The sequence below is a fragment of the Bacillus sp. AM 13(2015) genome, from assembly GCF_001518755.1.
Taxonomy (GTDB): domain Bacteria; phylum Bacillota; class Bacilli; order Bacillales; family Bacillaceae; genus Bacillus; species Bacillus safensis.
Genome location: NZ_LKCP01000048.1, coordinates 1 through 56,255 on the forward strand (window position 1 = coordinate 1; position 56,255 = coordinate 56,255).

The 56,255-nt window shown below is 40.3% G+C and carries 62 protein-coding genes and 3 pseudogenes (1 of these 65 running past the window's edge); 22 read left to right on the plus strand and 43 right to left on the minus strand.

Annotated elements, in window-relative coordinates; translation table 11 throughout:
* Positions 1-366: 366 nt before the first annotated feature.
* Positions 367-861 (plus strand): GNAT family N-acetyltransferase, encoded by a 495-nt coding sequence (locus AOQ70_RS19170; protein WP_197414595.1) that lies wholly within the window; start codon positions 367-369, stop codon positions 859-861.
* Here the strand turns inward: AOQ70_RS19170 and AOQ70_RS06950 are convergent.
* Positions 817-1,122 (minus strand): GntR family transcriptional regulator, encoded by a 306-nt coding sequence (locus AOQ70_RS06950; RefSeq protein ID WP_059375370.1) that lies wholly within the window; start codon positions 1,120-1,122, stop codon positions 817-819. The genes AOQ70_RS19170 and AOQ70_RS06950 overlap by 45 nt on opposite strands.
* A 166-nt stretch (positions 1,123-1,288) precedes the next feature.
* Between AOQ70_RS06950 and AOQ70_RS06955 the strand changes: the two genes are divergently transcribed.
* Positions 1,289-2,500 carry an MFS transporter gene (locus AOQ70_RS06955; protein WP_197414596.1) on the plus strand — a complete coding sequence of 404 codons (1,212 nt, stop codon included), beginning with the start codon at positions 1,289-1,291 and terminating at the stop codon, positions 2,498-2,500.
* Between the two features lie 51 nt (positions 2,501-2,551).
* On the plus strand, positions 2,552-3,400 hold the full coding sequence (locus tag AOQ70_RS06960; RefSeq protein ID WP_059375372.1) for an NAD-dependent epimerase/dehydratase family protein: 849 nt from the start codon (positions 2,552-2,554) through the stop codon (positions 3,398-3,400).
* A gap of 88 nt (positions 3,401-3,488) precedes the next feature.
* Here AOQ70_RS06960 and AOQ70_RS06965 read toward each other — a convergent pair whose 3' ends face one another.
* Positions 3,489-3,833 (minus strand): winged helix-turn-helix transcriptional regulator, encoded by a 345-nt coding sequence (locus tag AOQ70_RS06965; protein WP_059375373.1) that lies wholly within the window; start codon positions 3,831-3,833, stop codon positions 3,489-3,491.
* A gap of 122 nt (positions 3,834-3,955) precedes the next feature.
* On the opposite strand from AOQ70_RS06965, the gene AOQ70_RS06970 reads away from it, so the two are divergent.
* The 4 genes from AOQ70_RS06970 to AOQ70_RS20065 all read left to right on the plus strand — a co-directional run bounded on the left by AOQ70_RS06970 (position 3,956) and on the right by AOQ70_RS20065 (position 7,010).
* Positions 3,956-4,537 (plus strand): NAD(P)H-dependent oxidoreductase, encoded by a 582-nt coding sequence (locus AOQ70_RS06970; RefSeq protein WP_059375374.1) that lies wholly within the window; start codon positions 3,956-3,958, stop codon positions 4,535-4,537.
* A 605-nt stretch (positions 4,538-5,142) separates the two neighbouring features.
* Complete coding sequence (locus AOQ70_RS06975; RefSeq protein WP_059375375.1) at positions 5,143-6,315, plus strand: MFS transporter; 1,173 nt, start codon at positions 5,143-5,145, stop codon at positions 6,313-6,315.
* A 190-nt stretch (positions 6,316-6,505) separates the two neighbouring features.
* On the plus strand, positions 6,506-6,841 hold the full coding sequence (locus AOQ70_RS06980) for a hypothetical protein (protein WP_039178946.1): 336 nt from the start codon (positions 6,506-6,508) through the stop codon (positions 6,839-6,841).
* Between the two features lie 43 nt (positions 6,842-6,884).
* Positions 6,885-7,010 carry a hypothetical protein gene (locus tag AOQ70_RS20065; protein WP_254966705.1) on the plus strand — a complete coding sequence of 42 codons (126 nt, stop codon included), beginning with the start codon at positions 6,885-6,887 and terminating at the stop codon, positions 7,008-7,010.
* Positions 7,011-7,064: 54 nt separating this feature from the next.
* Here AOQ70_RS20065 and parC read toward each other — a convergent pair whose 3' ends face one another.
* The 3 genes from parC to AOQ70_RS06995 form a co-directional block, all read right to left on the minus strand.
* On the minus strand, positions 7,065-9,503 hold the full coding sequence (parC, locus tag AOQ70_RS06985; RefSeq protein ID WP_059375377.1) for a DNA topoisomerase IV subunit A: 2,439 nt from the start codon (positions 9,501-9,503) through the stop codon (positions 7,065-7,067).
* A gap of 2 nt (positions 9,504-9,505) precedes the next feature.
* Entirely contained in the window at positions 9,506-11,473 is a 1,968-nt protein-coding gene (gene parE, locus AOQ70_RS06990) for a DNA topoisomerase IV subunit B (RefSeq protein WP_059375380.1), read from the minus strand.
* 417 nt (positions 11,474-11,890) lie between these two features.
* Positions 11,891-12,304 (minus strand): CoA-binding protein, encoded by a 414-nt coding sequence (locus tag AOQ70_RS06995; RefSeq protein WP_059375383.1) that lies wholly within the window; start codon positions 12,302-12,304, stop codon positions 11,891-11,893.
* Between the two features lie 153 nt (positions 12,305-12,457).
* Between AOQ70_RS06995 and plsY the strand changes: the two genes are divergently transcribed.
* Entirely contained in the window at positions 12,458-13,039 is a 582-nt protein-coding gene (gene plsY, locus AOQ70_RS07000; protein WP_024425146.1) for a glycerol-3-phosphate 1-O-acyltransferase PlsY, read from the plus strand.
* A gap of 97 nt (positions 13,040-13,136) precedes the next feature.
* Positions 13,137-13,424 (plus strand): HesB/YadR/YfhF family protein, encoded by a 288-nt coding sequence (locus AOQ70_RS07005; RefSeq protein WP_024425145.1) that lies wholly within the window; start codon positions 13,137-13,139, stop codon positions 13,422-13,424.
* A 39-nt stretch (positions 13,425-13,463) separates the two neighbouring features.
* Here AOQ70_RS07005 and AOQ70_RS07010 read toward each other — a convergent pair whose 3' ends face one another.
* From AOQ70_RS07010 to acnA, 7 genes are all read right to left on the minus strand, one after another.
* Complete coding sequence (locus AOQ70_RS07010; protein WP_059375386.1) at positions 13,464-13,775, minus strand: hypothetical protein; 312 nt, start codon at positions 13,773-13,775, stop codon at positions 13,464-13,466.
* A gap of 3 nt (positions 13,776-13,778) precedes the next feature.
* Positions 13,779-14,201, minus strand: coding sequence for an acyl-CoA thioesterase (locus AOQ70_RS07015; RefSeq protein WP_024425143.1), 423 nt, complete (start codon positions 14,199-14,201; stop codon positions 13,779-13,781).
* Positions 14,202-14,307: 106 nt separating this feature from the next.
* A complete protein-coding gene (gene tlp, locus AOQ70_RS07020) occupies positions 14,308-14,550 on the minus strand; it encodes a small acid-soluble spore protein Tlp (RefSeq protein WP_059375389.1) in 243 nt (80 codons plus the stop codon).
* A 14-nt stretch (positions 14,551-14,564) separates the two neighbouring features.
* Complete coding sequence (locus tag AOQ70_RS07025; RefSeq protein WP_008357830.1) at positions 14,565-14,708, minus strand: acid-soluble spore protein N; 144 nt, start codon at positions 14,706-14,708, stop codon at positions 14,565-14,567.
* Between the two features lie 51 nt (positions 14,709-14,759).
* On the minus strand, positions 14,760-14,885 hold the full coding sequence (locus tag AOQ70_RS19175; RefSeq protein WP_003211002.1) for an FbpB family small basic protein: 126 nt from the start codon (positions 14,883-14,885) through the stop codon (positions 14,760-14,762).
* A 74-nt stretch (positions 14,886-14,959) separates the two neighbouring features.
* A complete protein-coding gene (locus AOQ70_RS07035) occupies positions 14,960-15,463 on the minus strand; it encodes a TlpA family protein disulfide reductase (protein WP_047203113.1) in 504 nt (167 codons plus the stop codon).
* Between the two features lie 66 nt (positions 15,464-15,529).
* On the minus strand, positions 15,530-18,259 hold the full coding sequence (gene acnA / locus AOQ70_RS07040; protein WP_039178925.1) for an aconitate hydratase AcnA: 2,730 nt from the start codon (positions 18,257-18,259) through the stop codon (positions 15,530-15,532).
* 220 nt (positions 18,260-18,479) lie between these two features.
* Between acnA and sspO the strand changes: the two genes are divergently transcribed.
* The 4 genes from sspO (at position 18,480) to AOQ70_RS07060 (ending at position 19,984) form a co-directional block, all read left to right on the plus strand.
* Entirely contained in the window at positions 18,480-18,626 is a 147-nt protein-coding gene (gene sspO, locus AOQ70_RS07045; protein ID WP_039178922.1) for a small acid-soluble spore protein O, read from the plus strand.
* A 16-nt stretch (positions 18,627-18,642) separates the two neighbouring features.
* Positions 18,643-18,789 (plus strand): small acid-soluble spore protein P, encoded by a 147-nt coding sequence (locus tag AOQ70_RS07050; RefSeq protein WP_003211331.1) that lies wholly within the window; start codon positions 18,643-18,645, stop codon positions 18,787-18,789.
* A gap of 102 nt (positions 18,790-18,891) precedes the next feature.
* Positions 18,892-19,293: an Hsp20/alpha crystallin family protein gene (locus AOQ70_RS07055; protein ID WP_059375391.1), complete on the plus strand. Its 402-nt coding sequence runs from the start codon at positions 18,892-18,894 to the stop codon at positions 19,291-19,293.
* 262 nt (positions 19,294-19,555) lie between these two features.
* Positions 19,556-19,984 (plus strand): DUF2621 domain-containing protein, encoded by a 429-nt coding sequence (locus tag AOQ70_RS07060; protein WP_024427086.1) that lies wholly within the window; start codon positions 19,556-19,558, stop codon positions 19,982-19,984.
* Positions 19,985-20,006: 22 nt separating this feature from the next.
* On the opposite strand, the pseudogene AOQ70_RS07065 reads toward AOQ70_RS07060, so the two are convergent.
* Together AOQ70_RS07065 and AOQ70_RS07070 are read right to left on the minus strand one after the other, a co-directional pair.
* Positions 20,007-20,488 (minus strand): annotated as a pseudogene (locus AOQ70_RS07065) (CcdC family protein).
* A gap of 94 nt (positions 20,489-20,582) precedes the next feature.
* Positions 20,583-21,290, minus strand: a complete 708-nt coding sequence (locus AOQ70_RS07070) for a cytochrome c biogenesis protein CcdA (protein WP_059375393.1) — start codon at positions 21,288-21,290, stop codon at positions 20,583-20,585.
* 209 nt (positions 21,291-21,499) lie between these two features.
* Here AOQ70_RS07070 and AOQ70_RS07075 point away from each other — a divergent pair, with 209 nt between their 5' ends.
* Entirely contained in the window at positions 21,500-21,673 is a 174-nt protein-coding gene (locus AOQ70_RS07075; protein ID WP_369810454.1) for an aspartyl-phosphate phosphatase Spo0E family protein, read from the plus strand.
* Positions 21,674-21,932: 259 nt separating this feature from the next.
* Here the strand turns inward: AOQ70_RS07075 and AOQ70_RS07080 are convergent, their stop codons facing one another.
* The 6 genes from AOQ70_RS07080 to yneA form a co-directional block, all read right to left on the minus strand.
* Positions 21,933-22,151 carry a YneF family protein gene (locus AOQ70_RS07080; RefSeq protein ID WP_003212379.1) on the minus strand — a complete coding sequence of 73 codons (219 nt, stop codon included), beginning with the start codon at positions 22,149-22,151 and terminating at the stop codon, positions 21,933-21,935.
* Positions 22,152-22,235: 84 nt separating this feature from the next.
* The gene (gene sirA, locus AOQ70_RS07085) at positions 22,236-22,682 is read right to left on the minus strand and encodes a sporulation inhibitor of replication protein SirA (protein WP_024425134.1); all 447 of its coding nucleotides are present in this window, start codon (positions 22,680-22,682) and stop codon (positions 22,236-22,238) included.
* 199 nt (positions 22,683-22,881) lie between these two features.
* The gene (gene tkt / locus AOQ70_RS07090) at positions 22,882-24,885 is read right to left on the minus strand and encodes a transketolase (protein WP_059375396.1); all 2,004 of its coding nucleotides are present in this window, start codon (positions 24,883-24,885) and stop codon (positions 22,882-22,884) included.
* Between the two features lie 186 nt (positions 24,886-25,071).
* Entirely contained in the window at positions 25,072-25,302 is a 231-nt protein-coding gene (locus AOQ70_RS07095) for a DUF896 domain-containing protein (protein ID WP_024425132.1), read from the minus strand.
* Between the two features lie 69 nt (positions 25,303-25,371).
* Positions 25,372-26,019, minus strand: coding sequence for a YneB family resolvase-like protein (locus AOQ70_RS07100; RefSeq protein WP_059375399.1), 648 nt, complete (start codon positions 26,017-26,019; stop codon positions 25,372-25,374).
* A gap of 17 nt (positions 26,020-26,036) precedes the next feature.
* Positions 26,037-26,348, minus strand: coding sequence for a cell division suppressor protein YneA (gene yneA / locus AOQ70_RS07105; protein WP_034283425.1), 312 nt, complete (start codon positions 26,346-26,348; stop codon positions 26,037-26,039).
* A gap of 159 nt (positions 26,349-26,507) precedes the next feature.
* Between yneA and lexA the strand changes: the two genes are divergently transcribed.
* Complete coding sequence (lexA, locus tag AOQ70_RS07110; RefSeq protein WP_024425129.1) at positions 26,508-27,128, plus strand: transcriptional repressor LexA; 621 nt, start codon at positions 26,508-26,510, stop codon at positions 27,126-27,128.
* Between the two features lie 45 nt (positions 27,129-27,173).
* On the opposite strand, the gene AOQ70_RS07115 is transcribed toward lexA, so the two are convergent.
* Positions 27,174-27,623, minus strand: a complete 450-nt coding sequence (locus AOQ70_RS07115) for a hypothetical protein (protein ID WP_059375407.1) — start codon at positions 27,621-27,623, stop codon at positions 27,174-27,176.
* Between the two features lie 328 nt (positions 27,624-27,951).
* Between AOQ70_RS07115 and AOQ70_RS07120 the strand changes: the two genes are divergently transcribed.
* On the plus strand, positions 27,952-28,461 hold the full coding sequence (locus AOQ70_RS07120; protein WP_059375481.1) for an IseA DL-endopeptidase inhibitor family protein: 510 nt from the start codon (positions 27,952-27,954) through the stop codon (positions 28,459-28,461).
* 32 nt (positions 28,462-28,493) lie between these two features.
* Here AOQ70_RS07120 and AOQ70_RS07125 read toward each other — a convergent pair whose 3' ends face one another.
* From AOQ70_RS07125 to AOQ70_RS07155, 7 genes are all read right to left on the minus strand, one after another.
* Positions 28,494-29,342: an STAS domain-containing protein gene (locus AOQ70_RS07125; RefSeq protein WP_039178899.1), complete on the minus strand. Its 849-nt coding sequence runs from the start codon at positions 29,340-29,342 to the stop codon at positions 28,494-28,496.
* A 147-nt stretch (positions 29,343-29,489) separates the two neighbouring features.
* Positions 29,490-29,870, minus strand: a complete 381-nt coding sequence (locus tag AOQ70_RS07130; protein WP_228280000.1) for a NucA/NucB deoxyribonuclease domain-containing protein — start codon at positions 29,868-29,870, stop codon at positions 29,490-29,492.
* A 259-nt stretch (positions 29,871-30,129) separates the two neighbouring features.
* Positions 30,130-31,038, minus strand: a complete 909-nt coding sequence (locus tag AOQ70_RS07135; RefSeq protein WP_059375409.1) for a trypsin-like serine peptidase — start codon at positions 31,036-31,038, stop codon at positions 30,130-30,132.
* Positions 31,039-31,231: 193 nt separating this feature from the next.
* Complete coding sequence (locus AOQ70_RS07140; protein ID WP_059375410.1) at positions 31,232-34,375, minus strand: bifunctional cytochrome P450/NADPH--P450 reductase; 3,144 nt, start codon at positions 34,373-34,375, stop codon at positions 31,232-31,234.
* A gap of 21 nt (positions 34,376-34,396) precedes the next feature.
* Positions 34,397-34,975, minus strand: coding sequence for a TetR/AcrR family transcriptional regulator (locus AOQ70_RS07145; protein WP_059375412.1), 579 nt, complete (start codon positions 34,973-34,975; stop codon positions 34,397-34,399).
* Positions 34,976-35,202: 227 nt separating this feature from the next.
* Positions 35,203-35,913, minus strand: a complete 711-nt coding sequence (locus tag AOQ70_RS07150) for a DUF421 domain-containing protein (RefSeq protein ID WP_058838689.1) — start codon at positions 35,911-35,913, stop codon at positions 35,203-35,205.
* A 76-nt stretch (positions 35,914-35,989) separates the two neighbouring features.
* Positions 35,990-38,194: an RNA ligase gene (locus AOQ70_RS07155; protein ID WP_059375415.1), complete on the minus strand. Its 2,205-nt coding sequence runs from the start codon at positions 38,192-38,194 to the stop codon at positions 35,990-35,992.
* 110 nt (positions 38,195-38,304) lie between these two features.
* Between AOQ70_RS07155 and AOQ70_RS07160 the strand changes: the two genes are divergently transcribed.
* A complete protein-coding gene (locus AOQ70_RS07160) occupies positions 38,305-38,496 on the plus strand; it encodes a hypothetical protein (RefSeq protein ID WP_059375418.1) in 192 nt (63 codons plus the stop codon).
* Between the two features lie 12 nt (positions 38,497-38,508).
* Here AOQ70_RS07160 and AOQ70_RS07165 read toward each other — a convergent pair whose 3' ends face one another.
* The 7 genes and pseudogenes from AOQ70_RS07165 to AOQ70_RS07195 form a co-directional block, all read right to left on the minus strand.
* The gene (locus AOQ70_RS07165; RefSeq protein WP_039178879.1) at positions 38,509-39,417 is read right to left on the minus strand and encodes a DMT family transporter; all 909 of its coding nucleotides are present in this window, start codon (positions 39,415-39,417) and stop codon (positions 38,509-38,511) included.
* Positions 39,418-39,563: 146 nt separating this feature from the next.
* On the minus strand, positions 39,564-40,286 hold the full coding sequence (locus tag AOQ70_RS07170) for a LutC/YkgG family protein (RefSeq protein WP_059375419.1): 723 nt from the start codon (positions 40,284-40,286) through the stop codon (positions 39,564-39,566).
* Positions 40,283-41,708: pseudogene (locus AOQ70_RS07175) on the minus strand (LutB/LldF family L-lactate oxidation iron-sulfur protein). Before AOQ70_RS07175 ends, AOQ70_RS07170 begins: the two are co-directional and overlap by 4 nt.
* Positions 41,709-41,723: 15 nt before the next feature.
* A complete protein-coding gene (locus AOQ70_RS07180) occupies positions 41,724-42,446 on the minus strand; it encodes a (Fe-S)-binding protein (protein WP_058838693.1) in 723 nt (240 codons plus the stop codon).
* A gap of 188 nt (positions 42,447-42,634) precedes the next feature.
* Positions 42,635-43,486, minus strand: a complete 852-nt coding sequence (locus AOQ70_RS07185) for an SDR family oxidoreductase (RefSeq protein WP_059375421.1) — start codon at positions 43,484-43,486, stop codon at positions 42,635-42,637.
* A 100-nt stretch (positions 43,487-43,586) separates the two neighbouring features.
* Positions 43,587-44,000 carry an Rrf2 family transcriptional regulator gene (locus AOQ70_RS07190; RefSeq protein WP_059375422.1) on the minus strand — a complete coding sequence of 138 codons (414 nt, stop codon included), beginning with the start codon at positions 43,998-44,000 and terminating at the stop codon, positions 43,587-43,589.
* Positions 44,001-44,048: 48 nt separating this feature from the next.
* On the minus strand, positions 44,049-44,522 hold the full coding sequence (locus AOQ70_RS07195; protein ID WP_052196523.1) for a VOC family protein: 474 nt from the start codon (positions 44,520-44,522) through the stop codon (positions 44,049-44,051).
* Positions 44,523-44,687: 165 nt separating this feature from the next.
* On the opposite strand from AOQ70_RS07195, the gene AOQ70_RS07200 reads away from it, so the two are divergent.
* Positions 44,688-45,131: a DUF2188 domain-containing protein gene (locus tag AOQ70_RS07200; protein WP_059375424.1), complete on the plus strand. Its 444-nt coding sequence runs from the start codon at positions 44,688-44,690 to the stop codon at positions 45,129-45,131.
* 213 nt (positions 45,132-45,344) lie between these two features.
* Here the strand turns inward: AOQ70_RS07200 and ku are convergent, their stop codons facing one another.
* On the minus strand, positions 45,345-46,193 hold the full coding sequence (gene ku, locus AOQ70_RS07205; RefSeq protein ID WP_048240214.1) for a non-homologous end joining protein Ku: 849 nt from the start codon (positions 46,191-46,193) through the stop codon (positions 45,345-45,347).
* A gap of 115 nt (positions 46,194-46,308) precedes the next feature.
* Between ku and AOQ70_RS07210 the strand changes: the two genes are divergently transcribed.
* Together AOQ70_RS07210 and AOQ70_RS07215 are read left to right on the plus strand one after the other, a co-directional pair.
* Positions 46,309-48,141 (plus strand): DNA ligase D, encoded by a 1,833-nt coding sequence (locus tag AOQ70_RS07210; RefSeq protein WP_059375427.1) that lies wholly within the window; start codon positions 46,309-46,311, stop codon positions 48,139-48,141.
* A gap of 67 nt (positions 48,142-48,208) precedes the next feature.
* Entirely contained in the window at positions 48,209-48,904 is a 696-nt protein-coding gene (locus tag AOQ70_RS07215) for a YoaK family protein (protein WP_059375429.1), read from the plus strand.
* 40 nt (positions 48,905-48,944) lie between these two features.
* Here the strand turns inward: AOQ70_RS07215 and AOQ70_RS19180 are convergent, their stop codons facing one another.
* Together AOQ70_RS19180 and AOQ70_RS07220 are read right to left on the minus strand one after the other, a co-directional pair.
* Positions 48,945-49,178, minus strand: a complete 234-nt coding sequence (locus tag AOQ70_RS19180) for a hypothetical protein (RefSeq protein ID WP_024425111.1) — start codon at positions 49,176-49,178, stop codon at positions 48,945-48,947.
* 455 nt (positions 49,179-49,633) lie between these two features.
* On the minus strand, positions 49,634-50,746 hold the full coding sequence (locus AOQ70_RS07220; RefSeq protein WP_059375431.1) for a response regulator aspartate phosphatase: 1,113 nt from the start codon (positions 50,744-50,746) through the stop codon (positions 49,634-49,636).
* A gap of 604 nt (positions 50,747-51,350) precedes the next feature.
* On the opposite strand from AOQ70_RS07220, the gene AOQ70_RS07225 reads away from it, so the two are divergent.
* A complete protein-coding gene (locus AOQ70_RS07225) occupies positions 51,351-51,722 on the plus strand; it encodes an iron chaperone (protein ID WP_058837630.1) in 372 nt (123 codons plus the stop codon).
* A 52-nt stretch (positions 51,723-51,774) separates the two neighbouring features.
* On the opposite strand, the gene AOQ70_RS07230 is transcribed toward AOQ70_RS07225, so the two are convergent.
* A complete protein-coding gene (locus tag AOQ70_RS07230) occupies positions 51,775-52,356 on the minus strand; it encodes an undecaprenyl-diphosphatase (protein WP_059375434.1) in 582 nt (193 codons plus the stop codon).
* 228 nt (positions 52,357-52,584) lie between these two features.
* Between AOQ70_RS07230 and AOQ70_RS07235 the strand changes: the two genes are divergently transcribed.
* Entirely contained in the window at positions 52,585-53,046 is a 462-nt protein-coding gene (locus AOQ70_RS07235) for a macro domain-containing protein (protein WP_059375436.1), read from the plus strand.
* A gap of 65 nt (positions 53,047-53,111) precedes the next feature.
* Here the strand turns inward: AOQ70_RS07235 and AOQ70_RS07240 are convergent, their stop codons facing one another.
* The 4 genes and pseudogenes from AOQ70_RS07240 to AOQ70_RS07255 all read right to left on the minus strand — a co-directional run.
* Positions 53,112-53,594, minus strand: coding sequence for an antitoxin YezG family protein (locus tag AOQ70_RS07240; RefSeq protein ID WP_059375438.1), 483 nt, complete (start codon positions 53,592-53,594; stop codon positions 53,112-53,114).
* Positions 53,595-53,598: 4 nt separating this feature from the next.
* Positions 53,599-54,007 (minus strand): annotated as a pseudogene (locus AOQ70_RS07245) (DNA/RNA non-specific endonuclease); the annotation flags it as partial.
* 322 nt (positions 54,008-54,329) lie between these two features.
* Positions 54,330-54,704 (minus strand): immunity 22 family protein, encoded by a 375-nt coding sequence (locus tag AOQ70_RS07250; protein WP_059375448.1) that lies wholly within the window; start codon positions 54,702-54,704, stop codon positions 54,330-54,332.
* A 12-nt stretch (positions 54,705-54,716) separates the two neighbouring features.
* Positions 54,717-56,255: the 3' portion of a ribonuclease YeeF family protein gene (locus AOQ70_RS07255; RefSeq protein ID WP_231730841.1), read on the minus strand. The gene runs 339 nt beyond the window's last position; 1,539 of the gene's 1,878 nt are visible here — the last part of the coding sequence; the start codon falls outside the window, past its right edge; its stop codon occupies positions 54,717-54,719.

The window sequence follows — 56,255 nt, forward strand, 5'->3', positions numbered from 1 at the left end:
CAAAAGGCTCTGCAATTGCAGAGCCTTTTTTTATGGGTGTGTACATAAAAATAAGAGCTTATAGCGCCCGCAGAATGGCTACTTTGGATATAAAACTATCTTAAATGACCATCAGATAAGCGCTATAAGCTATTTATTTGATTGCGCGGCCATTGCTGAACTGATGCAGTGCGCCCATTCAGGCCACTCTTTCTGCAAGTGGCAAAAAATGCATGCAGGCCGCTTGCCTGCTGCCTCGCGTTGAATCTGCTCATCACCATTGCCCTGATGGTCAGCCACGGTCAGGGGGCTGTAATCGGTTCAATTGGCGGCTAGGAGCAGACATTGGCATAGTCGAAAAAACAGCTAAATTACCGGAAATTTGCTTTGCTAAAGTTTGCAGCCATGTCTAAAAATCACACCGCATCAGGTTTAGTTGTAAGAGAAATTCAGTCCAATGACTTTGATTCATGGCTACCACTATGGAATGGCTACAACGCCTTTTATGGCCGTACGGGTGCAACTGCATTACCTGCGGAAATTACACAGGCGACTTGGACGCGTTTCTTTAATCCGATTGAGCCCGTATTTGCGATGCTCGCACAGGACGATGGAGAAATAGTTGGGCTGGTTCACTACATCTTTCACCGCAGCACGACAAGACTTGGGCCAGTTTGCTACTTGCAGGATCTGTTTACGACCCCCTCTCGGCGCAAACTAGGTATTGGCAGTGCACTGATAAACAGCGTGTATCAGCAAGCTGCATTAGCTGGTTCAAATCGTGTCTATTGGCAGACACAGGCAACGAATGAAGCTGGGCGGGCGCTATACGATAAATTAGCTCAACACAGCGGCTTCATCGTATACAGCCATGAGCTTTAGCCTATTGCTGCAGCCCAGGCTTGAACGGCCAAGCGCAGGATCTCTTACAAAGGTTCCCGAGCCTTGTTTACCTTCCAAAAATCCTTCAGCTGTTAACTGCTCATATACTTCCACAATAAGGGCGCGTGAGACCCCAAGTTCTTTAGCAAGCTCCCGGGTGGAGGGAAGGGAGGTTCCAGCCCTGTAACTGCCTTGCATAATTCGGTCTCTGATCCACGAGTATACCTGTCTGGTTTTCGTTTCATTCCTTCCAGATTGCATGAGAAATCTCCTTTCACGATAAATTGGTATGGTCAAAATGTATGAAAAATGGATCTAATAACGACCAATATATCATGATATTATAAGTCATGCCAAATCCCATTCCTTATAGAAAGAAGCGAATTGTATGAAAAACCGTAGAACGAACCAACTTAGAGCACCGACGATGAACGCAGCAGTGGAAAGTATATCTCCGGTACTCATCGACAAAGACTACGAATTGAATCGTTGGCTTTTCGTTACGGCACTGTTTATGGCATCACTCAATTTGAGACCCATTGTTTCATCTATTGCACCTGTCTTGGGAAGTATTCAACATGAACTTGGCCTAAGCGGAGCTGTATCCAGCTTACTTGTTTCTATTCCGGTGTTATGTATGGGCATACTAGCTCCATTCTCAGTAAAATTGAGTGAAAAGCTAGGGATTGAGCAGGTCATCACCTTCTCCCTGGCGCTGATCGGAGGCAGCACACTTTTACGCCTGTTTATCCATTCTGCTTCATTGTTATTTTTCACTACATTGTTATCTGGTATGGGTATAGCCATGATGGGGCCCTTGTTATCTGGCTTTATAAAAAAGCATATGGCTGACAGAGCACCCTCCATGATTGCAATCTATTCCATGGCTCTAGCATTGGGTGCGGCTCTTGGTTCAAGCTTTACTTCACCTTTGCATTGGATGCTTCATTCGTGGCAAAAGTCATTATCGTTCTGGGTGATACCTGTATTTTTCGCTTTGCCGCTATGGTTTCATGTACTAAAGCGACAGTCTTCCAGCTCTAAACTGAACTCAACCGTTTCATTCGGAAAATCGTTAGAACTACCTTGGCAAAAGAGGAAAGCATGGATACTAGCTGTGCAATTCGGAATGTTATCTCTTGTATTTTATTCGCTTTTAGGCTGGCTTCCCTTAATCCTTATTGGAGCAGGTGCATCCAAACTTCACGCAGGTCTTATGGTTACCTTGTTCGCATTGATCCAAATTCCGAGTGGTACCGTTGTGCAGCAGTTGCTTAAAAGGCACCCTTCAAGACGATACTGGCTCATTGTATCCTCCATGATGCAAGCTGCTGGTCTGTTACTTATTTTCTTTTCCACTTATTTATGGCTTGCTGTGTTCATTTGTGGTTTGGGATCAGGTATGCTTTTTGCACTGCTCAACTTGCTTCCGGTTGAACTGACTACTTCGCCTGAAGAGGCGGCCTCATGGGCGGCTATGACTCAGTTTATAGGCTTTCTGATTGGAGCGTCCGGGCCACTCTTAACTGGTTATTTGCATGATCGTATGGGGAATTTTAATGCAGGAATATTGGCAATGGTATTCATCTCTATAGCGATGGGAATTCTATCTCTGACTATGATGTCTAAAGAAAATTAACATATTTTGCGAAAATAAAAGAATGTAATAAGAAACTGGAGGTCTATATTTATGAAAATTTTCGTAGCCGGTGCAAGTGGTGTTATTGGGAGATTGTTGCTGCCGCAGCTCGTACAAGCTGGTCACGATGTCATTGGCATGACGCGGAAAGAAGAGCAAAGGGGGGCCATTGAAAAAACAGGAGCCAAAGCCATTCTTGCAGATGTGTTTGACCGAGAACAAATCATGAAAATTCTAGATGAAGTGAAACCCGATGTTGTGATTCATCAATTAACGTCTCTAAGTCAAGGAAGCTCCTCAGAAAATGCGCGTATACGAATAGAAGGGACACGAAATTTAGTAGATGCTGCAAAACAGGCACAGGTACAAAAAATCATCGCTCAGAGTATTTCATGGGCCTATGAACCAGGCACAACTCCTGCAACTGAAGAAACCGCATTGGACATACATGCATCGATGCCTAGAAAAACGACGATTAACGGAGTGTTGTCTCTCGAGGAAGCTGTAAAAGAAATTCCTGAGCATGTCATTTTACGATATGGTACTTTGTATGGACCTGCAACTTGGTTTGGTATGAATGGGGATACAGCAAAAAAGGTCATGAACCAAGAAATAAAGGCTACAAATGGGGTATCTTCTTTTGTTCATGTCGAAGATGCTGCCAATGCTGCTTTGCTGGCGCTAGATTGGCCAAAGGGTACGTATAACATTGTGGATGATGAACCAGGCAAGGGGATAGACTGGCTTCCTGTATACGCACAAGTCCTAGGGGCACCAGTACCAGACATTCAACCAGAAGCAAACTCTTGGGAGAGAGGAGCCTCGAACCACAAAGCTAAAAACGAAATTGGGTGGACTCTTAAATATCCGACATGGAGAACAGGTTTTTCAAAGTCTTAAGATCAACTTTATATGATTTACAATAAGGAGCCAGCAAAGGCTCTTTTTTTGTGCTCATTAATTGCAACATATAAACTTCAGCGCCTAACTACTTCAATTTCATTTGTTCTTCTCCCCAATAGCAAATTGCATCTAATACAGGCATCAGTGATAATCCCTTTTCCGATAAACTATATTCTACTTTTGGAGGCACTTGAGGATATTCTTTACGATTAATTAATTGATCCGCTTCAAGTTCTTTTAGTGTATTGGTTAATGTTTTAAAAGAGATAGTCCCGAGCATTCGTTTTAACTGATTATAGCGAATAGGACCATTGTTTGCATATAAAGCATACAGTACCGTCATCTTATATTTCCCACCAATTAAAGATAAAGTGTACCCAAATCCAGTTTCTTTTAGGTCAACATTAGCTGTAAAGGATTCTTTCGTCATTTCACACTCTCCTTTAGGTTAGTATCGCACTTTAATTACCGTACTTGTAGTACGTTATAGCATACAATAAAATGAATGTACATCAAAATATGATGAAAATAACAAAAAAGGGTGAATGAATAATGAAAACGATTGTCTATGCACATCCTTGGGACGGAAGCTATAATCATGCCATTTTGACTTCCATTACAGAAAATCTAGAAACAAAGAGAGAACCATTTCAAGTGATCGATTTATATAAAGATGGGTTTAATCCCGTTTTTTCAGCAGAAGAATTGAAGTATTTTATTAAAGGCGAAACACCTTATCAATTAGTTAAGGATTATCAAAAGAAATTAAGTCAGGCAACTGAATTAATATTTATATTTCCTGTCTGGTGGTGGGATTTACCTGCAATTTTAAAAGGATTTATTGATAAAGTCATGTTAAGAGGTTTCGCATTCTTAGAAGATAAAAACACTGGGGCTTTAAAAGGTTTATTGACAAATATTAAAAAAACAACTGTGATCTCAACATCTACAACAGATAAGGATTATATAGAATCTGAAGGTGGGAATGCGATTCAAAGCGTTTTTATTAACAGAACTCTTGCTGACTTGGGACTTAAAAATGAAGACACCCAATGGATTCATTTTTCAAGAGTTAACTTAACAACAGATGAAAAGAGAAAAATATTTTTAAACGAAATATCCCAAAGTATTTAATTTACTGTTGCAGCCAATAAGGAAAGGCACAACCTTTACGACCAATCTAATTTATGAGAAGGTGGTAGAGGTTGTGAAATTAAATATCGATCGATGTATTCTTTTTTCTTAGTTTACATAATATATATTCTAGGAAGTTAAACAACAAACGAATTTCCTTTGTCTCAAAACTAAGTATACTTATCTTATTGAGACAAAAAAGAAAAAATCAATTTTAAATTGATTCATCTAAATGCTTTGATGATATTCTGACGATTTCATGGCCATAAACATTTCGCTGCAACGTTTTTGTCACAACAACGCCAGATGCTATGAGCTTTGTATCAAGCGTTCATTATAGCTCCAGTTGATGTTCGATTGTGTGTTTACCAAATCAATGCTTTTTTCGTTCAAATATGTCAAAACATCTAGTCCAACATTACACTTGAAACATGCTCATTAATCATTGTGTATCCATCAATTTCACCTCTCACCAATAGAAATTTCTTTTGACTAACATTTTTTCATTACGTTCCTCCCTCCTGTTATTTACGAATCAGCAAGTCTCATTTATAATCGAGTAGATTTGTTCAATAACATATATATCTTTAAATGTGAGGGATTAGATGGAATTAAAGTGGTATAAAGCAATTATTGTGATCTTTACGATGTCTGGAATCTCCATTTCTACATGGTTTTCGCGGACACCGGAAGTTAGAGATTTATTACAAGCAAACACAGGAACAATGGGACTTATTTTACTCGGTTTATCTGTTGGCTCAATTGTTGGGCTTGTTCTTTCAAATGTATTCGTCCGCAAAAAAGGCGGCCGATTGGCGATTGTGATCAGTGCTTTTTTGATGTTCCTTGGATTCACTACTCTTGCCATTGGTTCCACGCTCTCTTCTATCTTTGTCGTCACTTCTGGTCTTTTTCTTTTTGGAGCAGGCTCTGGCATGTGTAATGTAGCGATGAACTTAGAAGGAACAGAGATTGAGTACAGCATCAAGAAAACCATTCTGCCTATATTGCACGCTTCCTTTAGCATTGGGACGTTAATTGGAGCAGGTGCTGGTATTCTTTTTATCCATCTAGGGGTTTCTGTATTGATACACCTTCTCGTTATTGCCCTTCTATTCTTCCTCAGCATATTGATTTGTACACGGTTTATCCCGCATGGGACAGGAAAAGATCAGCATGAGAAGCAGTCAGATACAGTTGAGCCTGCTCAAACAGCATGGCTGAACAAACGTACGATATCTCTTGCGATGATTGCCTTATGTCTTGCGTTTGTCGAAGGCTCGGCCAATGATTGGATTCCACTTGCAATGGTGGATGGCTATCAAGTTTCACATTCCATGAGTACGGTCATCTATGCTTTGTTTTTGTGCGGCATGATTAGCGGCAGACTGATCAGCGGACGATTGATTGATCGCTTTGGCAGAGTGTTATTGCTAAGAGTGGCCATTTTATCAGCAGCTGCCGGACTATTCTTAGTCATTTTAAAGATTTCACTTGTTGTATGTATGATATCGATCTTTTTATGGGGACTTGGCGCATCTTTAGGCTTTCCGTTGACCATTTCTGCAGCTGGCGATGATAGCCGGTACGCTGTCAAACGCGTCAGTATTGTGACCTTATCAGGTTACACAGCCTCTCTTTCCGGCCCTCCTATTTTAGGGCTGCTTGCTAATCAAGTTGGACTGCTTCATGCCTTTATCTTTGTTCTATTTGCCATATGTATTGCAGGAATCTTTACTAAAGCTGTAGCAAAACCACATTCATTACAAGCACACTAAACGTGTCTGATCCTTGATCATGTTTAATTTTTAAATTAAAATAAAATTGAAACCTTTCATGAAGTGAAACAGTCCTATAGATGTCCTGATGTTTATCGTTTTTTTAAAGAGGGAAAGTAAAAAAATAAGACTTTTCAAATAACTGAAAACGTGGTAAGATCATGAAAATAACCAGGAAGGGGTGAGAAAAATGAAAAAAAATATGCTATTAAAATTAGGTGTTTTGTGCATAGCACTTGCAAGTTTTCATTTGTTCTCAATGCCTCATTCCGTTCAGGTATACCATCATGCGAAGGTGGTTGCCGATCAAGAATCACATGAAATGAAAATCGTCCAGACAATGGGCGATGAAAAGAAACAAAAACATGTGAGCGCAGTATTTGCCGCATTTACAGCACTGCTGATTATTGGCAGTATGACAGCTGGATTTGCGCGCATCACTCATACTGATCGATTTGACCGGAAAAAGAAGCATTTACTTGCAGTGTTCTATCAATCTTCTTATTTCCGACAAGCTCGTGTTTAACCCAACCATCTAAATCAAAACAAAAATTGGGAGGTTTTACACGATGTTATTTTTCTTAAGAATTTTCATTCTAGGTCTATTCTCTGTCACTTCACTTTCTCTTTTCGTTTACCAAGGAATTGAAGTAGTTCATGCCATTACAAGCATGTTTGGCAACCACGAGAGCTAATTGACCTGTATATAAAAAGAAACCCCCTGCCAATCGCAGGGGGTTTTCGTTTGCTTATTTATTGTCATCTGGTGCACGTTCAGGAGTCAGAAGGACATGAGTCACTTCTCCCTGCTCTTCCTCATCTACAATAAATGACCCATTGCTATAGCGGTCATTCGCTCTTAAAGTAGAAATATCTAGTGGAATTGTTGTGCCTTTTTCGGTATCTATCTCAAGTGTATCGTGCAGCGCTGCAGCGATCACAGCCACAATACGGTGCGGGTTTTTCTTTAACTCTCTCAGCATAAGAACTCCGCGTTTCGCTCTTGATGTTTTATCAAATTCAGAGAGGTTCATTCGCTTTACAGCCCCTCTTTGTGTTGTGAGCACAAGGACATCGTTCTTCGGATCAATGATCTGGCCAGAGACTACCTCGTCCCCTTCCTTCAAGTTGATTCCTTTGACACCTGCCGCTCTCGGTCCAACAACACTTACTTCTTCTTCATCAAACCATAAACCGTAACCATTTTTCGTTGCAATAAACAATTCCTGCTGTCCTGTTGTGACATGAACATCAACGAGTTCATCGTCACCTTTTAGATTCAAGGCGACAAGCGGTTTCGAATAACGCTGCGCTTTATATTGAAGAAGCTCTGTTTTCTTCACCATTCCACCTTTCGTAAAGAATAAAAGATATGACGTTTCATCAAATTCTTTTATTGGAATGGCTTTTTGGATTGATTCCTCGCGATCAATCGAAATGATATTCGTAATATGCTGCCCCATGTCTTTCCAGCGTATATCTGGCAGCTGGTGAACAGGACAATAAATGTAGCTTCCTTTATTCGTAAACAGCAGAAGAACATCCGTTGTATTCATTTCAAACTGATGAATCAAACGGTCAGTATCTTTCATGCCAAAGTCTTTACCGTTAGAGGCAGCATAAGAGCGCTGGCTTGTTCGTTTAATGTAACCATCTTTCGTGACTGTCACGTAAACATCTTCTGATGCGATCATCACTTCAAGGTTAATCTTAATTTCTTCGATTTTTTCCTCAATGACGGATCTTCTCTCATCAGCATATGTCTTTTTGAGCTTTTTCAGGCTGTTTGTAATGACCTTCAGTAGCTTTTTCTCGTTCGCTAAAATGTCTTCGAGCTCTGCGATGCGCACATCAAGCTCTCTTGCTTCGTCTCTTAATTGCGTAATATCTGTATTCGTTAAACGATATAACTGGAGTGAAACAATCGCTTCTGATTGTGCTTCTGTAAAATCATATTTCGCCATCAAGTTGTTCTTGGCATCTCGCTTATCATTAGAGGAGCGGATTGTGGCAATGACTTCATCTAAGATAGAAAGTGCCTTAATTAAGCCGTCGACAATATGGTGGCGTTCCTTCGCTTTTCGAAGCTCGTACGCTGAGCGGTTCGTCACCACTTCCTTTTGATGGGCAATATACGCATCTAGTACAGTTGTGAGCGTCATTAAGGTCGGTCTTCGATTATGTATCGCTACCATATTAAAGTTATACGGGATTTGCAGATCTGAGTTTTTATATAAGAAATTCAGTACACCATTTGCATCTGCTTCTTTTTTCAGCTCTACTACGATTCGAAGCCCAGTACGGTCTGTTTCATCTCGGACCTCTGAAATACCTTCTACTTTTCTCTCAATTCGGAACTCGTCCATCTTTTTGACAAGGTTGGCTTTATTCACTTCGTAAGGAATTTCTGTGATCACGATTTGCTGGCGTCCGCCGCGGATGGTTTCAATCTCCGCTTTTCCGCGAATCATGATCTTCCCTTTTCCTGTTTCATACGCTTTCTTAATACCGTCTACACCTTGAATGATACCGCCCGTTGGGAAATCCGGCCCTTTGATGACTGTCATTAAATCCTCAACCGTACAATGCGGCTGTTCAATTCGCTTAATGACACCATCAATGACCTCTCCAAGATGATGCGGCGGGATATCTGTCGCATAACCAGCTGAAATCCCTGTTGATCCATTCACGAGAAGGTTTGGGAACATTGCTGGTAATACAACTGGCTCTTTGCTTGTATCATCAAAGTTCGCAACAAATTCGACCGTTTCCTTGTCTAGGTCCTTTAAAAGCTCTGAAGCAATGGCAGACAGCCTTGCTTCCGTATAACGCATGGCAGCAGGCGGATCTCCATCAATACTCCCGTTATTTCCGTGCATCTCAATCAGCACATTTCGTACTTTCCATTCCTGACTCATTCTTACCATCGCTTCATAAACAGATGAGTCCCCGTGCGGATGGTAGTTACCAATCACGTTACCGACTGTTTTAGCGGCTTTACGGAAGTTTTTATCCTGCGTATTTCCTTCTGCGTACATCGCATATAAAATTCTTCGTTGTACGGGTTTTAGACCATCACGTGCATCTGGAAGCGCACGGTCTTGGATAATATATTTACTATAGCGCCCAAACCGGTCGCCGATTACTTCTTCTAATGGTAAATCATGAAATCGTTCTTGTTGTGCCATGTTTAAACCTCCTCAGCTAGCGACAAGTTTTCATTTTCAAGAATGTTGCTTTCCTCATCAAGTCCAAAGGCGACATTCTTTTCAATCCATTTACGGCGTGGTTCAACTTTGTCACCCATTAGAGTTGTGACGCGGCGTTCCACACGTGCAGCATCATCAATTTTGACCCTGACAAGTGTTCTCGATTCTGGATTCATTGTCGTTTCCCATAGCTGGTCGGCATTCATTTCACCTAACCCTTTGTAGCGCTGAATCGTGTACCCTTTTCCAACTTTCTTCAGTACGTCATCCATTTCTTCATCAGACCATGCGTACTCAATAATCTCTTTTTTCCCTGAGCCTTTGCTGACTTTATATAAAGGCGGAAGTGCAATAAACACTTTGCCATGCTCAATCAGCGGCTTCATATAGCGGTAGAAGAATGTTAAGAGAAGCACTTGAATATGCGCTCCATCCGTATCCGCATCTGTCATGATGACGATTTTGTCATAATTGATGTCTTCCACATTAAAATCGACACCGACGCCTCCACCAATTGCATGAATAATGGTGTTGATTTCTTCGTTTTTGAAAATATCAGCAAGCTTTGCTTTTTCAGTATTGATGACCTTTCCGCGCAACGGCAGCACCGCTTGGAATTTACGGTCACGTCCCTGTTTAGCTGACCCGCCCGCTGAGTCACCCTCTACTAGATATAGTTCATTTCTTACTGGGTTTCTAGATTGGGCTGGTGTTAATTTTCCGCTCAGCGTTGCTTCAGATTTTTTACGTTTCTTGCCGCTCCTCGCTTCTTCACGGGCTTTTCTAGCAGCTTCTCTTGCCTGCTGCGCTTTAATCGCTTTTTTCACAAGAAGAGTGGCTGTTTCCCGGTTTTCTTCAAGAAAATACGCAAGTTTTTCAGAAATAACAGCATCAACAGCTGAACGAGCCTCACTTGTCCCAAGCTTTCCTTTTGTCTGTCCTTCAAATTGAAGCAGCTCTTCAGGAATTCTGACAGAAATAATAGCAGATAGTCCTTCGCGAATATCAGTGCCTTCTAAATTTTTGTCTTTTTCTTTTAAAAGGGCCACTTTACGTGCATATTCGTTAAAGGCTCTCGTCATGGCCGTTTTGGCGCCAGACTCATGTGTTCCGCCATCTTTTGTTCTGACGTTATTGACAAAGGAAAGGATATTCTCCGAGTAGCCATCATTAAATTGAAAAGCAAAATCTACTTCAATGGACTGATGCTCTCCTTCAAATGAGACGACTTCACTTAGAACATCTTTTTCTTCATTTAGATAAGCAACAAAGGCTTCAATGCCTGTCTCATAATAAAACGTCTCTTGTACATCATGCCGTTCATCGATCAGCTCTATTTTTAACCCTTTTAATAAAAAGGCAGATTCTCTTAAACGTTCTGATAATGTATCGAAATTATAGGTCGTAACACTGAACATGGTTGGGTCCGGCTTAAAATGAATTAGTGTTCCCGTTTTTTTCGATTTTCCGACTTTTTCAAGTGATGTGACAGGTTTACCGCCGTTTTCAAAGCGCTGATGATAAATAAATCCGTCCCGTTCAATTGTGACAGTAAGCCATTCTGACAGCGCGTTCACAACCGATGCCCCAACTCCGTGAAGTCCACCACTTGTTTTATATCCACCTTGACCAAATTTTCCGCCTGCGTGCAGGACCGTTAAAATGATCTCAGGTGTCGGTTTTCCAAGCTTATGCATACCAGTAGGCATTCCTCGCCCTTTATCTTGGACGGAAATGCTGTTATCTTTATGTATTTTGACAATGATATGATCTCCATGGCCAGCGAGCACTTCATCGACAGAGTTGTCTACAATCTCATAGACAAGGTGATGAAGACCGCGGGAATCCGTAGATCCAATATACATCCCTGGACGTTTACGGACCGCTTCAAGCCCCTCTAGCACCTGAATAGAATCATCGTTATAATCTACTTGCTGCTTTTTAACCAAATGCTTAATCCCCTTTCACTAACAAACATAACCGGCTAATCATCAAATGATCTCTCTAGATTTTAATGATGATCATGCTGCTCATTACTGTCCACTTTAATAAGCTGCATCATCACCATGCATGTGGGATTCACCAATACATGCTCTTTTGCACAGCTATGAGAATCATTCTACATTCTGCAATCAGAACTAGAAGTCCATTATAAACAAGACTGTTTCATAAGCCAAATGCAATCATATGATGGTTTTAGCAAAACAGAACAAATGTTCTACATTTATCTTATCGCTCTTTTTCTTGATATGCAAGGCCGCCGATATGTCCCTGTCGCCTTATTTTATCGCTTTCTTCAAGAATCGCAAATATATTTCTGCAACAAAAAAGCAAAAATCCTTGAAAAACCAAGGATTTTTGACGAATTAATGAGTTTTTGTCAACGCATGAGCCACCTTGATACATAAATCCATGATGGCGACCTTGCCATTTTCCTCAATCAGCCTTTTCGCTTCATCGTGATATATGCCTTGCTGCGCCCAAAAAACAGGTGCGTCTATTTGGAGAAACTCTTCTGCCACCTCTGGCAAAAACTCTGAACGTCTAAAGACATTGACGATATCAACAGGCTCTTTTAAGTCTTTTAAAGAAGCGACTGCTTTCACACCGAGTGCTTCATCGATCGTTGGATTCACTGGGATAATCTCATACCCGGCATCCTGCATCGCTTTAGACACCATATAAGACGTCCGGTGCGGCTGATCTGATAATCCAACAACAGCAATTCGTTTACTGCTCTTTAATATACGGCCGATTTCTTCTTTCGTAGGATTGTTCATCAAGACACTCCTTTTCCTCTATTTTAGCGAATTTCTGCTTAAAAACAAAGCTGAATCCATCTGCTTTGGATTTTTTCAAAAAAAGTTCCCCATGTTTTCACAAGATCATGTTAAAATGTAAGACAAGAGGGAGAATATAAAGGAGTTATGCAGATGTTAATTGCTTTGATGTTTATTTTGGCTTATCTTCTCGGCAGTATTCCATCCGGTCTCATTGTCGGGAAAGCTGCAAAGGGTATCGATATCCGTGAACATGGCAGCGGAAACCTAGGTGCGACGAATGCATTTCGTACACTTGGCGTAAAAGCAGGGTCTATTGTGATTACTGCTGATATCCTAAAAGGGACGCTTGCTTCAGCTTTACCGTTTTTCATGCAGCTGGACATCCATCCCTTATTAGCAGGAGTTGCTGCTGTTATCGGTCACAGCTTTCCTGTCTTTGCAAAATTTAAAGGGGGAAAGGCAGTCGCTACATCAGGCGGTGTGCTGCTATTTTACGCCCCATTCCTATTTATCACGATGATCGCTGCTTTTTTCTTATTTTTATACATTAGTAAATATGTTTCACTATCATCAATGCTGACCGGGATCTATACATTCATTTACAGCATATTCACCAAAGACCTATTCTTAATCATTGTTGTTGCCGTTCTTGCTGGCTTTGTGATCTACAGACACATCGCCAACCTCAAACGAATTCTCAACAAAACTGAACCGAAAATCAAATGGCTCTAGCCGTTTCATCCATTTAAATATGTGGTAAAAGTAAAGAAAAGCTGTTTTTGCATCCTGCATTTTAAAAACAGCATGACTTCAAAAAGGGGCGATCACATTGAAATTAACAATAAAAGAAGATGCACTCAATTGGTACAAGGATGAATTAGATTTAGAAAAAGGTGATCAAGTTCGCTTTTTTGTGAGATATGGCGGGTGCAGTAATGTTCAAAAAGGCTTTTCTCTCGGCGTCGCAAAAGATGAACCTCAAAATGCCGGCGCAACTGCTGAAATAGAAGGTATTACTTTCTTTATTGAGGAAAGTGATATTTGGTACTTTGACAACCATGATCTGCATATTGATTATAACGAGTCCGTGAAAGAACCAGAATTTCATTATGAATAAACAAAAAAGATACCTCATCCCTCGGGTATCTTTTTTGTTTTAAATCTCAATATACAGCCCATACTCTTGAATGTTTCCTAAAGACCGTTCCTTTTGCAGAATTCTTTTTTGCGGCTCACCGATCAAGTCAAAATGAGGAAACCCTTCGCGGTCATGAATCCATTCTTTTTTTAGTCCATGTCTTTCTCCCCACTCAACTAAACGCTTCATATCCTGACAGGCTGCTTTTGTGACGGTATTGGCATTTGGAAAACGGTCATCGAGCCAGTAGTGTGTTAAAAAAGCAACTTTTCCTTCCTGGACAGCTGTTTTCCAAGCGTTTAAATCGCTTCGTTTAATACCAAAAGCCATAAATTAAACCTGCTTCTTCGACTGTTCATATACTTTATGCCAAGCAGGAAAGGCTTTTCTAAATTGAATAGGTCTAAAGGTGTCTTTATCTACACAAATATGTGAGGTTGTCCCTGTAATCGCTGTTTGTCCATCAGGTTTTTGAATTTCATAGCCATACACCGTTTTGACACCATTATATTCTTCAATCCATGTATGAACGGTTGCTGTTTCACCATACAGCAATGGTTTTTTATATTGAACCTGCAAGTCTATAACAGGTGCAAGAGCACCGTCTGCTTCTAGCTGCGCATAGGAAAACCCTAATTCTTTAATCAATGCTGTTCTGCCGACTTCCATCCAGATTAAATAATTGGCATGATATACGATGCCCATTTGATCTGTTTCTGCATAACGGACTTCTATTTCTTTTTTGGATACATACACGTTTCATCGCTCTCCTATCAAAACCTAAGGTCTGTCTCTGCCATTTTACCACATTCCAAATGGTTCTTCTAAAAAGAGGCAATAAAATAAACCAGGAATCCCTGGTTTATTCAGTATAGCCATTCTTTCTTGCTGTTTCTTCGTCCTTTATCTCAGAACGCATCGCGTCAATACTCATTTTGCGGTTTTCGTTTTTTTGTTTGATTATTTGCTTTTCTGTCTCAGTCGAAACGGACATCGCTGCTTCAGATTCATCGATATTGTCAAGTGTGTTCTCGATCATATCTTGCAGCTTTTCAACATTATCAGATCGATCATCTGGATTGGATTGATATGACTCGTTATTCATGATGATTCCCCTCCTTATTCGCCCTTTGTCTGTATCACATCTGGCTGTTCATTTGATTTATTATGCATCTTTTTACCTTTATTCCGTTTGTATGCTACAGGTTTTGTCCCTAAATGGTCTGGCGTAAACTGCGCTTGTTTATCATGCTCTCTACCCATTATTCATCCCTCCCTCTTCTTTAGGATGAACGAAAACGGATAATTCATGACTTATTTTTGTCTAAATCGTTCTTCCAACTTTTCTTCAAGCTGGTTTAAAAATTCCTCATTGCTTAATAATTCTTTTTTATTTTCAAGCACAAGCTCTTCAAATGTGCGTCGTTTTCTTCTTCTCATTCCACTCACCTCCATATATGTATGGTTACATTTTCGCCAAAACATTTGGAAAATAAGCAAAAAGAGCTGAATCATTATAGATCCAGCTCTTTTTCAATTTCTTTTTTTGTCAGCATTTGATGCTTCACAGACATGATGCGTCCTTTTTCATCTAATATGTAGGTCGTTGGGTATGAAAGAACCTGATATCTTGCTTGAATGCCTTTTTGGTCCAATAAAACAGGAAAGCTCAGCTTTAATTCTTTTGTGAATGCTGCCACATGATCCACACTCTTTTCAGTGGTCGTCAAATTCACCGCTAGTACTTCAACTTGGTCATTTTCACTCCTGATTGCGTCTAGATCCGGCATTTCTGTCCTGCACGGCTTACACCATGTCGCCCAGAAATTGACGAGCACCTTTTTCCCTCGGTAATCAGATAACGAGGCGGTTTTGCCATCAAGGGTTTTTAGTTCGAAATCAGGGGCTTGATCCCCTTTTTCAAGACCGATTGCGGGCTCTTTTGGCCCAAATAAATTCCACGCAAGTAAACCAATCAACACAAGTAAAACAGCGCTTGCCATTCCTTTTTTCCACATGATTGATCCTCCACTATTTTAAAAAAGAAGAGAAAGCTGTTGAATCGCCTTCTCTTCTTTGCTGTATTAGTTGCTTGCCAATTTTTCGCGAAGTACCATTTGAAGGATACCGCCATGACGATAGTAGTCAATTTCAACTTCACTGTCAAAACGAACGACCACTTCAAATGTTTTCTCGTTGCCATCTGTGTCAATTGCTTTCACAGTGACGAGATCACGCGGACGAACTGTTTCGTCAACATGAACTTCAAATGTTTCTGTTCCTGTTAGACCATGAGTTTCTGCACTTTCTCCGTCTTTAAACTGCAAAGGAAGTACGCCCATGAAGACAAGGTTACTTCTGTGGATACGCTCAAAGCTTTCAGCTAGAACAAATTTAATTCCAAGAAGGTTTGTTCCTTTTGCAGCCCAGTCACGTGAAGAACCCATTCCGTAGTCTTTACCTGCTAAGATCGCAAGACCTGTTCCATCTTCTTTATAGCGCATGCATGCATCATAAATGGATGTCACTTCACCAGTTGGCCAGTAAGTTGTATAACCGCCTTCTGTTCCTGGTGCAATTTGGTTCTTAATACGGATGTTTGCGAAAGTACCTCTCATCATGACATGGTGGTTACCACGGCGAGATCCATATGAGTTAAAGTCTCTAGGCGACACGCCTCTTTCTTGCAAGTATTTGCCCGCAGGTGTGTCCTTACCAATCGCTCCAGCAGGAGAAATATGATCAGTTGTAACAGAGTCACCGAACTTCGCAACTACGCGTAAGCCTTTAAGCGGTTCAACTTTACCAGGTTCAACTGATAGGTTTTCAAAGAATGGCGGGTTATCAATGTATGTGGAATTTTCATCCCATTTGTACAATGCATCATCCGTCGTTTTAATTTCATTCCAGCGGTCATTGTTGTCAAAAACAGTTTCATACTCTGAACGGAATAGCTCAGGTGTGACAGTGCTTTTAACGACGCTGTTGATTTCGTCCATTGATGGCCAAATGTCATTGAAATAAACGTTTTCGCCATTTTTATCGACACCGATAGGATCTTTTGTTAAATCAATATTCACCGTACCAGCAAGTGCATAAGCCACAACTAATGGTGGAGATGCAAGGTAGTTTCCTTTCACAAGCGGATGGATACGACCTTCAAAGTTACGGTTACCTGATAAAACAGAAGTGATCAGCAGATCATTTTCAGAGACAGCATCTTCAATTTCTTTCTCAAGCGGTCCTGAGTTTCCGATACAAGTTGTACAGCCATACCCTACAATGTTAAATCCGAGGTCTCTTAAATATGGAAGAAGTCCTGAATTCACAAGGTATCCTGTTACAACTTTAGAACCTGGTGCTAGTGACGTTTTCACGTAGTTTGGCACTTTCATACCGAGCTCACTTGCTTTCTTCGCAACAAGACCTGCTCCGATTAACACGTATGGGTTCGATGTATTCGTACAGCTCGTAATCGCTGCAATCGCAATCGCACCTGTCTTCATCACAGCTTTTTCACCGTTTGCAAGATCAAATTCGATTTGTTTATCAAGCTCTGATTTATCTAAGCCAAACCCTTGGTTACCAGCTGGGCTTTCGATGTGTTTATGGAACGTCTCTTTCATTTGAGAAAGTGGAATCAAATCTTGTGGACGTTTAGGACCAGATAAGTTTGACTCAATTTTAGAAAGATCAATTTCCACAACATCAGTAAAAATTGGTTCTTCTGCATCTGGCGTATAGAATAAGCCATTTGCACGAGAATATTCTTCAACGATATTAATTTGCTCTTCATCACGTCCAGTAAGGCGAAGGTAAGCAAGCGCTTCTTCATCTACTGGGAAGAATCCACAAGTAGCACCGTATTCTGGCGCCATGTTCGCAATTGTTGCACGATCTGCTAGCGGCAATTGTGCAACACCAGGTCCGAAGAACTCAACGAACTTGTTCACTACGCCTTTTTCACGAAGGACTTGTGTGACTTTTAATGCAAGGTCAGTTGCAGTCGTTCCGTTTGGAAGCTCTCCAACTAATTTAGCACCAATAACTTCTGGTACTGGGAAGTATGAAGGCTGACCAAGCATACCAGCTTCCGCTTCGATACCGCCAACGCCCCATCCAAGTACACCGATACCGTTAATCATCGTTGTATGAGAGTCAGTTCCAACTAATGTATCTGGGTAAGTGATGATCTCGCCATCTTCTTCAATTGCATGAACAACACTTGCAAGATACTCTAAGTTCACTTGGTGAACAATTCCTGTTGCAGGCGGAACAGCTTGGTAGTTGTTAAACGCTTTCTTTGCCCAGCTAAGGAAGTTATAACGCTCTGCGTTACGTTCGAATTCTAAATCCATGTTAATGTTTAATGCATCTTCAGTTCCAGCTTTATCAACTTGTACTGAGTGGTCAATAACAAGGTCAACTGGAATTTCAGGGTTAATTTTATCCGGATCCCCGCCCACATCTGCCATTGCTTTTCTTAAAGAAGCAAGGTCAACGACGGCTGGTACACCCGTGAAGTCTTGTAAAATAACACGAGAAGGTTTAAATGGAACATCAATTTCTTTTACCTCGGCAGTTCCCCATTTTGCCAAGTTCTCAACGTGTTCCTTCTTGATCACTCTACCGTCTACTTGGCGAAGCACTGATTCTAAAAGTACCTTAATGGAATAAGGCAGCTTAGAAACATTTCCGATTCCTTGTTTCTCTAGTGCTTCTAACGAATAATAGTGATACGTTTTCCCATTTGTCGAAAACGTTTTTCTAGATTGAAAAGCGTCTTGTTTAGCGACTTGCTGCTGTTTCGACATGTCCAAAATCCCCCTTTTGATGATCAAGATCAATTTCAATTCTCAGAAAAATCGTCGTATTTCACCACAATTTTCTCACAATTTCATCTTAAAACAAATTCATACATAAGTAAATAACAATGCTTTTATTAAATTCAATAAGTTTAACTTATCATTAGGAAATGATTACTCTTCATAAACGAAGCGCAGCGGGTTCATACTACAAATGAGGTGAAAGAACATGACAAAACGCAAAGCAAATCATGTCATTGACGGCATGAACGCAGCCAAAAGCCAAGGTAATGGCGCAGGCTATACGGAAGATGATCAACTCGTTTTAACAGAAGAACAAAGACAAAACAATAAAAAACGCAAAAAGAATCAATAAGAAGGAGCCAAACATCATGACGAATAAAAACACAGGGAAAGACATCCGTCAAAACTCTCCTAAGGAGCATCAAGGCGGTCAGCCTGAGCCGTTATCAGGCAGTAAAAAAGTGAAAAACCGCAACCATACAAGACAAAAGCACAATTCTCATCATGATATGTAATCATTCCCCTCTCATCCCGTGACCACACGGGATGTTTTAGGTCTTTCACACATTTCCATTTTCATCATATGATTTATTATGAGATGTGATGGAGGAGTGTTTATGGAGAATGAAAAGCAATCGAATTCCTCTGATTTCCTTGAAATAGATGATTGGCTCAATGTTTTAATGGATGATCCATTTGCCTGGTATGATGAACACCTCCCAATTGATCTTTATGAAACAAGCCGTGATTATATTATCGAAATCGATGTCTCCACCTTATCGATCACTGATGTAAAGCTGACCTTCGCTGGACATGAGCTGACGTTGACTTACACAGTACAAAAGCCAAAAGGTGAAGGCGAACAGCCAGTTGAAAAAAGCGTGATGCTTCCTTTTTATTTAAACGACAAAGACATTGCAACAGATTATGAAAACCAAATCATATCGATAAAAATTAAAAAATGTTCCGATCATCCAAGCGGTGCATTTTCCTTTCAAATCCCCCACTTCAAACATTAAGAGCCCACCTTCATATAGGTGGGCTCTCTTCCCGTTCGTTTCAAGTCAATACCTTTTGCGAACCACCATGGCCAAATAGTAGAGTCGCTATATGATAATGTATTCTATTTCTACTAATAGGTTTGGGTCATTCTAGTAAATGGGCGGCTATTAATGAAAAAGGGCGTTTATAGAGATAATAGACATACATTTTTGTTATTTTCTTCTATCCTCTCTTCATGTAATATAAAATAGAGAGATAAGGGGTATAAGGAGTGAGAACATGTTAAGCGGCTGGTTTTTGTGGTTCATTTTATTTTGGGGTACAGTGATGATCGGATTACTCGCAATCGGTGGCTTTTTTATGTTTCGCAAATTTTTAAAACGATTGCCAAAGGAAGATGGGAAATCAGAGCTTGATTGGCAGGATGAATATATTCAAAAGAGCCTTCACCTATGGCGGGATGAGGACAAACAATTGTTAAATGAACTCGTATTACCAGTTCCAGAGTTGTTTAGAGATGTTGCCAAAGAAAAAATTGCGGGTAAAATTGGTGAGCTGGCATTAAAAGAACAGGCTGCCAGCATTAATCTAGACTTAATCATTCGCGGCTACATTATGGCTACACCAAAGCGGGATCATAAATTTTTATTAAAGCGCCTTCAAGAAAAAAACATTGATCACTCGCCATATGAATCGTTATTAAAATAACCTCCTTTTTTAAAAAGGAGGTTTAATTCATTTGAATCTGCTGCGGATCTAATTGTTTAGACAGCTTTCTAAACGACAAATACATGGCAACCCGCCAAGCACGATCATGCCAAAGGCAAGAATCCAAAACATCCCGCTTAATGAGCCATAATCAATAGAAGAACTTAGGATGGTCTTCATCCCGATACGAAGGACAAGAAGTCCAATGAGAATAAACACAAATGCTTTTGACCGCTTTAAGTAAATGTCATTGCCTCTAATTTCAAACTTCGATGTTTTAATTAAAAATATAGAGAAAAACATCCCCACTGTGATCGCTTCTAGAAATTCAGCTCCAGTTACCCGAAACATTGGAACAAAAAACATCAGTGCACCAGTGCTCATGAAAATAGGAGGTAAAATAATTTTTTTCGCCGTTGCAGGTTTTGCAGATGACTTAATGCGAATAAACATGACGGCCACCGCCATACATACCGCAATTATAGAAGAGATCAAGATCATCATATCAAATCATTCCTTTATTCTTTAAGGTCAGCCTATGTATAATATACTCCAATTGACGAAAAAAAACCATTCGCCGCGACTGTAGAAAACGATTTCAAAAGCCTGTAAAACCGCCAAACAATGATGAAAACATAATGATAATCCATGTCAGAAGATCAAAGAACAGCAAAATCCCTACCACAATCATGATAAACCCGCCCACTCGCATGATGAGCTGCTGGCGCTTTCTGATCCACCCCATTTTCGTAATGAAAAAGGAGAGAATAAAAAACGGGACGGCAAATCCAAATATATACGCAATCATATACATGACAGCCGACTCAGGATTGTTACTCGCCAGTGTGATGACAGCGGATAAAATAGGTCCAGTACAAGGTGTCCATCCAGCGGCAAAGCCCATTCCGATGAGAATGGATCCAAAAAAACCAGCAGGACGATTTTTGAACTGTATTCTCTTTTCGCCCATGAGGAAAGAGGGCTTGAATACGCCAAGAGTCATAAAACCAAAGAAAATAATAAGGATGGCTCCAATTTGACGAATCGCTTGATGATAATCATTAAAAAACTTCCCGACAAACGATGTCCCAAACCCAATCGCAATAAATATAATAGAGAAACCAACTAAAAAGAATAAAGTATGAAGAAGACTTCTTCTTCTCAGCATCACCTTCTCAGATTTCACTTCATCTATACTAACGCCCGTAATATACGATAAAAACGCTGGATAAAGCGGAAGACAGCACGGTGAAATAAAAGAAAGAAATCCTGCTCCAAATGCTAAAAAGTAATTCAAATCTGTCAAAAGAACACCCCCTTCTTACAAATATACAATAAGAGATGACAAAATCATTTCATTTTTTTTACATCACCTCAATAAAGATGGTCTATTCTCTTAAAACCTTATATAATTTAATTTGACATCAAGATAATGAATCCTTTAAATTTGAAAATAAACCTTAAAATGGATATAATAGAATCGATTCTTTTTATCAAGATTTGCATGAAAGGAACATGACTTTGGTAAAAACATCATTATTAACTCAAATCGAAGAAAAAAGAGAAGAGCTGATGAAAGTTGTCTTGCATAATGGGATGACATCAACAGTGACCATCGAACATAGCCAGCAGCTAGATCATCTCCTCTTACAATATCAACGACACTTACACTCAAACTCAGCCAACTAATTATACTTCATGATATCAAACATGCCGAACCATTGTAGAACAGTTGATATGTGTGACCATAAAAGAAACGAAAACCTCTGATATAGGGGTTTTTTGTTTTTCATGCTGTTTGACGCAATAATAAAAACCACCTTCCCTGCTTCATTCATGCAAGTACAGTGGTTTTAAGCGTCTGATGAAGGTGAATTGAATAAAGAAAGGACAACGCTTGTCCATTCTTTATAACCATGTTCCATCTATGATCATAATATCGTACGTATTATTTCGCTTGGTTGTTCATGGCTTTCATCATTTGATTGATTTTCTTCTGGGACGGTTTCATGCCCATTTGCATCATCATCATTCGAAGCATTTGTTCATTAATCGGTGGATTCTTTTTCAAATAGCTCATCATATACTTACGAGCAATAAAGAATCCGAGTGCAACTCCTGCAAGCAGTGCAACAACGCCTACAAGGATGACAACCCATAAATCCATAATTCTTCCTCCTTCATGTTGTCTCGTATAAAGTGTACTAAACAAAAGGCTATTATACAACATTTCACGTTCAATTTTATTTTTTTAAACAAAATTCCTCACTTTTACTGGATTAAGCCACCCGTGCTTCTTTGAACTAAAGTCCATCGCAAGAAAACAAGGGCTGATTTTTCTCAGCACTTCAAAAAACACCGCTTCTGCTTCATAACTGCCAGTGGCAGACATTTGGATATACCGGTCTTTAATAATAAATGCTGCGGTTCCTTTTCCATCTGGTAAGGAAGCGCTGTAAATCGAGCCTATTTGTGTATAGTGAATGTTCGTTAAGTTATTCATGAGACGCTGGTGCATATGAAAAGCAGGGATTCGTTTCGTCACATAATCCACTTGCTTCACAAGCATAACTAACTCATCGTCAGTGCGATTCGTCCAGTGTAACGACTCAAACAAATGAAACAAAATCGATTCTCTGCCAAAATAGTGATGTGCAAATTCATCCTCAATCCAATAAATATAATAATGGCGTTCCATGTCTATCCCTTCCTTTCACATTTCGTCAATCTCGTTTATTGCTTGTATTATACAAAAATGTGAAAGAAAGAATTGTCTATATATGAAGCAAGAAGAAACTAGTTTTGTCAAAAAAACAAGAAAAAAGAAAAAAAGTTTGCAGAGCGGATGAAAAAGCTCTGCAAACAGATAGCAAAAAAGCATGATGCTTGGAGTTCGTTTATTTATTCAGCTTCGCTTTCACACGGCTGACTACATTGCTGACAGTAAATCCGTATTTCTCGATAATGGTTTCACCTGGTGCAGAAGCGCCAAATTTATCAATTGCAATCACGTCACCGTCAAGGCCAGTGTAACGCTCCCAGCCAAGTGAAGCACCCATTTCAATCGCAATACGTGCACGTACTGCTTTAGGAAGAACGGATTCTTTGTATTCGTCTGACTGCTGATCGAAGCGATCCCATGCAGGAAGGCTGACAACAGATGCGCGGATACCTTCTTTTTCAAGTGCTTTTTGGGCTTCAATGGCTAAACCAACCTCAGATCCTGAAGCGAGTAGAAGTGCTTCTGGCTGTGCATCAGCTGCTTCAACCACAACGTAACCACCCTTTTCTACTCCCTCATATGCCTTCTCTGGTGCCTGGTCAATCGTTGGAAGGTTTTGACGAGTAAGAACTAGTGCAGTCGGTTTATCAGTTGAAGATACAGCTAGTTTCCACGCTGCAGCTGTTTCATTTCCATCTGCTGGGCGAATAACGGAAAGATTAGGCATCGCACGCAGTGAAGCAAGCTGTTCAACCGGTTCATGCGTTGGACCATCTTCACCAACAGCGATACTATCATGAGTAAAGACATATGTGACTGGAAGTCCCATTAAGGCAGCAAGACGAATCGCTGGTCTTAAGTAATCTGAGAAAACAAAGAACGTTCCGCCGAATACACGAAGACCGCCGTGAAGTGCCATACCGTTGAGCGCCGCACCCATTGCAAATTCTCTCACACCGAACCAAATGTTTTTGCCGGCATAATTATTTTTTCCGAAATCATCCGTGTTTTTAATCGTTGTTTTGTTTGATCCAGCAAGGTCAGCAGACCCGCCAATAAAGAAAGGTACTTGCTTTGCAATGCCATTTAACACTTCGCCTGAAGAAGCGCGGGAGGCAAGGCTTGAACCTGCTTCATAAACAGGAACCTCTTGATCCCAATTTTCAGGAAGCTTTCCTTCAATCGCAAGCTTCAGCTGTGCTGCCAGCTCTGGATATTCTTTTTCGTATTGCGCAAATAGCTCATTCCAAGCTGCTTCTTTTTTCTGACCAGCGTCTTTGACAGCTTCTTTGAAATGATCGTACACTTCAGAAGGTACATGGAAATCTTCTTCAAACGTCCAAGAGTAAGCATCCTTCGTCAGCTTAGCTTCCTCGCTGCCAAGAGGTGCACCATGCACACCAGACGTTCCCGCACGGTTTGGCGAACCGAAACCGATTGTTGTTTTCACTTCGATTAAAGTAGGTCTGTCTGTGCTTTGTTTCGCCTTTTCAATAGCAGCTGTTACTTCTTCAATGTTGTTGCCATCTTTCACGTAAAGAACTTCCCAGTTCATCGCTTCAAAACGATTCTTCACATTTTCAGAGAATGAACGATCTAAGTCGCCATCTAAAGAAATGTCATTTGAATCGTAAAGAACGATTAAACGGCCTAAGCCTAAATGACCAGCAAGTGAAGCAGCTTCAGAGGAAATCCCCTCCATTAAGTCTCCATCTCCGCAAATGCTGTATGTATAGTGATCTACAACCTGAAAGTTGTCTTTGTTATACGTTTCCGCAAGATGTCTTTCTGCAAGTGCCATCCCTACTGCCATAGCAATTCCCTGGCCTAAAGGACCTGTTGTGGCATCTACGCCTTCTGTGTGTCCAAATTCAGGATGTCCAGGTGTTTTGCTTCCCCATTGGCGGAATTGTTTTAAATCGTCGATGCTCAGATTGTATCCGCTTAAATGAAGCATGCTGTATAGAAGCATAGAACCATGTCCCGCAGATAAAACAAAGCGGTCTCTGTTAAACCATTTTGGATTTTGCGGACTTACGTTTAAGTGATTCGTCCATAAAGCGTACGCCATTGGTGCAGCACCCATCGGCATTCCTGGGTGACCGGAATTCGCTTTTTCAATTGCGTCTATGGAGAGAGTACGTATTGTTGCAATAGATTTCAATTCAATCGTTTCCATATAAATCCCCTTCCGTATCTTGTGTACACCATTATCATAAATCTACTGTCCTTTTTTCACAACTATTTCACGCTGAAAAAGAAGGATTTTGTCACATTTAGTTTATCGATCACCTAAAAAGTTATGCAAATATGAAAAAAGACGAGAATAATCTTCCCATCTTTTCAAAATTCAAGAAATCACAGCTTAATGAAGGTTCTGATCTTTTTCTCTTTTTAATTTTTCTGGTGTGACATCGTTTCCTTCAGGATCAACGATCTTGACAGTTTTAAGTGTATTTTTCATAGAAGAACGAAAAGCTTTCAAATACTCTTCTCTCAACTGCTTTTGTTCTGTTTTTTCAGCGTCTGATAAACCGGTCTCTTTCGACTTTTTTGAAAGCTCATTTATTCTTGCAAGCTGTTCTTTAGAAATCATGACAAACTCCTTTAAAGCATTTTCTCTACATACTACTAAATATCAATCATTTTGACAACAAATCACGCTTTAGGTGGTAAGACCTTTTTCATATTCTTGATACCTTCTATGCACCGTTGCTTTTGAAATGTCAAAACCTAATGCCTGAAGAGTTGCGGCAATTTCGGCGAATGTCATATTGTTTTTTCTTAATCGAACAATTTCTGAAATCGGCACTTCAATACGCTCACGGCCAGGTGCATGGTCCTGCTGCCTTAAATTCAGTTCAGGCTGATATCCGCGCTCAACTGCCCTTTTCATTCCCCGCTTGATTTTCAGGTTATGAATTTTCCGTTGGTATTCTTCGACGACTCCTACAATCTCAATGACCATTTCATCTGCTTCTGAAAGCTCAAGCTCTCCTCTATGAAACACGCTGTATACCTTTACGTTCTCTTTAAATAGACAATGAAGAAGTGCAATTTTTGCTTGTCCTCTTCCAAGACGTGTTTCATCCTGGATCAGAACGGCATCGATTGACTCTTCCTTCAGTGCAGCAAGCAATTCAAACACACCATCACGATCTAGATCATATCCACTCGCTTTTTCTTTGATGACTTTGACCACATTCATCTTGTGCATGGCAGCTAATGCCAGCAGTTCTTCTTCTTGTCTTTTCAGCGAGGTTTCCTGCTCTTCTTTGACAGTGCTTACTCTCGCATAAATGATTGCGTTCATGTCTAAAATCGACCTTTCTATTGTACTGTTGCAAGCTGATATACGACTGGATGCTCTTTTTTGACGGGTATGACAAGAATGTCGCCAGGCTGGATTTCAGTTGAAGCAAGATCATTGTGTTCGGTAACCCAATCAATAAATGCATTTTTGTCGATTGATTTGCTGTCGTTTACTTGATCAGCTAACCCCCAAAGAGTATCACCTGATTGAACCTCTATTTTAACATACTGATTTGTATCATTATGGCTTGTGACTGCAATAAGTGAGAGAAATATGCCAACGATGAATGAGAATACCCCAATAAAAATAATAGATTCTTTTAACCTCATAATGTCATCTCTCCTAATAGAATATGCGTTCGCTCTTTCTGTCACTCATTATAAATACGAACAAACGTTTCTGTCAAACGTTTTTTTCGAACCTATGTTTGTACTGTTAGGAAAAACATGCTATAATTTCTTTAAAATTGACGTTTTGAGGTGCAAAAGATGACGAAGCTATCAAAAAGACAACTCGATATCCTGAAATTCATCAAAGATGAAGTAAAAAGCAAGGGTTATCCCCCATCCGTCCGTGAAATTGGAGAAGCTGTCGGTCTAGCATCCAGTTCAACGGTCCATGGACATTTAGCTAGACTAGAAACAAAGGGCTTAATTAGAAGAGACCCGACAAAACCTAGAGCGATCGAAGTACTAGATGAAGAGGAAATGAATATTCCAAAGAGTGCTGTAATGAACGTTCCAGTCATCGGAAAAGTAACGGCCGGCCTTCCTATCACCGCTGTTGAAAATGTAGAAGAATACTTCCCTCTTCCAGAGACTTTTGCAGCACCAGATGAACAAGTGTTTATGCTTGAAATTATGGGAGAAAGTATGATTGATGCAGGTATTTTGGACAAGGACTATGTCATTGTGCGTCAGCAAAGCACCGCTAACAATGGAGATATTGTGGTCGCCATGACAGAGGAAGATGAAGCGACCGTGAAACGCTTTTATAAAGAAGATACACACTTTAGATTACAGCCAGAGAACCCATCAATGGAACCGATTATCTTACAGAATGTGAGTATACTAGGTAAAGTGATTGGCGTATTTCGAAATATTCATTAAAAAAAGCCGGTATATCATCAGCTACTGATGAGAACCGGCTTTTTCTTATGCACAAGAATAGGCAAGAATACTTGAACTTGGGAAGGAACCAAATGTAAAGTTCGGCCATATAAAGCCAGTAGTTCGACCAAATGGCTGTGAGGAAAGGATATACATTAAAAATACTTGACCGTTTCTCAAAAGCACAATTGTCCATCTTCTATTACATCCCGCTGCAAATTGTACAGTTTGATGGCCTCCGCCAACACCGTGCCCAGATATAAGCGACTGCATACTTTGTGGCTGAGAGAGTGCTTGCTGATACTGCGAAATGATATGCTGCGGCGGTGCCGGCGGGGCTGAGTGTCCGCCTGAACCTTGCCCTGGCCAAGTACCTCCTCCTCCGATCGGAAACCCAGGAAACCCTCCACCTTGAGGAATACCAACAGATGGGAATCCTTGCATCTGCCTATCATATGAGTACCCATTCCACATACCTTCATACGGATGATACATAATAAACACCACTTTCTTTAGACATTCATCACGACAGTATATGTCATAAATAAAAAAAGTGTGTTAAACGTCTAAATAGAAATTTTTCCAAAAGACGTTTCGTTCTTCTTTAGAACGGTTAAATAATAATTAAGAAGAAAAATAAAAAAAATGAAAACTTTTTGTCTCCCTCAAACGTTATATAATTAGAAACAAAAGAAATAAAAAACATTTAGATTTAATACTTGTAATATCACTGTAATTATTGTAACATTTGTAACATAAGAAGTTTTCATTGAGAAAAGGAGGCAATTGCCTTGAAAAATTATTTGTTTTATTAACTGCTATTATGCTTATGATCTCATTACAAACTACAACATTGGCCGCTTCCAAGAAATCAGCCGCTTTGACAAATAAAGAAGCGTTACATATTGCCCTTGATGCAAGAGAACACTTTTGGAGTGCAATGTCAGGCTACAAAATTAAAGAACATTCTAATTACAAATTAAAATCATTTACCTATAAAGATATGACATACAACTATCTTTCTAAAACATTTGATACAAAGAAAAAATTAAACAGCTACCTATCTCAAGTGTTCACTCAAGATGCCATCAAACATGGTTTAAAAGATTATCAGTTTATTGTTCATAAAGGCAAAATGGCTGTTCCAGTCGGTGACGGAGATAACATGCTCAATTGGGAAAAAGCCACACCTAAACTTGTTTCTAAGAAACAAACAGTCCGCACATATGAATTTACTGTCCCAACACTTGATGGACGCAAAGTAAAACGAACTGTTACGTACGAAAAAGTACAAAAAGATTGGAAAGTCACACAAATTGACGCTGTCATCTAAATAAAAAACCAGGCCTCTCATCGGCCTGGTTTTTATATTGGAGAAAATTCAGTCATGCGGTCCAGCGCGTGAGCAAGTGATGATGCCGTGCGAAATTCATTAAAAGGAAGCCCGAGCTGTACTGCTGTTTGAGCAATTTCTGGTCTAATTCCTGAAATGGTCGTTTCTACTCCAATTAACCGAAGTGATGTGACAAGATCAAAGATTTGATGAGCCACCATTGTATCAATAATGACAACACCGGATAGATCAATACATAAATGCTGAACCCCTTTTTGCGAGCACTGTTTTAGCGTATTTTCTAAAATAATCTTTGCTCTCGCTGTGTCAATATCACCTACTAAAGGCAACAACGCAATCTGGCTTTTTAAAACAATCACCGGTGAACTCAATTCATAAATCATATCTCTTTGAGCCACAAGCTTCTTCGTTGTATTTTTCACATATTGCTGGATAAACACATGGATTGAAATATTAAACGCTTCGGAAATTAAATCATACCAATAAAAAATGCGGTCAATATCAATGTCACCTTGACGCTGTTTAATAAATTCTTTTAAGTAATGCAGAACGACTCTTTGATTAGACATGTATTCTCTTACGACATAATCTAATGGTGTATTTAAATGCTTCGGATCACTGGCTAAATCCTCAGACCATTTTTTAAATTCAGTATGTAAATATGTCTTGTCTTCAATAATAGCTCGTATAAAGTGCTGGTAATAATCTTGATTCTGCCGTTTTAGCTCTGCAATGATGCTGGAATCTGTTGAACGATATATCGATTCTGGATCATCGTCCTCAATTGATTCATACCATGTTTCAGTCAGCTTCTCTGCATGCTGCATAAAAAAATCGTATAATGCACGGTTCTTATCCATAAGCAAATGTCCCTTCACATTTTCTTCTTGTCAGTCTTTGTACCTTATAGATTGATTGTACCACTGAATCTTTTTTCCCTGCCAGCTCGGATACGCTCTGCCATAAACAAAAAAGGCACCCGCTCGAGGGGTGCCTTTTCCTCAGATTTATTTCACAATGAATAATATTCTTTTCCCATCAGGAAATCCGCTGATTTGGTGCCCGACCCATGAGCCTGCTCCCCTATTATCAGATGGACTGACATATTGAACGCTTGCGCCTTTTCCTCCCTCAAGACAAACCGCCATCGGCCATTCATCCCGGTCAAATCCAGGTTTTGTCGGAATCCCTTTTAATGATTCTTGCCTGCGGGCATCTGCTCCATTCCTGTCAATGGTACACACATCTGAATGCCCTTTTCGAATGGCTTCTTGAATATGACTGCCTGTTTCAGGGTACCTTTCCTTTGGAAATTGAACGACATGATCATATCGATCAGCCCCTTTTGCTGCCTGCTTCTCTCCAAATCCACCTAACAACATGCCCATCCATATCACAAAACATAAAGCGACAGCAGCGATCCAGCCTCTTTTCATCTTCAAAAGCGCGTGACCTCCTCATCCATCTCAAGCATGATTTTGACTTAAAGGAAATGTGACATTTTAATGTATGAGTGGTTCGCGAATGACATGTGAAAAAATTGATGTAGCTCTCAATCTCAAATCCACAGGTTAAAAAAATGAATCCTCTATTAAATGAATCCATACAAAAAAGCTTGTCCCCTATGAAGGAAACAAGCTCTATTTTTTATTGCGCTTTCGCATAGTTTATAAACTCAACAAAGGCAGCTGTCGCTTTTGGACCGCCATTCATCGTTCCGTTTGAATAACCAGCGTTATGAACTCCAACGATTTGCTGGTTCTGATCCAGCATGGCAGAACCTGAATTTCCGCTGAATGTATCAATCGTATAGTATGCTAGATTCGTATCTTCTCTCGTCACAGGACCTGACATCTCCCATTGTGACACCTTGCCAGTCGATCTCATTTTATCACCAGGATATCCTGAGATTTTAATGGTTGTCCCAGTCAAGTTTGTCACCTGGCGGATGGATCGGTAGCCGACCGTATTGCCAATATTCGTATCGGTTTTGATTACGGCAAAGTCATATTGACTTGCACCAGTATTAATATACCCGCTTGGCACATAGAACTCAGTCATTTTTGCTGAACCGTTCACCGCAGTACTATCATTCATACCAGGATATACGGTTCCTTTTTCACTATAGCTTCTCGATGCCGTGTTGTACACGCAGTGTCCGTTTGTCAAAATTTTATTAGGAGCAATGAGTGTCCCTGTACAGCTGGAGCCGCCAAATGTAATATAAGCAATCGAATTGTATGGTGCTATTCTTGTATTTGCTACTTTGGTTCTACCATCGTCTCCAATGACGACTTTTGTTTGAAAATCTTTTAAATATTTTGATAGTGGTTTTACTTTTTCGCCAACAGTAGAAGAAAGATCATCCACTTTGTCAAAGGATGAGGGGGCTTTCGTATCATTGTGGAAATCACTTGAAGAAATCACTTTTCCATCAGAAGTCACCATATCATAATCAGACGTTAGTACTGAATCCGATGTGGCATGGGCAAAACTAGGCACACTTAAAGCACCAAAAACGAGAAGAGAAGGGAGTAACATTTTCACCTTTTTCATCATATTCCTCCTTTATGTCCTATATCAAAAATCATACGATTGTTTCATATTGGAGTAAATGAGAGAATATTCTTATTTTTTACAAAATATTTCATTTTTAAATTAGGTGTTTCGTATCTTCCCAACCTTCATTCTATCGATCTCTTTCTATGAGAATAGAAAAAAACCGCCTAATTGGCGGTCTTTCCTTTTGTCAGCTCCACACATCTTTTACATATCTATTGTCATTTGCAAGGGCTGCCAGCCAATTTCCTGCTGTTTCCTTCGAGCATTGTTTCTCGTTTTGATAGAGATCGATTAGTGTAGCCTCTACATCTGGAGCCATGACTTTTCCGTCTCCGCACACGTAAAGGTAGGCACCTTGATCAAGCAATTCGATGAGCATGCCGCCTTCTTCTTTCAACAAATGCTGGACATATACTTTTTGCTCATCGTAACGAGAATAAGCACGATGGATATGGATAACTCCTTTTTGCGCGGCAAGCTGCATTTCATCAAAATATAGATCATCTTCCTCAGGGTGACGGCAGCCAAAATATAAGTGGGCTTCGCCTAGCTGCTTCCCTTCCTTCTGCCACACTTCTCTTGCCTGAACAAATCCTCTAAATGGAGCAATTCCTGTACCTGGTCCGATCATGATCATCGGCACTTCTGATGAAGGAGGCAGCTGGAATCCGTCTTGCGCTTCATGCAGGAAGCAGGCTACTTCTTCTCCTTCTTTTAGACCACATAAATAGGTTGAGGCAACTCCGGCATATTCTCCTCTGCCACTCCACGCTTTATCTTTTACAACTGCTACTGTGATACTGACTTTTTCTTCATCTACCTTAGGCGAGCTAGAGATCGAATAATAACGCGGTTTCAAACCTGGTAAAAGCGCCAAAAAGTGTACAAACGGCAGCTCGCACGCTTCATATTGATCTAATAAATCCAGCATGGTTACTCGTTTCTTTAAAATGGCTTCTTGATATGCTTCTCCAGCCATTTGTTCAAGCTCCACGCGGTGAGGCGGACATACCGTATGTGCTGCGAGCTCTCTTAGCTGTGTACGTGTCGCAGGCTCTTGAAGCTCAACATGTGAGGCGAGTAATTCTTTGATTGGAATCGGCTGTTCTAATGGTAAATGACTTGCCTCTTTCTCAGATGAAAGCTTGATATGCTGCTCTGGATTTAGTTTAAAGCGGCGGGTCACACGCTCAACGAGTGCATCACTATTTTTCGGTACAATCCCAATATGATCTCCTTCTTTGTATGCTTTTCCAGCTGGCAATTTCAGTTCAATATGTCTTGTCTGCCTCGTGCTTTTTTCTGATTGTAATTCTTCATTTTTCAATACAACAGCTGAAAAGGCATCATATATTTTAGCTACAGGACGCTCCACTAGCTCATTCGTATAAGCAACTGATAGGTTTGGTTTTTCCTTCCCCTTTTCTTGGAAGGTGAGCTTAAATTCTTTTGCAAGCTGTTCAAAGACAGTTTTCTGGAAAATTTCTTTATCCTCATCCATATCACCACCTGCATCACCTTCTCCTAGATCAGCTACACGTTTGGCACCTTTTCTTTCAAGGGCCTCATCAATCAGACGGGGGATCCGCTGGTACGTACTCGCCCAGTTTCGATCTCCGCATCCAAAGACCGCAAATGTCACGTTTGATAAATCCTGCTCCTCATCCTGCGCCAGCCAATCCACAAATTGCTTCGCATTGTCAGGCGGATATCCGTTGTATGAAGCGGTCACGATGAGGACAGCGCCTGTATCTGGCAATTGGCGTGTATATTCATCAAGCGGCGCAGTGGTCACATCGAATCCTTTTGCTTTCCCGTCTTCCGCCAATTCGTTCGCTATTTGCTTTGCTGTGCCAAGATTCGATCCGTACAAAACTAGCAGCGGTGTACCGTGATTCGGCACTTTTGACTCACTAGATTGGTTGCTTTTTTTCGGTTCTTCTTTCGGTGGTGCCATAAAGAATTGCTGTTTCCTTGGCCGCACCTTGATTTTGAAATCGTTTGGTTTAATCGTCAGAGATTCTTTTAAATCAAGCTCATAAGATGTGTGATCAATTAACTCTAAATTATGCAGGACCATCGCGAGAACCATCGTAGCTTCATGCAGGGCGAACTGCATACCGATACATGCACGCTGTCCATTCCCAAAAGGCTTGTAAGCATGCTGCGGGATTTTCTCAGGATGCGTAAACCGCTCTGGTTTAAAATCTTCAGCATCCTCGCCCCATACCGCTGGATCACGGTGTAATTTAGGGAGCAGAACAGAGACACTTTGATTCTTGTGAATCGGATATTTTCCCCCGATTACTGTGTCCTCTTTCGCATAAAGAGAGAACGTAGGCGCGGTTGGCCAGAGGCGAAGGGCTTCATTTAACACCATACGAGTGTAGCTTAGCTTTTGCACTTGTTTAAATGTCGGCAATCCGCCTTGCAGCACCTCATCTGCTTCTTGGACAGCTTTCTTCAATTTCTCTGGATTCTTTAATAAGAAATAAATCGCAAAGGATAGCAGTCCGCTTGTTGTTTCGTGCCCTGCAATTAAGAAGGTGATGATTTGATAACGGATATTTTCATCAGATAAACGTTCACCTGTTTCAGGGTCCTCTGCATGCAGCATAAGTGACAGTAAATCATCGCCTGTTTTATCTTGTTTTCTTCGTTCCTGTATAATGTCATCTACTAATTGCTTCATAAAATCGACATGCTGATCAAATTCTTTTCTTCTTTTGATCATGAGTTTATCGGCAATCGGCAATCGGCTCGACTGCTCCATTGCTTCATTTAAGCCTTTCAACATGCTTTCTATGAATGGATGCTGGTTTTCTTTATAAAAACTGTTAAAGCGAAAATCAAAACCGCAAAGGCCGATCGTATCTAAAGTCAGCTTTGTCATATCCTCAGCTACTTCAATTTCTTCATCGCGGCCTGTTCTTTGCCATTTTTGTACAAGCTGTGTCGCAATATCGAGCATCATCTCATGATAGCCCTTCATAGCCTGCTGGCTGAATGCTGGCATCAAGATTTGATGAGCCTTTCTCCAGTTCGGTTCTTCTGTCCAGCTCGTAAATAACCCATCTCCTGCAAAGGCTCTTACTTTACTGAGACTAGTCCCAATAAATTTATCAAAACGGCTCTCATCAAATACTTCTTGGACAAGCTCATGGCTGGAAACAAAAATACTTGTTGCATTTGAAAATTCAAACTGAAAAATCGGTCCTAATTCATCTGCCAGCCGCCAAAAAGTTTGAGAAAGCTCCCCTTTTTTTATATGGGGAATATTTTTAAAAGGTCCGTATGTTTTTGGTTTTGGAATGATTGATGTTTGCTTCATATGCCCACTCCCTTTATCTCTTTATGATGCAACGCTGATGGCGCGCCATAAACATTGCTCAATCTCCTCTAAAAATTCAATTGTTGGCTCTATTTCTTCTGCAAGAATTTGTTTATGCAGCTGCACAAAAGCACCAAATACAATCGATAAAATGGTTCTGCCAGAGAGGTTTGGATGAATTCCATCCTTTTTCCCTTCTTCAAAGATAAGGAACAGCTCATGTAACAAATGCTGCATTTTCTCTTTGCTCGTTTCGTCTAAGTAATGGGACCGTTTATCAATCTCTAAAAAATACAGCCCGCTTGGATTCTCCTTTGTAAACAAAACCAAGCAATAAAATACATGCTTAAAGTACGCCCGAATACTTACCTTTGGATCTGGACTGTTTGTGTTCATTTTGTCGATAAATGCTGAGAGGCTGCGCTGGTACAAAATATTGACGAGTGCCTCTTTGCTGTCGAAATAACGGTAAATGGTGCCCGCTCCGACGTTTGCTCTTTTTGAAATCATCGGCATTGTGGTGCCATCAAAGCCTCGTTCTATAAATAGTTCCAGCGAAGCTTTCATGATCTGTTCTTGTTTATCAGTCACTGCTGGCATTTCATCCCCTCCTTTTGAAATATAGGAATGAACGTTCATTCCGCAAACGGTATATTATATTAATATTTCAATTTCATCTATTTATACTTAAACACACTTATTTTACTCCGTCACCACATTTTCTGAAAATAATAATAATTGAGAAATGATACCTAGGCAGATGACATCCAAAGGACTTATAAAGATTGTCAAATGTGTGTCATGCAGGTGTCATCGGCACTACACATTCATTCCTGATCGATTGGTGACTGAATGTGGTCGTCATATGTATCAATATATAAGCTTCCATTACTTGAACGGACAGCATAAACAATGTCCTTTAAGGACAGCTGCCTTTTTTTAAGCTCTTCTTCTATCCATTGCTCTGTTAAATGATTTTCATGTATGTTTTTTTGGATGAGTTTCCCGTCCATGATGACTTCAATCGGCATGTAACGCTCTGCCTTCATGAATAAATGAAGATCCTTCCGTGTGACATTTTCAAACGAAGGGTATTTTTTCACTGACATATGCCCATCTGTTTCAATCATGGCAAATTCAACTTCACTAATATCAAAGATGTCTTTTTCTCTCAGCTGCTGATTTAAATAATCAAGGGTATATCTCATTCCCTTCATATTTCCTTCAAGAATTTTCCCATTTTGTATGACAAGAGTTGGTTTACCAGCCATCAGCCCTCTCATCTTCCGGCTTCTTAATGCAATCAGGGAAATCACATAAATAATCATGACAAGTGACACAAAGGAAATCGTTGTGTGCTGTAGCGGCAGCGTTGTATTAAACGCCAGGTTTGCAGCAATTGAACCTAAGCTGATGGCTGCTATAAAATCAAAAATATTCATTTGCGCAATGGTTTGTTTCCCTAAAAGACGTGCTCCTCCAAATAAAATCGCAAAAGCAAACATCGTCCGAAGAATCACTTCAATATGTTCAGACATGCAAGTGTCCACCTTTCATTTGCATCAAAAAAAGCCTTTTCCTTAGAAAAGACTCTTTGTTAGACTATGCATTTATTTAATCATTATTCAATTGGGCAGTACTGCTTTGTTCAAATTGTGATCGCAGTTCAATAATTGAGCTATTCCTCACATGATCTGCTTCTTGCTCAAGAAGCCACGTATAGAACTTAGCTTGCTCCGCTGTTTGCAAAGCATGCATATATTTTTGCGAGGAACGCTTCTCTGCAACGCGCTGCTTGATCCCGCGCATCTGCTTCCAGAATTGATAATAAGGGAGCTTGAGTTTGGTCATAAAGCCGCGAGCGTCCTCCATGACATATCCCTCTTCTTTCATTGTGTCATCATGAGAGACCGCTTGATACCATTTATAAAAAGACGTCCAATCATGGAAAACAGCCACTTCCTGCTTGCTGGATATTCCCAGCTGCTTTCTTAATCTTTTCACTTCAGCGAATGGTGCTTTTTCGTAGCTTAACTGCCGCTTCACTATATCGAGTAAAATGAGTTGATCTTGTTCATATGTGATAATATGCGGATCTTTTTCTGGCAAAATGACTTCAAACACCAGAGATACATGCTGGTCACGGACGTATGATTTGATGTAGTCAGCTTGCACGTCATCGAAGGTCTTATAAAATAGCTCTTCGACCCAGGAGGCATGCTGATTTTGTTTCACATGTGATGTATACGATTTGGACGTAAACACCAATTCATCTTCCATTTCGTTATACCCAACAGTTCCTAAGTATCCATTTGCTTTATCATATACGGTGACAGGGAATTGTAAATGGTTCACTAAATGCTGCATTCTTGTCTCCGGACGCTCATCAATGTTAAAAAATTTATTGTAGCTTCTAGACACAATCTGCTTTGAAACCATGTTGACAAACAAACCTCTTGCCTTCACATTCACATCGTCCCACTGCCGCTCACTAAAAGCCTTTTTCGTAAAATTAAAAGATGAAATATGGTGTGGAAGCTTTAATTCCTGTACATATTCATGCTGATCTAAATGGGCTAAAAAATCATCCAGTGAAATATCTGGCTGAACAGCAGCTGATTGTTTTTTCTCAGAAGCTCTGTAGACTGGATTGTCAATTTCATGAGTCTTAATTCCTTCAGCCGTGATTTTCAACACCCGCAGCTGCCCCCCAAATTCAACCTGACCTTCTAGGTTATAAGATCTTTCCGCTGCGTGAATTGGCAGTCTGTATAAATTGCGATGACCGTGAATTTGGATGACATCCAGCCCAGCCGTGTTTTGAACAAACAAGTGATCAATGTCATCTGAATATTCTCCTACGCCGTGAATGAGCTGCTGTGTTGAGACATGCAGAAGCTCTTCTGGCAAATGAGCAAGCCCCCCGTGGGTAACAAGAAATGTCTGGCCATGGTATGTAAAATACGTAAGCTGGTGAAATGTTCTAACAAACTTTCGTACTTCTTTTAAATCAAAATCAGCTGCTTCGATTTCAGGCGCAGTATGACGATTAAACATATTGCTTTTGACCTTTTCACCATGCGCAAACCGGTATAAATGCTGATCATGATTGCCTTCAATGACGATGACATTCCGGCATTCTCTATGGGCAAGCATCCATTCTAATACTTCTTTGTTTTCTATTCCTCTATCAAGAAGGTCACCTGCGAAGATATAAAGTTCGTTTTCTTTGATATCTCCTTGCAAATAAGTGGTAAGTGCGGTGTAACAACCGTGAATATCCCCGAAAACATGAATGGCCTCATATTGATCAAAGGATCGAGGCTGATAGGTCATCACTTGCGGATATTCCTCCGGCTTCAAAACAGTCACCCATGACGGGACCTTTTCTGTTTTTAACCGCTCGTTCATTTGATACAAAACAGATTCACGCACCACTTTGTGAGATTCACGTGAGCGATTTTGTAAAAGAGCGGTCTCAAGGGGCACCTGCGTGAAATCGACGACATACACCCTATAACGATACGATGTCGCTAAAGACTTATATTGAGAAATTGATTTGCTTGAAATATGTGTCGCATCAATCACAGTAAAGTCTCCGCGCTCCATACGGGCTGTGAGTAAATCGAATAATAAAGACCAAACTTTGTGGTCATGCTTGCTTGAAATGTCTAGTTTCCCATTGACTGATAGCTGCGGCGGCTGGGTTAACAGCCGGATTTGATCCGCTGATAAAGTGTAAGGCTCTAAGCCTTGTTCTTTGATCCATGTTGATTTACCTACGCCTGGGAGACCTCGTAAAAGGACTAAAGTTCTCATATTGGTTCTCCTTTAATGAGTGATATTTTACCTATTATAGATAAATTATGGATAAATCTCAATCTTTTATTGATTATGGTAATATATACATAGAAAAGGAGGTTTTACGTATGTTTAATGGAGAGAATATGGCATTCAACATGGGAGATCTTCTATTTCAAGTGTTCTCTCTTCTATTCATTGCCTTTACTGTGACAATCATTGTCATCGCGTTTCGCATGATTAGAAGAAAACGAATGGAATTGAAAAAAATCGAGGCAAGATTAAACAAAGTAATTGAAAAAAACGATCTAAAAGAGTAAAAAATCCGGGAGCTAACCGGATTTTTTTGTTTTCATCACGATTCCTTGACGCTGCTGCATCAAAAAGAAAAAAACACCTAAAAGAACAAGCAGACCGCCAAGCATTTGGAGCAGCGTGACTTTCTCTCCAAGCAGCCATACAGCAAGGATCGTTGCCCCAACAGGTTCTCCTAGTATACTCATTGAAATGGTTGTCGCATTAACATAAGTTAAAAGCCAATTATTAATGACATGAGACATAGTGGGAATGATAGCAAGCAATAAAAAGATTCCCCACTCCTTAGCCGGATAACCTATAAAAGGGGTTTGCTGAAGCAGATTGAATAAAATTAAAAAAAGACCAGCAAAACCAAATACACAAAAACTATAAATCCAATGAGATATTTTTCTGACAGCCTGTTGACCTATTAACAAGTAACAAACAACAGCGATCACACTCAAAAAGGATAAAATATCTCCTAAGATGGCTTCCTTGCTATGACCAATATCTCCCCAGCCTATCATGAGGGCACCAACAATCGCTGCACACATCGTCAATAGAGCTGACATCGTCGTTCGTTCACGGAAAATGAGGAATCCGCCTAATAAGGACACCATCGGTTGTAGAGCGATAATAATGGTAGAGCTTGCCACTGTCGTCAGCTTCAGTGAGCCAAACCACAGCACAAAATGGAGGCCTAAAAAGAAGCCTGACATACATAAGAAAAACCAGTCTCTGCGTTTTATTGAGAGAAATTCTTTTTTTCTTGGCAGGATAAATGGCAGCATGAAAGCCGCCGCAAAGATCATTCGATACATACTTAAAATAGCAGCAGGTGCATTTGACCATTTCACAATGATTGCAGAAAACGAAATAGCAATTATCGAAATCACAAGTGGCAGTGCAATTGATTTCGTTTGAGCAGTTGTCTTGATTTCCATTAGCAGCTTCCTTTACATCAGCAGTAGATGAGCAGTTCATCTTATATGTCGTCATCTTACTATGTCCATTCACCTAGTGGCAAGATGATTTTTTTAAAACTGGCGTCAACTTGTTGGATGAAAAAAAGCTTTCATTACGAAAGCCTTCATTCATCATCTATTAACAGATAAATGGCCTGAACTGGACCATGAACCCCTACCACTAAATTCATTTCAATATCGGCAGAATTACTTGGACCTGATATGAAATGGATGGCACCTTTCGCCTGCTCCCCCTCTTCTACTGAGCGATTAAGAGCCGAAACAGCCTGAATCATTCGCGGAATAATCGAGCTTTTCTCTATACACACGATATACATCATTGGCAAAAAATGCAGCGCTCTCCCTTGACCTTGATGGGATGAAAGGACAACTGTACCTGATTCTGCAAGGGTATAATCACTGAACACAACTGCATATTTCGCTTGTTCTGCCTGCCTTATGTTTTCTTCTCTTGATAGATCTGTATTCCAGCAGGCGATGGAAATCCCATCTCGTTGCAAGCTGTCAAACATAGGGCTGAAACCATATTGTTCAAAGCGATGATCACACGATGTCATCACAGCACCCTCACCATATTCTGTCATCAACAATCGTAATACCGAGGGCGCTTTCTCCGGTGTTGTTTCGACTACTCTTGTATGAATTTGCTGACATTGCTTTTTCAATTGCTCGACTAATTCATCTTTAGACAAACTTCCGTTTGTATCCCACTGGACTTGATGCTTCCATGCCGGCCGTTGAATAGAGGCAGATGGGGAAGAGTTTTTGCCTAATTGATGCTGGATATGAGATAAAAACGACTCTCGGTGAGAAATGGTCCCCTTCATCGCTGCTCCTCCTTTTGTCTCTTCTTAAACCAATCCCTGAATCTTTCTTTACTTGGAGCTGGCAGGTCACGAATATCTGTCCAATTCTTTAAAGGACCTATTCCTTTTGAAATTTGTCCATTTGTCGCCATACGATTCATCAATGCAGGGGCTGCTTTTGTTCCAAATTGATACATCCCGGGAGACGCTGCCCCTATGCCAAACATTTTCATCGCCAGCATTTCAGTTTTAGGCGCTCTCCCCTCTTTTTCAACGATTACCTGTCTATGTTTAATCAATAACTCATGAAGTGGAATCTTCACTGGACAAGCATCCGTGCAGGCTGCGCACAGACTTGATGCAAAAGGGAGCTCCTTGTAGTCATCATAGCCGCCAAGAAGCGGCGAAAGAACAGCTCCGATTGGTCCTGGATAAATCGAACCGTACGAATGTCCGCCAACATGCCGGTAAACGGGGCAGACATTGATGCAGGCTGCACACCGGATACATTGGAGAACAGGCTGAAAGGCCGTTCCTAATATATTTGACCGCCCATTGTCCACAATGACCAAGTGGAATTCTTCTGGTCCATCCACTTCACCTTCTCCTTTTGGTCCCACTACAGAAATATAACTAGTTAATTTCTGGCCGACTGCGCTTCTGCACAAAAGACCCACAAGGACATCCAGTTCCTCCATCGTTGGAACAAGCCGCTCCATTCCCATAACGGCAATATGCGTCTTCGGTATAGCCGTGACAAGATCCGCATTCCCTTCATTTGTTACAAGGCAGATGGACCCTGTGTTGGCCACTGCAAAATTACAGCCGGTCACACCAATATCAGCTTCTAGGAATTTTTCACGCAAGATGGCTCTTACAAAATTCGTCATTTCTTCGGGTGTTTCTGACATCTCATACCCTAGCTTCTCATGAAATACTTCCCGTATTTGTTCTTTCGTCATATGAAGGGCAGGTGCCACAATATGTGAAGGCGGTTCATGGTCATCCACTTGCAGAATATATTCGCCAAGATCGCTTTCTACTACCTCACAGCCGATCTCTTCAAGCGCTTGATTCATCTCGATTTCTTCTGTGACCATTGATTTTGATTTGACGACCTTTTTGGCTGCTTTTTTCTGTGCCACCTCTTGAATATATGCTGATGCCTCTTCCTTTGTTTTTGCAAAAAAAGACATGGCCTCCTCGTGCACTTACACTTTCACTTAATTGATATAAGTAGTCATCAAGATGCGTCAGCGTATGCTGCCGGATTTCCTCACCAAGCTCACGCCACTTTTCCCAATTGCCAAGCTCCTCACTTGCAGTCAGCCGCCTTTTATACAGACGTTCCTGTGCTGAGGAGACAGCACCTCTCATGACAGCGTCTTCTAAACCTTTCCCGATCCGTTCTTTAAAGGCCTTTTCTCCAATTTTCATACTCATGTGCTGTTCCTCCTCTTAAAGTCCGCGGCTGTTTAATACTTCTGCGATGTGCATCACTTGGATGGGTTTATCAAGACGGTTCAGCCTCCCGCCAATATTCAGCAGGCAGCCGCAGTCAGCACCAATGATATAATCAGCGCCTGTCTCCTCTATGCTTTGTACTTTTTCGTCAACCATCTGCTCAGAAATAGGGGTCATTTTCACTGAAAAGGTTCCTCCAAATCCGCAGCAATTTTCTGCGCGGGGCAATGGTCTCATCGTCAAATCTTTGACATTTGACAACAGCGTAAAAGGCGCCTCCTTAATACGCAGCAGTCTCGTCATATGACAGGAGGTGTGATAGGCTGCGTTCCCTTTCAGGCTTGCTCCTACATCTGTCACGTGTAATATATCAACAATAAACTCTGTTAATTCATATGTTTTTGCGGCAAGTGCCTCAGCTTTGGCCGACCACACTCGGTCTTCTTTTAAAAGATGAGGATATTCTAAAAACATCGCCTTACACGAACCTGATGGTGTCACAACATATTCAGCTGACTCAAAGGCTTTGATCATGTTTTTCGCTGCTTTGATTGTCTCCTTTGTATAGCCGCTGTTAAAGGCTGGCTGTCCGCAGCACACTTGTGCTTCTGGAAATTCCACTTCAACACCGAGTCTTTCCAATACTTCCACTGTCGCCTTTCCTACATTTGGCTGCATCGTGTCGACTAAACAAGTAACGAATAAATGGACTTTCATCGGCGAACTTCCCTTCTATTGCTGCATTTTGATTCATCATTCTGATCATCTGATGATTAAATAACAGGCCTTAATTTCATTTTAATCCCAAATTTCTGAAATTTCAACGAAGTGATTTGTCTAAAATTTGTACTTATGGACTGTGTGACTAAATAAAAAACGCCCTTTTCATAGGGCGTTTTTGATGTTTATTTTGAAATCAATTCACTAATTTTTTCTTCAATAGGTGTTAACGGCCGGCCTAGTAATGTTTCGAAATCTTGGCTTTCGACAGCTAATGCACCATCGCGAATGCCGCTTTGAATGGCTTTGACAAATGGCACTGCTTCTTTTGGTACACCATTTGAAGCTAAAAATTCTCCAAATGTATCTACATCTATTTTTTCTACTTTGATTTCTTTTCCGCTCACCTTGCTGACAATTTGTGCAAGATCACTATGTGTCCGAAGCGGGCCTGACAGTTCATATATCTCCTGATCATGTACTGGAAGTGTTAACGCATTTGCTGCCGCTTCTGCGTAGTCATTTCTTGTTGCCCAGCCAACCTTTCCTTCGCCAATAGGGCTTAAAAATGGTGCGCCGCTGACTGACGCCAGAATCGTATCTTTTTCGTTTTCAACATACCAGTTGTTTCTTAAAAATACATGAGGAATGCCAGAGGCCAAAATGGCTTCTTCTGTTTTGGCATGGTCATTTGCAAGGACAAGCTGACTCTCTCTTGCATTGACAACACTTGTATAAGCAATAAAACTCACATTTGCTGCTTTTGCCGCTTCGATTGCCGCTTTATGCTGCTGCACGCGGTCTCCATCTGCCGTTGAAATGATCAACAGACGGTCAATGCCCTCAAATGCTGATGTCAATGTGTCTGGCTGAGTAAAATCTCCACGGCGTACATCCACCCCAGCATCCTTCAAATGTGCTGCTTTTTGCGGATTTCGAACACTTACTGCAATTTGTTCAGCCGGTACTTTTGTAAGCAAATGCTTGACGACGAGCGATCCAAGTTGTCCCGTTGCGCCTGTTACTAATAATTTCATTTGTTGACCTCCTCATTTTTCGTTCAACGGTGATGTGCATTCGTTATAATCGAAATGGTTACAACAAAGGTGTAAAAAAAGCTCTAATGTACGAGCTTTTTTATTCCGCCTCTGTTAATAATTGCTGAATTGTCACTTGCTTTAGGTGATTCTCAAGTGCAGCTTGTGCTTCTTTTAGTTCATGCCGAAGTCTCGTGTCCATCGCTTGACCAATCGGGCATGCGATGACGGGCTGATGAAAGTTAAACAATTCTTCATCCTCGCTTACATCCACAGCACGATACACATCTAACAGCGTAATATCGCCGGCCGCTCTTTTTAAATAAGCACCGCCTACTCCGCGGCGAATCTCAATGAGACCCGCCCGTTTGAGCATTGCCATCATTTTTCGAACAATGGCTGGATTTGAATTCACGCTCTCTGCAATAAAATCACTAGTACACTCTTTTGGAACACCTGCAATAAATGACACAATATGAACAGCAATCGGATACCTGCTGCTAATTTGTTTCACAATCTTTCACCACCGTTGTAATCAATATAGTTACAATAAGTGATTTTGTCAATCAATAAACGGATTTTTCTTTCGTTCCCAATCCTCATACGTCATGATATCGTAGTCTTCTCCTGTATCAAGTTCAAGCGGAGCAATGCATTCAAGCAGATTCTCATCTGGGTCAAGAAAATAGATCGCTGCATGAAATTGCGGCGGATTATCGAGAACTAAAGGCTGCTTTTCTTCTGAAAAACCAAACATTGGGTGAATGCTGATGCCTCTTTCGATCAGCCAAGTCTTGATCTGTTCGATACTAGACGTTGTAATTTGAAAGGCAACGTGCCGAGTCGAGGGATGGTATGGAAAATGGTTCATATCTACTTTCCACAGGCCAAGCCAGCTCTTTCCTTTCTCAATCCATAAAAAAGCAACTCGTTCATTTTCATGAGCAAGTGTCAATTCCAATTTTTCATAAAACGCAATAGATGCCTTCAAGTCACTCACAGGTAAATGTGCTTCATATAAACCTTTCATCATCATCAAAATCACTCCTTTTCTACCTTCTATTCTGCAGGAGTTGATGATATTCTGCCTCAGCAAAACGATGTATTTTATCCCTAACATTAGTTTGAGAGACATCGTATGTTTGACCCTTTGCAGATGGGGGAAGGTGTTCAAATAAAATAACAGAAAGGAGCGGTTCATATGCCTTGGACGATGAACGATTATCCAGCTTCATTTCAATCATTAGACAACATCATTCGGAAAAAAGCACTTGAGATTGCCAATAAAATGATTCAGGAAGGCTATGAGGAAAATAAAGCCATTCCAATTGCAATCAGTCAAGCGAAAGAGTGGAAAAAGAATGCCACCGAGAAAGAGATAGAAAATTTCTCATCTCATGGTTCTGTCAAACCTTCTGAAGGCAGCAGCTCTGCGAGACCAGTGCTAATGGATCATGCGCAGCATGTAGTAAAACACGAGAAAGGCTGGGCGGTTCAAACAGAGAAAGCGAAACGAGCAAGCGAGGTCAAAGAAACAAAACAAGAAGCAATTGACCGGGCAAAGGAGATTTCAGCTAATAAAGGAACATCCGTTGTCATTCACCGAAAAGATGGGACGATTCAGGACGTGTTAAAGCCGCAATAAGACCGCTCGTCAGCGGTCTTAGCGTGTAGACAAACCCTCGCATTCGGTGTCAGTCCTGCGTGCCGGTGCTCACGAATGTTAAATTCGCTCCGGTACTCGTTCCTTCCTAGACTACAAAGGTTTTCTATCACGCTGAAGGAAAACAAAAGGCTAAAATAAAGATCATTTTAGTCTTTTGTCAACAATTTAAGACCGCTTGTCAGCGGTCTTATTTTATGCATTCTTTTCTTTTTTCGCTGGAGTTTTTCTTTTCTTAGGCGCTGCTTTTTTCGCTTTGGCTGGTTTTGATCGGTCGATTGATGCCTGTAGTGCGGCCATTAAATCAGTCACATTGGATGCAGGATCTTTTTTACCTGTCGTTTCAGGTTGAACGGTATGTTCTCCAGATATTTTATCGCCAATTAAATTCATCAGCTGTTCTCTGTATTCATCCTGATATGCCGCTGGATCGAATGTCGTGGTCAGCTGCTCGATTAAAAGGAGCGCTGTATCTAACTCTTTCTTGACAATGTTCTCCTCTTGGGGGATATTCGGCACATCTGATACTTGTCTAATTTCGTCAGGGAAATGAATGGTTTCCATCAGCAAAATATGTTCATAGCACCTAACGATTGCTAATTGCTCCTTTGAGCGAATCATAATCTTAGCGACACCAATTTTTCCCGATTCCTCTAAAGCTTTTCTTAATAATGAATAAGCCTTCGCTCCGCCGGTATCCGGTGATAAGAAATAACTTCTTTCATAATAGATAGGATCAATCTCTTCAATCTTTACAAAATCAATGATTTCAACGGCTTTTTCTTCATTTTCTTTTCGAAGTTTTTCTAGCTCTTCATCGTCCAATTCAATAAATTTATTTTTCGCATATTCATACGCCTTCACAATTTGTTCTGGCGCTACCTCTTCACCGCAATTGGCACATACTTTCTTGTAGTTAATGGGCGTGTGACATTCTTTATGCAGCTGTCTTAATTTAATGTCTTTGTTCTCTGTAGCGGTAAACAGCTTGACTGGAATATTAACCAATCCGAAACTAATGCCGCCTTTCCATACTGTATGCATCGCGCTTCCTCCGTTCTTTTCTCCTTACTATGTAATGTTTTCACCATACTTATGTATGTGATTGAAAATTTCATCCCACTCTAAGAACACATGATATAAGGAAGTGACATGCACAATGAAACCTATGCGATTAACACCTGCACATGATATACCTGCCGGTGCAGACTGGGTGTATGAATTAAAATATGATGGCTTTCGGGCTATTCTTGTATGGAAAGAAGACGAGATTCGTTTAGAAAGCAGGACCGGAAAACAGCTAAATGAGCAATTTCCTGAAGTGATGGATCAGTGCGAACAATTAAGAGACGAATTTGCTCCCTTTTTACCACTGACACTTGACGGAGAATTGGTCTTTTTACTAAGTGAAGAGCAAAGTGAGTTTGCGAAGGTTCAACAAAGAGGCCGGCTGAAAAACAAAGAAGCCATCCAAAGACAGGCTGAACGATTTCCATGTCATTTCATTGCGTTTGATCTATTAAGATATAAAGGGAAACCTCTCGTTGATTTACCGTTGACGGAAAGAAAAAATCAGCTGCAACAAGTTTTCCAAGACGCAAAGCTCCCTTCATCAGTTCAGCTGAAGCACCCTTCCCTTCTGCAGGTCATTCATACAGATCCAGACTCTGAATACATGAAAAACTTGATGACGATGTATTTAGCAGAAGGATTAGTAGCGAAAAAAAAGACGAGTAAATGGCATGACAATACTCGTTCAAAAGAATGGCTGAAAATAAAAAACTGGCGGTATGTATCTGTCATTGTAACCCGTTTTGACAAAGAAAATGGCTATTTCCAAGGCTCCATTTATCAAGATTCGGCTCTCATAGAGGTTGTCCAATTCAAGCATGGATTTTCTAAAGAAGAAGAACAAACACTGCGCACGCTATTTCAGACAAAGGGCCAGTTAACAGGAGGATCAACATATGAAATCCCTCCTTCTATCGTTGCCAGCATTGCGTGTATATCCTTTGATGGATCGGCTTTAAGAGAGCCGCGTTTTTCTTCCTTTTTACTAGATGCAGATCCAGCAGCATGTACAATTCAGCAAATGCTCAAACAGCTGTATCCACTCCCTGCTGTTATAGACGTCACTCACCCTGAGAAACCGATTGTCCCGGCCCTTCAACTGAACAAGGCAGATTACTTACTTTATTTAAGACAAGTGGCTCCCTATCTTTTGCCCTTTTTACGTGAAAGGCGTCTTACTTTAATTCGGTATCCGCATGGCAGTGGAGACGAATTCTTTTATCAAAAGTCAACTCCTGATTATGCACCGGATTTTGTTTTGACAGATGAAGTTGATGATATTTCTTACACGGTCTGTAATGATCCTCGTACGCTTCTTTGGCTTGGCAACCAGCTAGCGATGGAATTTCATATCCCTTTTGAAACAAGAGATACGGATCGGCCGACAGAAATCGTCTTTGATCTGGACCCGCCATCTGTAAATGAGTTTCATCTAGCTATCGAAGCTGCTAAACGAATCAAAGTGCTTTTAGACGGACTTTTTCTCACAGCCTTTATTAAAACAAGCGGAGGCAAAGGGCTTCAAGTCTATATTCCTTTAAAGAAAAACGCCTTCACTTACGAAGAAACAAGACAATTCACTGCGTTTATATGCCAATTTTTATGTGAGCAAGCACCGGATCTATTTACTCTGGAACGTCTTAAGAAAAATCGCGGCAATCGCTTGTATTTAGACTACATTCAGCATGATGCTGGAAAAACAATTATCGCTCCATATTCCCCGAGAGGAAATGAGCTTGGACTTGTTGCGACACCGCTTGAATGGGACGAACTCTATCATGATGAGCTTCATCCTACTCTTTTTACGATGCCAGCTGTCATAGAGCGTTTAAAGGAAAAAGGCGATCCGTTCCGCCGCATGAGGCACCTTGTGAATGATGATGCTTTTAGACAAGTCTTACATCAGCTTGCACACATGTGACCTTCTCATCAGATGGACATCCGCGGTCATGAAGCGTTACACTTATTCATTAGAGAGGAAGAAAGGGATGACGATTTTGACCGCACATTCATTTCGTAATACAGCTTTGATTTGCTTATGTCTTTCCGCAGGAATTGTGGATGTAATTGGCTATTTAAGCCTAGGGCATGTGTTTACAGCCAATATGACAGGTAATATTGTGCTGCTTGGCATTGCAGCAGGAAGCTCCTTGCAGCTAACGGCCCTGCATTCCATCATTGCTCTAAGTGGATTCGTTTTAGGGGTTTTACTTGCAGTTGTGGTAGGCGGGAAGCATGAGAAAGCGTTTTGGCCAAAAGCCGTGACACGCATTTTTATCATAGAAGTGATGATTTTGCTTCTATTTGCTCTCATGACCATTTTCCCTTATACACAAGGTGCTTACTTTATGCTGATCATCCTTTTAAGTATGGCCATGGGCATGCAGACAGCAGCCGCTCGTAAATTGAATGTTGCTGGCATTTCCACAACTGTTCTCACGAGTACACTCGCTAATCTATTTGAAGATGCAGCTCAGCGCATATCATACAGGGAAAAAAGAAAAGCTCCTATCCAGCTTGTCAGCTTGATGCGAATAGGCTCTATTGTCTTCTATTGCCTTGGTGCGGCTTTAGCTGCATACACAGATCGTTACGATCCGTTTATCATCATTTGGCTGCCGATCATCATTCTAGGCATCATTGTGATAACAGCTGGATTGAAGCACTTTCACCAATTGAAATAGCCTCTCTTTAGATGGCTATTTCAATTAATGTGATCTTACACTAATAACTCCTCACATAAAATCCAGGAGGGCGCCCCATGATGAACGTAGAACCATATGGATATCCAGAAAATGTCCCGAATCCTCCGTACCCGGGAAAACCGCCTAAGCCAGAGAATACACCAGGGCTCAAATAATATCCGCCAAAGCCGATATGGGAACCAACCGGACCAATATGTGCCCCGCCTCCGCTAAAACCGCCTCCATGAAAACCACCATAAACCCGTGGATACATACAATCACCTGCCTTCAAATCAGACCTTATCTCATCATATGCATGACAAAAGGGGCGGTGCTCCTGCTTTTTCTTTTCCTTCTATGTACATTAGACCAATTTGATAAAATTTGAATGAAAAGTCCTGCAAAAAATTAAATTAAGCAAAGAAAAGTGACCTTTTTAACTTGTTGCTCTGCCCTATGTTTATTTAGAATAATGGAGCAGGTAATAAATTTGCACACCCCCTTTGTTGCGAATTCTTCTTATTAAACGTTCTTGCAGCGTTTAATAAGAAGAGCCTATTAAAACACAAAAAACCCTTGCTGACGATATCAACAAGGGCGAGAGATAAATGGTATTAACCACCAATGATTTTTTCTGCAACTTCGAATGAACCCGCAACGTTTTGCGTCAAAACAGTCGCAGCGACCGCTAAACCGACAACGAATAATACTTTCAATCCTGTTTTCATCTTAAATCAACCCCATTCTTTTCATATGTAAATCCGCTTCTAAACTTTTGTTCAAGTAAAAAACAGACTGCTCATAAAGTGCTTGCTTTTCACAATATTTTGCTGCAAATTGTGATAGCTCTTTTACTTCATGATATTCATTCTTCTCTTCTAACTTTCTTAATTTCTCATCAATTTGCTGAAATCTTTGTGGCGCATGCGTTAAGTAAAGATCATGTACGATGCCTATTTTTAGCTGAAACACTTCATGAGAAGCATCTTTTATTCTGGCATATGCAGCCTCTATATATTGGCTTGCACGCTGCTTTTCACCAATCACACAGAGTTCCCGGCTGATCAGATAAGTAGAATGGAAAAAGAAATCTGAATCATAATACTCTTGATGGGACAGTGCTTTTTCAAGATGGCGTATCGATTCCTTTGGTTTGTTCCAAAATGAATATAAAATGGCCACATTGTGGTGGTGCTGAGCCAGCATAAAATCATCCTGCTCGCTTGTCAAAACCTCTTCTGCCAGACGATAATTCTCAAGCGCCTCTTCATACCGGCCGATCTCTGTTAGATTCGCTGCTATGAGGGAGTATGAAAGGGCCGTTCTTCTTTCATACTGCTTGTGCCGCTTATAGACGTGCAGCGCTCTGCGGATATAGCTTAATGAGAGCATGATATGACTGAGCCGGTAATAAAGCCATGCCACTTTAAAATCGAAATCAGCACGTTCTATCTCACTTGGAATTTTATCTAAGAGCTTTTCAGCACTTTGATACATTTGCAGTGCAACCTCATAATTACCTTGATGCTGCTCATACACACCCTCATAAAAATCGAAATAATAGGCAAGACGGTTAGACAGGTCATCTTCTTTTTTTCCATAATGACCCTCTTTACTTTTCGTTGAAACATTGCCCTTTTGCCCTCTTAAATTGTACATAAGAATGTGATGTCTTTTCTCAAGAAGAGAATAATATATGAGGATATCCGCATCGTCAATTTCCTCTACTGCTTGTTTCGCTTTGGCAAATAACCGTTCTGCCTCATCTGCATGATCTTTTTTGATTTCCATGTTCCAGTCATTTAATAATGATGCCAATTCCGCAACAGGAACTTTGCTCATTCTACACCCCCAATCACCTTCAGCTGCAGCACATGATTTCACTAAATATGGAACTTCTATTAGCAATTGCTAATTCGTCCATTTGACATCATTTTAATATGAATCACTTGAATCTTCAATAACCGTTTCCATTGAAAGTGCGTTTCTTTCTCCTAGTCAATGATATTTGCGAAAAAATTCCGCCTTTTTTTAAAATAAACATCTCGAGATGAAATGAAAAAAGCCCATTGTTAGGGCTTTCTAATCTTATGATGGTTAATACCGCATCATTTCAAAGACTATTTTGTGCGATTCGCCTAAAGATCAGTAAACTAATGATCAGTGCAGCTTTTCATTTATCCAGTTTCTTTATATAATATGATCAATCACTTACACGCCTCAGTAGCTCTAGAAGGGAAGAGCGCCGTAAAACAAATTGTAGCTGGCGGGTCGCAAGGCAAGGGTTTCAGAAGCACCGAAAAGCACACGAGCTGAGACAGGTGAAATTCCTGTCGGTGAAATTCCGTAGGGAAGCGTGTTGCCCCTAGCCTATGCTTACGAAAGGAGTGCGGGTTCGAATCCCGTCTGAGGCTTATGAGGTCGATGGAAATGGAGGATAAACATCATGCATGTGTTTGAAGAATATATCAGCAACATCGGTAACCCCGAGCTGAAGCAGCGCACTCAAGACATCTTACAATGGGTAGAAGACACATTCCCTCAATTAGAGCCAAGAATTGCTTGGAATCAGCCTATGTTCACAGATCACGGTACATTTATTATTGGGTTTAGCGTCGCAAAACATCACATTTCTGTCGCACCAGAAGGAAAAGGAATTGATCAATTTTCAGCTGACATTGTACAAGCTGGGTACGATCATGGAAAAAAGATGTTTCGCATGAAAGAAAGCTTGCCAGTTGATTATCCTCTTCTGAAAAAAATCATTGAATTTAATATCGAAGACAAAGCGGATTGTTCAACGTTTTGGCGAAAATAAACAGTACCCCGATCTCAGCCGTTAACAGATCGGGGTATTTTACTGCTTCATGTTATTTAGTTCTCTTCCCTACCAATTTCTGTTCAAGCCACTCATAACATGACAAGATGGAATTAACACTTTTTTGAAATATCGGCAAATATACAACAGCAGCGGCTGTTAAACACGCTATAGCAGCTCCTGCGAAGACATCAAATGGATAATGAACACCTACCCAAAACCTTGAAAATCCAACAGCACACGCAATGATCAGCCAATAAAAATGGCGTTTATGAAACAGCCAAAAGATCAGGCAAATCGAAAAAATAAAGATGGTATGATCACTCGGAAACGAGTTATTCACTTCCTTTTGAATCAAAAGATTGACGTGGCTCATTTCTGCAAAGGGCTGCTGATTGAAATAAAACACCCCTGCGATTTTCCCGAGTAACTCTGCCAAGATGAAGGTCAGTCCAGCAGAAACGACCATCGCCCTATTGTACCTGCTGCGATTTTGAAACCATACAAACAGACACATGAGTGCTGCCAGCAGCACTGTATATTCAGCTAGTCCAATAAATATCGGATTCAAGGAACCATAATCAATACTGAGCTGATTCACCCACCTAAACAAATCTTCATTAAATCCCCGCATCTCATTTCATCCTTTTTTACTTGATTTATGATAAGGATAATTGAAATGAGATGTCTGCCTCCATCGATCGAACGAACAAACCATGGAATCATATGACAGGTTTGTCACTTTACTGTCACCTGAACATCATGTACTAACTAAAAACTCATCAAAGGCTATTAAATCACAGGAACAAAACTGTTATAATAGAACATAGGTTTGCATTTTATCAAAAAGGGGTTACATCATATGATCAATACGGTGGATGGCAACATTTTAGAGGCAAGCGAAGACATCATCTGTCACCAGGTGAACTGTAAAGGAGTCATGGGCGCTGGATTAGCGAAACAGATCAAAAGCAAATATCCGAATGTGTACAAAAATTATAAACAGTTATGTACAGAACAAGGAGATGACTTGCTAAGCTCCATTCAACTCATCAGAACAAAAGATGGAAAAACAATTGCCAACCTATTTGCCCAAACTGGGTATGGAAGAACAAGAAAGCAAACCGACTACGATGCATTACGCAGCTGCTTTCAACACCTAAAGGATACAGTGACACATTCACCTGAAGAGAAAAACCAAACGTCCATCGCCATTCCATACGGGATTGGCTGCGGCTTGGCAGGCGGCGATTGGACGATTGTTGAAGAGATGATTGAAGAGGTACTGGGTGATTGTGAGGTGACGGTTTATCGGTTTAGATAATGGAAATGAGTTTCTTATGAAAAATATATAACAAATACCCTCCTTAATTCGGAGGGTATTCTGCGTTAGTTATCGTCTTTATTTTTTATATAATTTAATACGGCTTCTTTATCTTCTTCATCTTCAGGGAGATATCCCAAATTTTCATATTCCCAAATAGCCATTCGTTGATAGGTATTGTAATGAGAGTTCAATACATCATCATAATTAAAATCAATGATAAATTGATTCCTATTCTTGATTTTCAGCGTTAAATTTGTCCAAGTTTTTTGCTCGTTAATTTTAAATTCATCTCTGAGTTTCTTAAAAGAATCCTGTAAATTAATTAATAAGTCATCATATATATTTTCACTGACTTCAAATATATCAGGAATATCATGAGAATAAATATATTCTTGTTGTTTGTTTGTATTAAAGAAAAAATAAACTTCACGAGAGTCATCAAGAATTTCCGCATATAGTAAAACATTCTCCCAATTAACAGGTATTATTTCATTTATTGTATTCAAAATTTCTTGATAAACTTCATTCGATGGTTCCATTTCCATTGAATTAACCTCCTGGCTTATTTTCAATCGATACCTTTTTAACTCTCCTAGCTCCAATTTTATACTTAATTTTAAATAAAGATGGTCGCATAGAATCCCCTTCATATCTAATGCTTTCTATGGAAACTGATACTGTCTCAGGTGGATCTTTCCTCAAGGCTGCCAACCATTCCTGCTCCAAACTGATACCATTTCCCACCGCTTCGATTAATTTGTGAATTTATAGGTATCAGATTATCAATATCTCCAGACCCTTTAAAAATAAACGCTATCAGATGCCCTACATCATCATCCAGTAATCGATCTGGCTTTCCTGAATTGGATTGGGCATATTGGTTTCTTTTAACCTCTCCGTATTTTAAATCACTTGCTTCGACTTTGACAATCCGTCCATAGTGATCGTTCGTAAAAGTTGAGAAAAATTTAAAAGGCAGGGAGAAAGGGAAGGTAAAATATTTGGGGATGAAATGGTAATATATGACGATTTTTAAGAAATTCATTAAATAGGGCATACAATCTAAAGGTGTTGTACGTACTAAAAATTTTGTTAAAACATCAGATTGGGATTGCAAAGATTATCTCTATTCAGTAAGTAATAAATAGTTTATTTCGTCACGAGGTATCTCTTCAACAAAAAAACCTTGAAAGGCACTTTGCCAATCAAGGTTTCAATAAATTACATTATATCAATCTCTTTGCCTGTAGTCTTGCTAATCAGAACCTTTAAGGGTTCTCTTATTCATAATTTGTAGTAGCAATAAAATCAAAAGCACCAGTTGAACTAATTTCATTGTTATATTCAAAATTATATATTAAAATTACTGCGTTATATGATTTCTTTAGGTTTATACTTTTCTGGATTTTTGGGATGACAATCTCTTCATACGAACACCCATCTAATAATGATGAAATATCACTACTACTATTCTTATAGACTGCTTTTTCTATTGTATCCTCATCTGTTTCATCCATATCAATATTAAAATCAATGAAAAATTTGGAGGGTACAGACTCGCCATCCTCATCATACTTTAAATCTACATACTCTTCTATAGAGTCACCTTCTTTAATAGTACCTAGCCAAATAGAAACCCATCCTTGTTTTTCCATTATAATATCCTCCTACTTTAATTTAAGACCTTCCGGTAAAGATGAAACCCCACCCTCTAGTCTATAATTAGCCCAATTATTAAGTCGTCTTACAAATGTATCATAGTCGCTAGAAGTATCTATTATTGCTAACAATTCATTATGTGCCTTAGTTGAGCCTAATCCACCATGGACACCGTTTGGATTGACGAATTTAACATCAGATATTGCTGTTCGTAAATCTTTAATCTCTTCCGCACTAATATTCCAATGCTTAAATTGCGGCGCTCTTGAAACTAAGTGCCACTCATGTAAACCTCCAGGTTCTCTAAGCTGACGTTCAATTTTCTTTCTAATTCTTTTATCTTTCCAAAGTTCGTCTAGTTCTTTACTTGTAAGGGAATTGAAAAATTTATTAAAGTTCCCACTTTTTGCAGTTGGTATATCATCGACAGTTAATTTGGTTATTTCATTAGCATTGTCTATACCCTTAGATCCTTTATTAGATGAGGTCAAATGACCTCCATTACCTTCTGAATTGTCTAGTCGCTTCGCCATGGAGAGAAGCTTATTTTTGATATTCTCACCATCAAACACATTATAAGGCAGTTTCCCTCCACCTGCTAGTTGAAACTTTGGTGAATATGGCAATAGATTTGGAATGGTGACGTTATCGATCGATCTTGCTCCTTGTTCAAGCCCTTTCTTCACCGTCGTTTTGGCTGCTGTTGTTCCCGTTTTTGTAATGGCACCTGCCCCTTTAGAACCAAAGACGATTTCTGCTAGAGAGCCAGTGGCATAGGCGAACCAGTGTGATCGAGAATATGCATCACCATCGATGACTTCTTTTTGGAATGAGTCTGAAATCGACTTTCCAATCGCTTTAGATGTTTCAATTGGATGGGAAACAGCCGTTACGACCGATTCAACGGCACCTCCAGGATCTGTCACAAGATCATAGATGCCAACTACTGTATCTTTGGCCACATCATATAGACCAACTGCTGCACCTTTTACAACATCAACGAACCCCTCTGAGGCTTCTTCCTGCGCTTTGATCTGGAGAAGCTGGCTGTAATACATTTTTTGATCATAAGAAAGATTCTCATATCCAATTTCGTCTACAATCTCAAAGTATTTCTCTTCTGATATACACGAAGGATCGTTGAGCTTTTCCTTCAATTCTTTGATTCTTCGTTTCTCTTTTTCTTCTTTTTTCACCTTTAAATATGCTTTCACCTGTGCATCGATTTTATCATGATTCTTGTACACATCTGTCTCATGAAATGCTTTTGCATCGTAATACATTGGCTGCGCATTTTTCCCTTTTCCTGTAGCAGCCATCATTTTTGCATAAAAAATTGAGAGGTGTTTTTCAACCGCTTCTGATTTTGCGTATTCTGTTTTTAGCTCATGATCTATTTTATGTACAGCCTCAATTGCCTCTTTTCTTTTTTTGTTCGCATCATCTAAATGTTCATTGACCTCTTTACTTGAAAATACATTCAGTTCTATGAGATCACTGATGTCATCAAAAATAGTGGAGAGAGCTTCTTTTTGTTCCTTAACCAT

What these genes read in the sequence shown, in the direction of transcription:
- AOQ70_RS06950 (WP_059375370.1), bottom strand. Translation starts at nt 1,122, where the DNA reads ATGCAATCTGGAAGGAATGAAACGAAAACCAGACAGGTATACTCGTGG.
- AOQ70_RS06955 (WP_197414596.1), top strand. Translation starts at nt 1,289, where the DNA reads ATGAACGCAGCAGTGGAAAGTATATCTCCGGTACTCATCGACAAAGAC.
- AOQ70_RS06960 (WP_059375372.1), top strand. Translation starts at nt 2,552, where the DNA reads ATGAAAATTTTCGTAGCCGGTGCAAGTGGTGTTATTGGGAGATTGTTG.
- AOQ70_RS06965 (WP_059375373.1), bottom strand. Translation starts at nt 3,833, where the DNA reads ATGACGAAAGAATCCTTTACAGCTAATGTTGACCTAAAAGAAACTGGA.
- AOQ70_RS06970 (WP_059375374.1), top strand. Translation starts at nt 3,956, where the DNA reads ATGAAAACGATTGTCTATGCACATCCTTGGGACGGAAGCTATAATCAT.
- AOQ70_RS06975 (WP_059375375.1), top strand. Translation starts at nt 5,143, where the DNA reads ATGGAATTAAAGTGGTATAAAGCAATTATTGTGATCTTTACGATGTCT.
- AOQ70_RS06980 (WP_039178946.1), top strand. Translation starts at nt 6,506, where the DNA reads ATGAAAAAAAATATGCTATTAAAATTAGGTGTTTTGTGCATAGCACTT.
- AOQ70_RS20065 (WP_254966705.1), top strand. Translation starts at nt 6,885, where the DNA reads ATGTTATTTTTCTTAAGAATTTTCATTCTAGGTCTATTCTCTGTCACT.
- parC (WP_059375377.1), bottom strand. Translation starts at nt 9,503, where the DNA reads ATGGCACAACAAGAACGATTTCATGATTTACCATTAGAAGAAGTAATC.
- AOQ70_RS06995 (WP_059375383.1), bottom strand. Translation starts at nt 12,304, where the DNA reads ATGAACAATCCTACGAAAGAAGAAATCGGCCGTATATTAAAGAGCAGT.
- plsY (WP_024425146.1), top strand. Translation starts at nt 12,458, where the DNA reads ATGTTAATTGCTTTGATGTTTATTTTGGCTTATCTTCTCGGCAGTATT.
- AOQ70_RS07010 (WP_059375386.1), bottom strand. Translation starts at nt 13,775, where the DNA reads ATGGCTTTTGGTATTAAACGAAGCGATTTAAACGCTTGGAAAACAGCT.
- tlp (WP_059375389.1), bottom strand. Translation starts at nt 14,550, where the DNA reads ATGAATAACGAGTCATATCAATCCAATCCAGATGATCGATCTGATAAT.
- AOQ70_RS07025 (WP_008357830.1), bottom strand. Translation starts at nt 14,708, where the DNA reads ATGGGTAGAGAGCATGATAAACAAGCGCAGTTTACGCCAGACCATTTA.
- AOQ70_RS19175 (WP_003211002.1), bottom strand. Translation starts at nt 14,885, where the DNA reads ATGAGAAGAAGAAAACGACGCACATTTGAAGAGCTTGTGCTTGAAAAT.
- AOQ70_RS07035 (WP_047203113.1), bottom strand. Translation starts at nt 15,463, where the DNA reads ATGTGGAAAAAAGGAATGGCAAGCGCTGTTTTACTTGTGTTGATTGGT.
- acnA (WP_039178925.1), bottom strand. Translation starts at nt 18,259, where the DNA reads ATGTCGAAACAGCAGCAAGTCGCTAAACAAGACGCTTTTCAATCTAGA.
- sspO (WP_039178922.1), top strand. Translation starts at nt 18,480, where the DNA reads ATGACAAAACGCAAAGCAAATCATGTCATTGACGGCATGAACGCAGCC.
- AOQ70_RS07050 (WP_003211331.1), top strand. Translation starts at nt 18,643, where the DNA reads ATGACGAATAAAAACACAGGGAAAGACATCCGTCAAAACTCTCCTAAG.
- AOQ70_RS07055 (WP_059375391.1), top strand. Translation starts at nt 18,892, where the DNA reads ATGGAGAATGAAAAGCAATCGAATTCCTCTGATTTCCTTGAAATAGAT.
- AOQ70_RS07060 (WP_024427086.1), top strand. Translation starts at nt 19,556, where the DNA reads ATGTTAAGCGGCTGGTTTTTGTGGTTCATTTTATTTTGGGGTACAGTG.
- AOQ70_RS07075 (WP_369810454.1), top strand. Translation starts at nt 21,500, where the DNA reads ATGACTTTGGTAAAAACATCATTATTAACTCAAATCGAAGAAAAAAGA.
- AOQ70_RS07080 (WP_003212379.1), bottom strand. Translation starts at nt 22,151, where the DNA reads ATGGATTTATGGGTTGTCATCCTTGTAGGCGTTGTTGCACTGCTTGCA.
- sirA (WP_024425134.1), bottom strand. Translation starts at nt 22,682, where the DNA reads ATGGAACGCCATTATTATATTTATTGGATTGAGGATGAATTTGCACAT.
- tkt (WP_059375396.1), bottom strand. Translation starts at nt 24,885, where the DNA reads ATGGAAACGATTGAATTGAAATCTATTGCAACAATACGTACTCTCTCC.
- AOQ70_RS07095 (WP_024425132.1), bottom strand. Translation starts at nt 25,302, where the DNA reads ATGATTTCTAAAGAACAGCTTGCAAGAATAAATGAGCTTTCAAAAAAG.
- AOQ70_RS07100 (WP_059375399.1), bottom strand. Translation starts at nt 26,019, where the DNA reads ATGAACGCAATCATTTATGCGAGAGTAAGCACTGTCAAAGAAGAGCAG.
- yneA (WP_034283425.1), bottom strand. Translation starts at nt 26,348, where the DNA reads ATGAGGTTAAAAGAATCTATTATTTTTATTGGGGTATTCTCATTCATC.
- lexA (WP_024425129.1), top strand. Translation starts at nt 26,508, where the DNA reads ATGACGAAGCTATCAAAAAGACAACTCGATATCCTGAAATTCATCAAA.
- AOQ70_RS07115 (WP_059375407.1), bottom strand. Translation starts at nt 27,623, where the DNA reads ATGTATCATCCGTATGAAGGTATGTGGAATGGGTACTCATATGATAGG.
- AOQ70_RS07120 (WP_059375481.1), top strand. Translation starts at nt 27,952, where the DNA reads ATGCTTATGATCTCATTACAAACTACAACATTGGCCGCTTCCAAGAAA.
- AOQ70_RS07125 (WP_039178899.1), bottom strand. Translation starts at nt 29,342, where the DNA reads ATGGATAAGAACCGTGCATTATACGATTTTTTTATGCAGCATGCAGAG.
- AOQ70_RS07130 (WP_228280000.1), bottom strand. Translation starts at nt 29,870, where the DNA reads ATGGGCATGTTGTTAGGTGGATTTGGAGAGAAGCAGGCAGCAAAAGGG.
- AOQ70_RS07135 (WP_059375409.1), bottom strand. Translation starts at nt 31,038, where the DNA reads ATGAAAAAGGTGAAAATGTTACTCCCTTCTCTTCTCGTTTTTGGTGCT.
- AOQ70_RS07140 (WP_059375410.1), bottom strand. Translation starts at nt 34,375, where the DNA reads ATGAAGCAAACATCAATCATTCCAAAACCAAAAACATACGGACCTTTT.
- AOQ70_RS07145 (WP_059375412.1), bottom strand. Translation starts at nt 34,975, where the DNA reads ATGCCAGCAGTGACTGATAAACAAGAACAGATCATGAAAGCTTCGCTG.
- AOQ70_RS07150 (WP_058838689.1), bottom strand. Translation starts at nt 35,913, where the DNA reads ATGTCTGAACATATTGAAGTGATTCTTCGGACGATGTTTGCTTTTGCG.
- AOQ70_RS07155 (WP_059375415.1), bottom strand. Translation starts at nt 38,194, where the DNA reads ATGAGAACTTTAGTCCTTTTACGAGGTCTCCCAGGCGTAGGTAAATCA.
- AOQ70_RS07160 (WP_059375418.1), top strand. Translation starts at nt 38,305, where the DNA reads ATGTTTAATGGAGAGAATATGGCATTCAACATGGGAGATCTTCTATTT.
- AOQ70_RS07165 (WP_039178879.1), bottom strand. Translation starts at nt 39,417, where the DNA reads ATGGAAATCAAGACAACTGCTCAAACGAAATCAATTGCACTGCCACTT.
- AOQ70_RS07170 (WP_059375419.1), bottom strand. Translation starts at nt 40,286, where the DNA reads ATGAAGGGGACCATTTCTCACCGAGAGTCGTTTTTATCTCATATCCAG.
- AOQ70_RS07180 (WP_058838693.1), bottom strand. Translation starts at nt 42,446, where the DNA reads ATGAAAGTCCATTTATTCGTTACTTGTTTAGTCGACACGATGCAGCCA.
- AOQ70_RS07185 (WP_059375421.1), bottom strand. Translation starts at nt 43,486, where the DNA reads ATGAAATTATTAGTAACAGGCGCAACGGGACAACTTGGATCGCTCGTC.
- AOQ70_RS07195 (WP_052196523.1), bottom strand. Translation starts at nt 44,522, where the DNA reads ATGATGATGAAAGGTTTATATGAAGCACATTTACCTGTGAGTGACTTG.
- AOQ70_RS07200 (WP_059375424.1), top strand. Translation starts at nt 44,688, where the DNA reads ATGCCTTGGACGATGAACGATTATCCAGCTTCATTTCAATCATTAGAC.
- ku (WP_048240214.1), bottom strand. Translation starts at nt 46,193, where the DNA reads ATGCATACAGTATGGAAAGGCGGCATTAGTTTCGGATTGGTTAATATT.
- AOQ70_RS07210 (WP_059375427.1), top strand. Translation starts at nt 46,309, where the DNA reads ATGAAACCTATGCGATTAACACCTGCACATGATATACCTGCCGGTGCA.
- AOQ70_RS07215 (WP_059375429.1), top strand. Translation starts at nt 48,209, where the DNA reads ATGACGATTTTGACCGCACATTCATTTCGTAATACAGCTTTGATTTGC.
- AOQ70_RS19180 (WP_024425111.1), bottom strand. Translation starts at nt 49,178, where the DNA reads ATGTATCCACGGGTTTATGGTGGTTTTCATGGAGGCGGTTTTAGCGGA.
- AOQ70_RS07220 (WP_059375431.1), bottom strand. Translation starts at nt 50,746, where the DNA reads ATGAGCAAAGTTCCTGTTGCGGAATTGGCATCATTATTAAATGACTGG.
- AOQ70_RS07225 (WP_058837630.1), top strand. Translation starts at nt 51,351, where the DNA reads ATGCATGTGTTTGAAGAATATATCAGCAACATCGGTAACCCCGAGCTG.
- AOQ70_RS07230 (WP_059375434.1), bottom strand. Translation starts at nt 52,356, where the DNA reads ATGCGGGGATTTAATGAAGATTTGTTTAGGTGGGTGAATCAGCTCAGT.
- AOQ70_RS07235 (WP_059375436.1), top strand. Translation starts at nt 52,585, where the DNA reads ATGATCAATACGGTGGATGGCAACATTTTAGAGGCAAGCGAAGACATC.
- AOQ70_RS07240 (WP_059375438.1), bottom strand. Translation starts at nt 53,594, where the DNA reads ATGGAAATGGAACCATCGAATGAAGTTTATCAAGAAATTTTGAATACA.
- AOQ70_RS07250 (WP_059375448.1), bottom strand. Translation starts at nt 54,704, where the DNA reads ATGGAAAAACAAGGATGGGTTTCTATTTGGCTAGGTACTATTAAAGAA.